The following is a 57,671-nucleotide window of genomic DNA, read 5'->3' on the forward strand; positions in this document are numbered from 1 at the left end:
TTCATTTTTTAATCCCTTTATTTCTTCCCCAACTTCATTTTTTAATCCCTTTATTTCTTCCCCAACTTCATTTTTTAGTCCCTTTATTTCTTCCCCAACTTCATTTTTTAGTCCATTAATTTTTTGATCCATAATACCAGCTATCGCTACTAATAATTCATTATCCGTCATTCAATCACCTCCTTCCATCAAGTAAAAAAAGTATATCATATATAGACTATAAAATCCATCCTACTTTGAGTATATTTTCCATTAATTTCTGTTCTATATTTCTCTTAACCGCCTCACCTTCAAAAGCCAAATGGATTGACTACCGCCTGCCAGTTTTTGCGGCGCCAACCACATTGCTGACCTGGTATTTTTATGAGTAAACGTGATGGGGCATCTGACCCCGCGGCAGTCTCCAAATGACCATGCAAGCATGCACGGCCGTTTGGCACGTCGCCCGTAGAAACCAAAAGGATCAGACCTGTAACTGCCAGAGCCTGAGATCATCCTATAAATCGGCCCTGCAAAAATTAGGGCTTCCCTTTGATTCCGCACTGATTCACGAGGTGCCTCCCTCACTATCCGGTTCCTATGAAAGCACAAAATCTCTGCTGCGCCAGGGAGTCACATTTCCGTCCGCCATGCTGGCGGTCAATGACTGTATTGCTCTGGGCGGTACGCCTGCTGGATCACAAGATCAGCCATCCAGGCTCCCCCTTTCAGAAGATGATGATCGACGGGGACCTGATCATTCGAAACAGCACCCGAAGCTACAGGCCCAGATAGTAACCCTGGCTCAAAATAGATTCCGTGCGGGCCAGTGTTTCTCTGGATTCCTCATAGTTATTTTTCGCCAGAGCCGCGATCAGATAATTCGTCAGGCATAACGGCGCGGCAAAAGAATTCTTATAGGAGATACTGGAGATCGCACAGGGAAGAATAATATCCCCATAACCGCTGACCGCCGAATAATTCAGGCTGGTCACCAAAATAACTTCCACACCCATGTTCTTAAGCCAGGATATAATCGTCGCCGCGATTTTCGAGTATCGGGGAAATAAGTAGGCGATACAGATATCTCCTTTTTCTGCCCCAACAATTTCCTCCGGGTAGATCATGCCAATCGATTGAACCAGGCGGACATTCTTTTTTATCTCCCCCAGGCGCGAGGCCAGATAGTGGGCAATGGAAAAAGAGCTGCGCATCCCCAGTATATAGACATTCCTGGCATCTGAGATATGTCTGATCACTTTCTGCAGATCCTCATCATTCTGGGCCGCCATTGTCTTCTGAATATTCTGTATGTCATTTGCGAAGGATTCGTTCAAAAGCTGATTGTCCGACAATACCATCATATTGTCCAGCCGTTCCGGCAGCGCAACTTTACTCTTTATATTACTCTGGATATCTTTTTGCATTTCCGAAAAACCAGCGTAACCCAGGACCCGGGAAAAGCGGATGACTGTTGTCGTGCTGACCCCGATCCGGGCAGCGATATCCTCCAGGGTACAAAACGCCACATGGTCCAGATTGTCCATCAGATAATTGGCGACAGCTTTCTGAGAATGTGTGAACATATCAAAATTTTCGGAGATTTTGTTCATAAAACCAGACATAGAAGTAACCTCCTTCCGAAAAACTAATACCATTATTCTAGCATTCTGAGAATCGTGTGTCAAATGGGGATGAGGGATGGTTTAGGGCTCGTATCAGCACAGCGAACCTGTCAATAACACACTGAACATTGACTTAGATTTTGTTAATTGCTATACTTTTAAGCATAAATATCTCAAAGGAGAGATAATCATGCCTATACCAGAAGAAATAACTCCTTCCGAATTGTTAATATCGAAGGCCGATATCTATGAAGCTTTGAAACAATGGATTATTGAGGGTAAGCTGGCTCCCGGGGAAAAGATACTTGATACGGAAATCGCCTCCCATTTTCATGTCAGCCGAACTCCGGTCAGAGAAGTATTGCAGTTGTTGGAAATGCAAAAACTGGTGAAATCATTTCCAGGGAAAGCGACCATTGTTACGGAAATTGAAAAGGAAAATATAGAACAGTGGTATCTTCCTATGACGGTCCTGCAAAAACTGGCAGTAAAAATCGCTGCCGAAAAGACCACCTCTGAAGATATCTGTATCCTTCAGTCCCTAAACCAGCACTTTGAAACAGAAATAGAGCACCGCAGCAGTATTATGGGCCTTTTAAATGCGGATAAGGCTTTTCACGAATATATTCTGCATATCGCTGACAATGCCTATATTTCCGACTTCTGCGAAACACTGTGGATCCATATTCAAAGGCTGGAATATAACTTTTTCAGGGAAACAACCGCTTTGTCCGAGTCCGTCAGCGATCACGAAAAGATCATCGAAGCCTTTGCCCGAAGGGATGGTTTTTCCGCAAGCCTGGCTATGAAGAACAATTGGGATAATACAGTAATACAAATTCAGAACCTCAGAATGCTGAACCGCATCTGATTATTTGCAGTCTCTATGGTCTGATCATACGAAGAGATCTCCTTCTGATAAACCGGCGTCCGTATGAAGCGGCAGCAAACGGGTGTATAGCCTGTTTTAGAATATCAGTCCGCTTGCTGCCGTATTTTGTTTATGGCTCACGTAGTCCGCTTATTTGTCAGATGACCCGAATCTCCTAACCCGGATAAACCGGAACCAAAATTTAGCCATTTCACGGAAAATCATTTATAAGCAGCCTAATGGATCAAGGCCAGATTCCTCTCATTTTTTTCGCTTCCACTGTACGTTTTACAGCGATCAGGTACGCGCCCGTCCGCAGCGTGACTTGTTTTTCCACCGCGATATCCCACACAGACCGGAAAGCATGATTCATCACTTTTTCCAGGTGAGTGTTAACTTCCTTCTCATCCCAGGACACAGACTGGATATTCTGCACCCATTCAAAATATGACACAACCACTCCCCCTGCATTGGCAAGAATATCCGGCACAATAACCGTTCCTTTTTGATTCAGGATTTCATCCGCCTCTATCGTCGTAGGTCCGTTTGCCGCCTCCAGGATAATGCGCGCTTTGATTTTATCCGCGTTTTGTCCGTTGATCTGATTCTCCAGAGCGGCCGGCACCAGGATTGTAACCTCGGTTTCCAATAGCTCCTGGTTCGAAATATGCCGGATATTTTTCTTTTTATAATCGCACAGCATATTTTTTTTGCCACTCTCCAGATAACGTATGATATCCGGAATATCCAGCCCTTCTTCCAGATACAGGCCTCCCGATACATCGCTGACCGCGGTCACTTTCATACTGCTTTCATAGAACAGCCTGGCCGTCGTGCTTCCCACATTACCCATCCCCTGAATGGCTGCGGTACATTCCTCAGCCGGTATTTTCAACCGGTCAAGCGTATTCAGGGCTGTAATCGCTACCCCTTTTCCGGTAGCCTCTTTTCGCCCAAGGGCCCCTCCAAGTGCGATCGGTTTTCCGGTCACCACGCCCGGTATGCAATGTCCCTTCAGCATACTGTAGGTGTCCATAATCCATCCCATCACATTCGCATTGGTTCCCACATCCGGGGCCGGTATGTCCTGGTCCGGCCCGATCAGCGGAGCGATCATGGCTGTATACCTCCTGGTCAGCCTTCGAAGCTCGGTGTCGGATAACAGGGACGGATCACAGATAACTCCGCCCTTTCCCCCGCCATAAGGGATATTAACCACCGCACATTTAAAAGTCATCCACGCCGCCAAAGCCTTTACTTCATCCAGATTAACCGAAGGATGATACCGGATCCCGCCTTTTGCAGGTCCGCGGGATGTGGAATGCTGTACCCGGTAGCCCTCAAAAACTTTAACATTGCCGTTATCCATAATGACCGGTATATATACTTTCAGCTCCCGCTCCGGATAATTGATCGCTTCATACTCGCTCTTTGAATATCCCAGTATCTCAGCCGCATTTTTTACAACAGACAGAACATTATCATAAGGATTATAATTCTTCATCTTCTCCTCCATACGTGCGCTTCCCCGCACATTCAGACATGGCCGAACTCTTTTCGTTCAACCTTTGGCTTTTCTTAGTGTTTGCAATATATCGCAAATTGCTTATATATCGTATTTTTTACTAGCGCGTATCATGTATTTAGTTTTTTCAAGCATAAAATAAACATTATTTCATTTTTTGGTCTCCCCGGATGCCGGCCTGTTCCAGCCAACATCCGGGGACAGGCCCCTTTCTCTGTGCGGTTACCGGGAATCCTGGATGCCGAAAGGTGCCGGTTCCCTCCCTATGCATGGATATCCCATGCCAAAGATTAAGTAAACTACGCTACTTTTTAAATTTCAGCAGGCCCCGGATATCAGATATGCTGCAGCCGGGATTCATATCACACGCACGCATCAGCACATTTAATTTATCTATTCTTTCTCCGGAACGCGGGGCCCCGTTTTTTATAAATCCCACTTCCAGCCCCAGCGCCAGGTCCATGACAACATCACCGATGACTCCCCCGGCCCGGCCGCTGGGTATCGCCAGCATTCCATTCTTCCGGGCAAACCGATAGGTATCCATCGCCTCCGTAATCGTGCCCACCTGGTTTGGTTTCAGGATGAACCCATCCAGCGCGCTCATTTGGTATGCCTTTTTGAGCCGGTCCAGGTTGGTAGCAACCAAGTCATCTCCGATGAGATTGGTCAGCCGGATCCTTTGGTGGGCTCTTTCATAAGCTTCCCAATCCTCTTCATCCAGCAGATCTTCGATAAATACAAAGGGGAATCTCTCCGTTAATTTTTCGCTATAGGCGATCATCTCATCCGCGCTGATCCGCCGCCCCTTAAGCAGATAGGAATTTGTCTCTTTCTCATACATTTCGCTGGATGCGCAGTCCAGTGCGAATCCGATCCGGCCCTGCCACCCGCAGCGTTTGACGGTCTCTTCCATAAGTTCCAGCACCACTTCCGGATCCCCGGAAGGAGCCGCATATCCGTATGACGGGGCAACTGCGGGTTTATGCCCCAGATATTTTCCGAGAACCGCCTCCAGCTCCTGGAATACCAATACCCCCATTTCCACCGCCTGGTCAATATGGTCCGCGCCATAAGGCATAATGATAAATTCATTGAAAGGCTGTGTCAAATTTTCGTAGCGGCCGCCATTCACTATATTAAAGCTCGGAACCGGGACCGTTTTAATCTTCCTTCCCGCTATATATTCATATAAGGGCTTCTTATTCAGCGCGGCCGCGGCCCGGAAACAGGCGATCGATACGGAATAGATCGCGTTCCCCCCAAGCCTTGTCTTTCCCGGCGTTCCGTCCAGTTCCAGCATAACAGCGTCAATATCCGCCAGACATTCCACATCTTTCCCCAGCAAAGCCGGCGCGATAATCCGGTTCACATTTTCCACCGCTTTGCGTACGCCGAGGCCATGATACTCTTTCTTATCTTCATCTCTTAACACATATGCTTCCGCCGCTCCGACCGATGACCCGGTCGGCGCACATCCGCGCCCCGCGGATCCATCTTCCGTGACTACATCAACCTCCACCATGGGGCGGCATTTACAGTCCAGAACCTGGCGCGCGTGAATAGATACAATTTCAGATTTCATATTTTCCTCCTGCGTCGCATTTATTGCGCCATAAATTCAGGTATAGACGCCGGTATATACAGTACGTTGAAATCACAAAGGTTCGTACCCGTATTCCCCGTATAGACCACATCTTCCATCTGTTCCAATGCCTCATAACACGCGTGTCCCCTGAGAGCCTCATAGGGACTCACCTGTTTTTGCACCGCAGTCCCCAGGCTGGTTGAATCTGTAATTCCGCCTGCCGCCGGCGTTGTACCATCCGTCCCTTCCGAGTCGATCGACAGCATACAGACCCCTTTTGTTTTGGATGCCGGAATAGCAAAGCTTAAAGTTAATTCCTGCGAGGGCCCGCCATGCCCGGTTATCACACGATTATCCGGAATCTGCGTGGTGGTCTCACCGGCACAGAGCAGGACGCACGGCGCCTTTACCGGATTTCCATAAGCTTGTACCTCCCTGGCAATGGAGGCCATAACCGTCCCCGCGTCTTTGCTTTCCCCTTCCAGGAATGATGTCAGGATAAACGCCTGCAGCCCCATCTCCTGCGCTATTTCTTTCGCATAGATACAAGAATCCGGCAGCGTATTTAACAAATAATAGGTATTTTCCGGAAATTCCTTAGGCGTTTCCTTATCAGGCCCCGCTTTCATCAGATAGTCCACTACAGACGCAGGCAGACGCCCGGCCACATCATAATCCCGAATGACACGCCTGGCATCTTCAAGCGTCGTCTTATCCGGCCCCATGGGCGTGCTGGCATAAGCGGCATACGGCACCCCAATATCGGTGGTGGGTGGATTCCCCACCGCGTCGCTGATCCCGAACCCAATGAGTTCCGCCCCTGTTTTTTGGATCCGTTTGGCTAGCATCCCGCCATTCATCTGCGAGATATGCCGGCGGACCGCATTGATTTCATAGATACCAGCTCCCGATTTTAACATGATATCCGTGGTATCTATTTCATCCTGCAGGGATATTCCATCGACAGGGCAGCTCATTAATGCGGAACTTCCCCCACTGATCACCACTATAAACAAATCGTCCGGTTTCGCACCGTCTACCAATTCCAGGATCTTTTTACAGGCGCGGTATCCCTCTTCATTGGGAAGCGGATGTCCCCCCACATAGATATCCGTATGATGAAAGACATCCGTATCCTCCGCCACTTTAACGATCGCGATCCCCTTCTTCAGGCGGCCGCCAAGTATCTCATCGATCGCCATGGCCATAGCATTGCAGGCCTTTCCCGCACCTATCAGATATACATTCCCTTTTCGGGACAGATCCCAGGTTTTTGTACCGATATGTAACAGATCCCCTTCCAACCGGGTAATACTTTTGATCCTTTCATAGGCATCCAGCCTTTGCAGCGTCTTCTCCGTAATGTCCAGAACGATCTTCCTGGATTCGACATCGCCATGACCGGTTAACTGGTGATAATTTTTAATTTTGCGCATATACTGCGTACCTCCTGCTCTTTTCCTTAATTCGGTTTGCTTTACAGATTTCCCCTTTTTCATACTATTTGTATTAAATAATACATTTATTATATTGCCATATATCGCAAATGTCAAGATGTATATCTATATTTATGTGCAATTTGCATATTTTTCGTCTTGTTATTTTATATATTTATAACATTATTCTATTATATCATTGACTATCGCGATATACTATGATAATATTTTTGTATTAAATAAAACATTATGTATTTAAGATTTCCCCAAACCAAAATGACAGAATTACCGAAAGGAGAATCAAACATGGGAAAACGAACAGAGTTCCTTTACTTGTCAGAATCTGATACAATCGAAGCTGGAGTACTGGACGCGGACCGATGTGTCCGAAATGCAGAAGAAGTATTTACCCTTTTAAGCAAGGGGGATTATCTAATGGGAGGAAGCAACCATAACAGTCATGGTTTAGGCTTGGTGTTTCCTAAAGACAGCCCTTTCCCGAATATGCCGCTGGCAGGCCCGGACAGACGCTTTGTAGCCATGCCCGCTTATTTGGGCGGAAGATTTGATGTATGCGGGAATAAATGGTATGGTTCCAACGCCGCCAATCCGTCCAACGGGCTTCCCAGATCCGTCCTTACCGTAACTTTAAACGACAAAGATACCGGAGAACCTCTGGCTTTTATGTCCGCCAACCTGTTGAGCGCCGCCAGGACCGGTGCGGTTCCGGGGGCGGCTGCCAAGCATCTGGCGCGGAAGGATTCAAAAGTCTGCGCGGTAGTGGGATGCGGGCCGATCAACCAATCCTGCTACCGCTCCATCGTTTCACAGCTTCCGGATATCCGGGAAGTGATCTGTTACGATCTGTTTGAAGAAAAAGCCGGCAGTTTTTTGAACTGGTCTAAAGTAGAACTGGGGATTTCGGGTAAGATCTCCTCCGACCTGGAAGAGGTGTTAAGAAATGCGGATGTGGTGACCATCGCGGCCTCCCGTTTAAAACCTTTATACTTCAAGGATGAATGGATTAAAAAAGGGGCCACGGTTCTGGTGACCGGCCCGGTACATACGGACGAGTCCTTCTGGCTCTGTTCCAAAATTGTCTATGATAACACAAAGCTTCATGAAGCGTACATGCAGGAAGCGGCCGAATCAGGAAATAAAAAGAATTATTACGCGGGTGTCATCGGCGGCCCGTTGTACACCTTAATGGATGATCACCTGCTCCCCCCCTTATGCGAGTCCGTCAGCTTAGGAGATGTCATTCTGAGGAAAAAACCCGGACGGACACGGGATGATGACAGAATCACCTTTATCGCATGCGGCATGGCGACTTTTGATGTGGGGCTTGGATATGATTTATACGTAACTGCAAAAGAGAATGGGATCGGCCAGCGCTTAGTACTTTGGGATGATCCTTATCAGAGCTAATCAATCGGGAGGAAGTGTGGTATGAAAAAAATCAGGCCCTTCGGCGCCCTGGATCAGCTGGGTTATACGTTTGGGGAATTGGGAAACAACTTTTTATTTGCATTTATGGAGGCGTTTTTTCTTACTTTTTGTACTTATGCGCTGGGAATCAGCCCGTTTTTTATGGGTACCCTGTTTTTATTCGCAAGGCTATGGGATGCCGTCAACGATCCCATCCTGGGTTCTTTCCCGGACCGCTGGAAGATCGGCAAAGGAACCGACCGTTTTAAACCTTATATAAAACTGGCGTTACCTCCGATCTTTATATTTGCCATCTGCTGTTTTATCGATATATCCAGCTGGGTATCTGTGGTAAAGCATATCTGGATCTCAGCCGCCTATATCCTCTACGGTATGAGCTATACCGCGCTGACGATGCCTTATGGCAGCCTGTCAAACGTGATCACCTCGGATAATCTGGAACGGACCAAATTATCCCGCGCCCGCGGTTTGGGCGGACTGCTCACCGCGATCCCCATGACGATCGCTCCCATATTTTTATTTAACAAAGATACCGGTGCGGTCAGTACCACAGGCTTTTTCGGAGTAGCTGTTGTATTTGCCTCTATGACGGTCATCTGTTATTTTGTGCTGCTGAAATGTACGGTAGAGCGGGTGGAAATTCCATCATCCAATGTAAAATATAACTTTGGCCATGTCATTAAAACCTCGCTTAAAAGCCGGCCTCTGGTGGGAGCCATGGTTGCCGCTTTCGGCGGAATGCTGGCCATCACCGGCCAAACCGGTCTGGGTTCCTTTCTTTATAAGGAATACTACGGGAATCCTCAGATTCTGTCGATTGCCAGCTTTCTTTCCCTTCCGATGATTTTGATCCTGTTTCCGATCGTTCCTGTTTTGGAGAAAAAATTCGGCAAACGGAAAGTGATCGTAAGCGTGACTTCCTTCGGACTTATATTGAGCGCTATTTTATTCCTGGTTCCCATAGCCAATCCGTACCTCTATCTGGTTTTAAACATCTTTGCAACTCTGGGCAACCAGCTTTTGGTTATGTTTATCTGGGCGGTGGTAAATGACTGCATAGATTATATGGAATACACGACTTCCGAACGGAATACCGGAACGGTTTACTCCATTTTTACATTTTCCAGAAAACTGGGCTCAACCTTTGCGGCCACTTTCTCAAGCTACGCACTGGGATGGGTCGGGTATCAGTCCGCAGCCGCCCAGCAGCTCCCAGGAGTCGCCGGTAATATCCGGTACCTGTGTACGGCAATACCGCTGATCAGTACCGCTTTGATCGTGGTCGGCATGGGTGTCATTTACAACTTGAAAAAAGAAGATTCCGAGAAAATCAATCAGATATTAAAACAGGCAAAAGAGGCCTAAGAAGCCCCGGCCATAAATTAAGGAGGTTATCGCATGCCAGATTATTCCCATATCGAAGTAATACAGCTGCTAAAAAAACTGGTATCTATCGAGAGTACAAATGTGGGGTCCTATGAAAAAGAGATCGGCGACTTTATCTATCACTGGCTGGAAACTGAGACAGCCGGCACCGGAGTAAGCCTCCTTCGGGATGAGGCGCTGCCGGGCAGATATAATATAGTCGCGGAGTTGAAAGGTGAGATCGAACGGCCTAATTTCGTATTTATCACACACATGGATACGGTCCCTGTGGGGAATGGTTGGACGAAGGATCCGTTCAAAGGCGAGATCATCGACGGTAAGCTTTACGGCCGGGGCGCTCTTGACATGAAGCAGGGAGTGGCCTCCGCCATGATCGTATTCCGGGATCTTGCAAAATCCGGCAAACGACCCAAACATTCGATTCTTTTCATCGGTTCCGTGGACGAAGAAGGAAATGTGATGCAAGGGGCCGTGCAAGCCGTTAAAAATGGCTGGATCAACAAAGACAGCTGGGTACTGGATACAGAACCCACCGCCGGGTACATTATGGGAGCGCATAAGGGAAAAACATGGTTTGAAATAAAGACCAAGGGCAAACCGGCCCATGGCAGTGTGCCGCAGATGGGCATCGACGCGATCGCCGCTATGGGTGAAATCATCAGCGAGCTGAGGGCACGTATCGCCCAGTGGCCGGGCACAGAAGAAATGGGTCCGTCGACCATCTGCTTCGGCACTGTCCAGGGCGGCGTGAATACTAATATCGTGGCGGATGAATGCACGCTGACCATCGACATGCGGCTGTCGCATCCGCTGACCACAGAAGGTTCCATCCATCTGGTCGAGGAAGCGATTCAGGCAGGAACCCAGAAGGTTCCCGGCTCGTCAGGGACCTATAGAATTATCGCCGCAAGGCCTTATATCCTGATGGATGAGGAAGCGCCCCTATATCTGGCACTGAAAAAAGCTGCGGAAAAGATCACCGGGAAGCCGCCAGTTACCATGCTTCTGACCGGTTATACCGATTCCGGCGTGGCCACCGCGGAATGCGGCTGCATAAACGCGATGTCCTATGGCGCCAAAGGAAACAATGCCCATCAGGCTGATGAATATGTGGATTGCGGCAGTGTGTTGACATTGGTTGACGTTTTACATGAACTGATGAATTACGTCAGCTGACTTACTTTACTTCGCCCGGCGCCGGTCGTATCTCAGAAACAGCAGGAAAATGGAGTCAATCAGAAAGATCGCAAGCGCAATTGCTCCTGCAATCATAAATGTTTCAAACAGATATGCCTTAACGGCCTCAAAATCTTTCTCCAGCATGTAGTATACTACACGGAACATGCCGACGCCGGGCACGATCGGCAGAATTCCCGGAACAAAGAAAGTGGTTACCGGAGCTTTTCTGCTCCGGGCCAGGATGTTGGACAGCAGGGCAACCACGATCGCTGAAATCAGACTTCCCATAATCGTGCTGTTTTCCACGTGAAGCACCACCAGATAAATGAGCCAGCCAAGAGCGCCGGTGGTACTGGTAAACAGCAGATATTTCCTGGGAACCTCCAGGATAATGGAGAAGCACAGGACGGATACAAATGCGCCGATAATCTGTAGTATCATAGCAGGACCTCCCATCCGAACAAACCACAAATACCAAGGCCGAGACCTACGCCCAACGCGATCGCCAGAGCCTTCACAAAGGCCTCCAGCATTCTGGCTCCGCCGGACATGTAATCCCCCTGAAGGGTATCCCGGGCCGCGTTGGTTACCGCCACTCCCGGCATCATCGGCATCATCGTCGCTATGATGATCAGATCCAGATGAACCGGTACCGGCAGGAACCGCCCCACCGCACAGGCGCAGACTGCGATGGCAGCGCAGATGCAGAAGTCCCGGATAAACGGCCTCAGGCCAAGCCGGCTGCCTCCATAGGTCATGGCCGCCATCAGGATACCGCACACTGCTGCATTCACACAGTCGATGGCATGTCCGCCCAGCAGCATCGTATAGAAAATAGATACCAGCACCAGACACAGGTTAACCAGGTAAGGGCGGTAGATCTTCTCCCGGGACACGGACATAAGCTCTTCCCGGGTTTCTTTCAAGGACAGGGCACCTGCGCAGAAACGCCGGGATATCTCATTGACCCGGCAGATCCGGTTCAGATTCGTATCCCGGTTCTTAATCCTGCGCACGACGGTAATCGGATTCATGTCCCGGTCCGAAGCCGTCACTAAAATGGAGGTCGTCAGCACCACTGCTTCCACCCTGGCCGGCTTTTGGGCTTTCAGCATATGGTTAATCGTCTCTTCACAGCGGTAGGTTTCCGCATTATTCTTTAACATGATCTCACCGGCTAACACAGCGGTGTCTGTCAGGGATTGATAGTCCACGGGCTCACCCTCTTCTTTTCTGAAATAGATGCCTAATCTGATATGCTTCTATCGTTTCATGTTAGCATCATAGCACATGCCCCAGGCCGCTTCAAGGGTCAAAAAACCAGCGGCAATGAATCCTGTTCAAAGCCGCCGGTTCCCTGCATACCGCACATCGGTCTGTTATTTTATTCGGCCGCATAAAGACCTATAGCAGCACGAAACATATTTAAATTTATCCAACCCGGGTTACTCTCAAAACTCTAAAGAAACCCCTGTCTCGTAGATGTTCTCATCTACCAGCAGCTGCACACGGAATTTTCCGCTCAGCCCCTTCTTATTGATAAACAGATCCACATTTCGGGGATTGTTCTTCAGGAACGTTCCGACACACATTGCTTCGAAATTCTTGGATGCCGACGTGTTGATATAATAGCGGTGGACGCTTCCATCCTCACTGGTCAGCAGCAGCATTGCCAGCTGTCCTTTTTCATAGGTGGCATTGAACAGGATCCTGTCTTCTTCTTCCGTGAGGGAAGCCTCATAGTGATCCGGTACCGTTTCACCGGCAGCCTGTGCCGGCACCTCGGTGTCGAATTCCCCGGTAACGCTCATAGTCCCGCATATCCGCCCGGCTCCCAGCTCCATCACTTCCCCGGCATAGTAAGGGGGAAGTTTCTCGGCCCGGAATACATTGGACGGGACGTGCAGCTCATAGACCACCTCATCATTTACGATCTCACAGGTGATGGAGTTCAGACGGCAGTCCGGCCCCGTGCCGTCCATGCTGCCCAGTCCCTCTAACGGTTCGCCGTTCTTGTAAGCGATTCCGCCGGAGTGTACCATATATCGCCCTTCCCCATAATACTCTACATTACAGATATAAGGGGAGAAGAAATCCGCGCCCCGCTCTTTTCCATACTGCCAGACCTGACGGACGGTGCGCGCCTGCGTATCGATGTGGTAACGGACGCCTCTGGAATAGCTGTCCGCTGCCTTGGCGTACTGTTCCCTGATCTTCGAGCGGTAATGTCCATTGTCGAACATCATGATATCCCCATCCGGGCAGACCAGAACACCGTGCTGTTCATAGGACCACTCAAAAGGTTCTCCCTCGGGTTTGAAGAAATACCGGTTCACAAAGTCCTCCGGCCAGCCGGCAGGGTCACTGAGAACCCAGTTCAGCTCCCCGCTCACATAATCGATATTGATCACCGCATCCTGATGCCGCCCGGACAGCGTGATGGAATCGGTTTTTTTATCATACCACACGGCATTATTATGAAACCAGTCGTGGGCGGAGCCGGAACCCGAGTAGGTGGATGCGCACTGATAGGGCAGCAGCTTTTTATAATCCCAGGTGCGCAGAATCTTACCCGTCTCCCGGTCTGCCAGAGCCAATACATCCTCCACTGTTTCCGCGTCCGGCGCCTGGGTCAGCATCAGAATGTTCCCGTCATCCATCTCAAATGTGTCATGATGATAACCGCCCGGCACTCGGTATTCCCGGTAGATCTTGCCATGCACGCCCATCTCGTAAACACCGCTGACGTAGTAGGGCAGCCGGATCAGACGATCCGTTCCCACCAACAGATGCCCGTTGGCCAGCCGCTTCATGTCAAAGGATACGTTCACCGTCAGATACCAGCGGACATCTCCCCGGTAATCACAGGCCAGAGCGTCCGCCTTGGAGGTCTGGGTCAGGAAGATCAGATTATCTCCCATGTGATCTTTATTTTCTTTACAGAAGGTGGGTACCGGAACCTCCGGCGCCAGCGGCTTCGTGCGGATCGTCACCAGGCTGGTCTCGCCCCCTGAAGTTCTGAGCTCCACCGTATTCTCATAATCCCCGTATAACCCATATACCGGCAGGATATGCACCGTATCCCGAGGAAACGTATGGGAAATATCTCCTGCGGGCTCTTTTCCTTTTACCGTCAGAGTAATCTCCTGCTTTACATTCGTGCGGAACAAGATCAATGCCGTCAACGGGGAAATCAGATACGGGTTCAGTTTTACCAGAGGGACTTCCAGAGTATAGTTCCCCTGTTCAAACTCCGCCAGTATCTCCTGCTCCGCCTTGTTCTGTCTTGTGACCAGATGTTCTTTTTTTTCATATTTTATAGCTTTCGCATCCATATTTTTCCTCCAGTCCCGCAGTTTGCTGCGGCCTTCATGCAGGCAGAGTCCCGCATAACCGGGACCTGCCTTTTCGATACCAGTTACTTCAGGAATCCGGTCAGCGACCAGTAAGGGAATATAATAATGATCAGGAATATAATGCTGAGAACCGTTCGTGTCGTACAGAATTTGATCGCCTTTTTCATATCAAACACATCATAGCTGAACAGGATCAGGAACAGTGCCCATTCGTAAGGGAAGAACAGCTGCTCTACGCCCCATACAAAGCTGAACGTGGTGCCTACAATGCTCAGACCCAGTTTGGATGCGATATCGATGAACAGCGGTGAGAAAGCTGCCATACCGGCCAGAGGCGTCATCATCATATCGGTAATTACACCCGTCAGCCATGCAAACGCGGTCATTCCCAGGTTTCCTACGTTCTGTAGAAGCGGCATCACGATACTGCTGACCAGGTCCGCAACACCGACTGCGTTGGACATGCTTCCGATGGACATGGTTGCAGCCACAAAGAACACCATCGGGAAATTAACAGACTTCAGGTCCTCCACTTCCGCCACCTGCACACCCGGCAGATAGCAGGCGATCACCGCCAGTGAGAACAGCCATCCGGCGTCGATATTGGTAAATATCATAGCGATGACAAGTAAAACCAGGACTACCAGGAATTTGATCTCTTTGGGTTTCATTTTCCCAAGTTCCTTATATTTTTCAACAAAGTACTCTTTCCCGTCGATCTGCACATCCTGTTTGAACAGAATCCTTACCATGACCAGCAGGACGATGGTCCAGATCAGCATGATCGGGAAGTTGCTGATGAAATATTCCATCCAGCTAACCGCATGGCCCGTCTCTTTTAAGTAGGAGTTGACCAGCTGAAGATTCTCACTGGCGGATAAATACAGCCAGGCCGGAGCAATGGCGGCCACAAAGCCAGCGAACATAATACCGGCTCCGGTATTACTATTGTTCTTTATTTTCAGGGCATGGTAGATCCCATAGCAGAGGGCGCAGTATAAAGCCACCCGGCCGGTCATATTCGGCACCAGCAGCGCCACAATCACACCTGACAGAACGATCCCGGTAACAATACCCTTGTAGGACCCACCGGTCTTAACGATGAAAAAATATGCGATTCTCTGCATCAGCCCGCTTTTTTCAAATATAACGGACAGCGTCAGTCCGCCCAGGGACAGCCACACGACAGACCCTGTCCAGGGCCCCAGCACCACGGCAGCGGGCGCCACACCCCAGAGGATAGCCCCGATCGTCAGTAACAGCCCGGAGACATACACCGGCATCAGGTTCATAGCCCAGGTCAGAATCGCCCACGCGGTAACCACGAAAAACTTTCTCATTTCCGGAGTGACGGCATCCGTCTGCGGAATAATAAAATACAGTAGTGCCGGAACACCGATTGCAATCACCCATTTTATAATCTGTCCATACGGTAACGTTTTTTTGTTCATTCCCCGATCCTCACTTTCATTTGCCCATTGCGTGAAAAAGCTTTTGTCCTATAGTGTAATGCTATATGGCAAAAGCTTTTTCAAAAGCGCACCCTTCTCACGTTATGCGCCTGTTTCATTGACTGCAAGTCATATAGCATGAACCTACATACGGTCTGCGCATGCCGGCCGGACATGCGGTCGACCGGCCATGCAGGCTTTTCTCACACAAATTATCTGTGAACATCCTTGAATGCTTCTGTCTGCGCTTTGATTCCTCTCTCAGCAGCAAACCGTTCGATACTGGATGCTCCGAAGAATCCGTCGATTTCCGGAATTCTCTCGATTACATACTGTGCATCTTCCGGTTCTGCGATGGGGCCGCCGTGGCAGATGACCATAACATCCGGATTAACGCTTCTTCCGCCTTCGATGATGGCTTTAATTTTCACTACACAGTCATCCAGCGTAAGGGCAGTCTGCGCTCCGATGGTTCCCTTGGTGGTCAGGCCCATATGGGCAACCAGAATGTCGGCTCCTGCTTCCGCCATGGCTTTTGCCTGCTCGGGGTCGAATACATAGGGACAAGTCAGCATATCCAGCTCGTGAGCCTTGCGGACCATCTCTACTTCCAAACCATAACCCATGCCGGTTTCCTCCAGGTTCTGGCGGAATACGCCATCGATCAGTCCTACGGTAGGGAAGTTCTGAACACCGTTAAATCCCATATCCTTGAGCTGTTTCAAATAGACATCCATCACACGGAACGGGTCGGTTCCGCACACGCCAGCCAGTACCGGTGTATTCTTCACTACCGGGAGCACCTCGGACCCCATCTCCACAACGATCTGGTTCGCATCGCCGTAGGATAACAGTCCCGATAGGGATCCTCTGCCCGCCATCCGGAACCGTCCGGAATTATAGATGATCAGCATATCGGCTCCGCCTGCTTCGCTGCTCTTAGCGGTGATTCCGGTGCCGGCGCCAACGCCTACGAGAATTTTTCCATTTGCTGTTTCCTCTTTGAATTTGGCTAAAATCTCCGTTCTTGACATTGTGTTCATTTGACATATCCTCCTATTTCATCAGTTCAATTAATTTCTCTGCTGCCGCTTCGGCAAATGCAGGATCGTTGATATTACAGTCCATTTCTTCTATTTTCACTACATCGGTGTTCACTTTGCTCTTTAGGGTGTTGAACAGCACCTGGTCCTCTGAAGGCCCGTAGAATGCCCCGCCTTGCGTATCGATGGCGGATACCCCTTTTAACGGGAGCATCAGCACGGTTTTTTCCGTTGCCATATTCAGTTTTTCCGCAAGCTTTTCACCGATCTTTGCATTTTCTTCCTTGGTCGTACGCATCAACGTAACCATCGGATTATGTTTATACAGATTCCGTCCGGCGAATTTCTCCGGCACTGTGTCGAAGGGTCCGAAATTTACCATATCCAGGGCCCCTACTGATACCACCTGGGGAATTCTGCACTGTGAAGCCGCTTCGCTGCGGTGAGGGCCCGCGTTCAGGACGCCTCCGACCAGCTCGTCACACCACTCCGTGGTCGTCAGATCCAGCACACCCTTGATGAATCCGGCGCGGATCAGCATTTCCATGGATCGCCCTCCGATTCCTGTGGCATGGAATACCAGCACCTCGTAACCGCGTTTCTCCAGATATTCCCTCGCATGGGTAATGCAGGGTGTCGTCACTCCGAACATAGTAGCTGCGATCAATGGCTTCTCCGGCACTGTTTTTTTATTTTCGAAGCTCACCATACCTGCGATGGCAAATACCGCATTGGTAAATATTTTTACCGAAATGCTGTTTAATCCTGCCACATCCACGATCGACGGCATCATGACGATATCGCTGGTTCCCACATACTGCTGCGTGTTCCCGGATGCCATGGTAGATACCATAACTTTCGGCACACCGATGGGCAGCGCCTGCATGGCCGGCGTCACCAGAGCCGTTCCTCCGGAACCTCCGAAGGATAATATTCCATCAAACTTCCCCTCATCGTAAAGCCCCGGCAGAAGCTTTTCCATCCCCTTAGACAGCACTTCCATAGCCCATGCCCGGTCTTTTCCGGCTGCAACTTCTTCTATCTTCTCCCCTGCCGCTGCCGCCAGTTCCTGATTGGAGACATCCGGCGTAAACGCCGGTTCAAATACCCCTGTATGTATCATATAGGCCTTCAGTCCTATGCTCTCGATCAGATCTTTCACATAAGCGAATTCTTCCCCTTTTGTATCAAAGGTTCCTGCTACCGCTATTGTTTTCAAATGCCTTCCTCCTTTCATTCTGTCCTTCGTAAACGGGTTGTGGTGTTCAGCTTATTCCTCTGTCCAACCCGTTCCTTGCACTACTTGTTCTGCTGCCCAGCCCGTTTCTGCCGCTCGGCTCGTTCTGCTGCGTTTCCCGGTGAAATTTATCCTTTCTGCATTTTCTGATCCGGCCGGATATTTCAGAATTCCATTTGCAGAATTCCCTGTCTCTTTTTGTGTTTGGTCTATGGAACAGGTCGTATGTTCCTGTTTATAAATAAAAGAAACAGTAAATGCTGATAAGTACATTTTACTGTTTCTCTCTTTATTAGTAAATGTGGTTATGTTTGTATCTTATGTGGTTATATTGGTTTTTCACCGTCGTTCTTTTGGAAATTCATGTGTTTATATTAGATTTCCTAAAATCCGTCGGTGATGCTCCTTTGTATTTTTTAAACATCTTGCAGAACTGGGCATAATCCGTATATCCAACCATGTTTGCCACTTCAACGAACGGAATCCCCGTATCTTCCATGAATTCTGAGGCCCGGTCCATCCGAAACCGCACCAGGTATTCGCTGAAACTCATCCCCTCCTCTTTTTTGAACAGGGTGCTCAGATAGGAAGAGGAAATATGAGCCGCCATCGCCAAATCCCCAAGATGAATCTGGCTTCGGTAATTTTCCTGAATAAATTGTTTGACGTAATTAATGTAGTCATAATTCCGGCCATTTCCCATAAGCACCTTATATACTACATTATCCTCGTCCAGGCTGCCCGGGGTCTTATAGGCCCGGGTCACATTCAGAATCGCCTTTTCCGCCGGAATCCGTTCAAAAGAAGATCCGCCGATAAACCCCTGACACTCCGTGGTTTCATAGAAATACTGCATATCAATAGGTGTTTTAATCGGACCTCCGTATACAACTTTGATCACATCTGTTCTGCCTTTGCACACAGCAAAGATTCTTCTGGCCAGCATGGCTGACTGTTCCAGGGATACGACCTTCTTAGGCCCCAGCACGCCTCCTGTGGTCAGTCCCAGATGAGCGCAGATGATATCCGCTCCGGCATCCAGCATCTTCTTCGCCTGTTCCTCGTCAAACACATAGGCAATGGTCAGCAGGTCCTGAAACCGGGCGATCCGTATCGCTTCCACCTCCCGGTCATAGGTTACCTGCTCTTCCTCCAGCGCTTCCCGGAAATGTCCGTCGATCAGGCCTACCGTGGGAAAATTGTTAATACCTGCGAATCCAAGCTCTTTGATTTTCGATATGTATTCATACAGATGGACCGCCGGATCACTGGCATTGATTCCAAAGATTACGGGCGTGTCCGGAATCACCGGCAGAAGTTCCCGGGTGGCAAATTCCATGACAATGTCATTACTATTTCCATAACACAGAAAACAGCACAGGGAGCTTCTGCCCATCTGCCGGAACCGTCCCGCGCTCAAGGCCAGGATCAGATCCGCCCCTCCCAGCACCGTGTATTTGGACGTCATTCCGCTTCCGGTGGCGACACCGATAATATGACCGTTGACATGGATCTGGGCGTGCAGTTGTTTTAATATCTTTTCCCGATCAGGCATTTTACCACTCCATTTCCGTGCTCCTTAGATGGTCACATGATTCGTATCTATCTTACGCCAAAGCTTGTCTTATTATAACTTATCGTTTTCCGCTATGAGCACTTAGCGCTTTATTTTGTGTGTATATTCTCATGAATGGTCTTAAGAATGGGTTCTAATTCTAATACAGGGATCTGTCCCGGCGCCGATGCCTGCTTCGCCGCTCCAAAGGTCACACTGGAGCCGAATTCCTCCCCGCACAGCCGGCTGATCAGTCCTGTCCCTCCCATAGACATGGTAATCACCGGGCGGTCTGCATATCTGGTTACCATCTCCTGCGTCGCATCCAGAAGAGCCAGTACATCCCGTCTGCTCCGGGGCATAACGGCCAGTTTGAGGATATCCGCACCTGCCTCCTGCATTCTTCGAAGTCTGGATATCATGTCTTCTTTTGATGGAGTGCCCTGGAAATCATGACTCGACGCAATAACCTTTACATCGGCCTTATGGGCTGTCTCCAGACACTTTTCCATGTCCTCCCCTACGGTAAAAAATTCAATGTCCACCAAATCAATCAGCCCGGTCCGGACCGCCCGGATCACAAGCTCTGTGTAATCCGCGGCTGCGACAGCCTTCTCTCCTCCTTCCATAGCCGTGCGGAATGTAAATAGAAGCGGCAGATCGCCTGCAGCCTTTCTTAACTTTACCAAAACCTCGTTTACCCGTTCAAAAACAAATACGTCTGTAAACCAGTCTGCACGCCATTCCACGATATCCACCGGCAGGCCGGACAGTTCTTCTGCCTGCGTTAAGATCTCTTTTTCCGTGGTACCTGCAACAGGCACACAGATCTTCGGTATCCCTTCTCCGATTTTGACATTGCGTACGATTACCGGGTTCATGTAAATTTCCTCCATCTGCTTTACTTGACCGGTATTTCTCCAGTCGTTTTATTTATAAGGCAGTTCTTCTGCCTGTCTGTCCGCTAAAAATTACTGTAACCGTTTCTGCTCTTTTCCACTGGTAAATTATAGCACGTAACCATACTCTGCTCAACGAATATATCCCAGTGGTATTTACCACTTAATTTCTCATAACCCATGAATCAGAATCTGCTCCCCGGTCCCGGTGGTGTCATATCCCCCCATCTCTTTAAGCTTCATCCGGAATGCCTGGCTTTTCAACACATCCAGGAATGCCTGTATATGGGGAAGTTCGAGGGCCTTCGGATAAAGCGCAAAGTCGTATTCCTCCGCTCCGATCGGCAGGAAATCCAGATCCATAGCTTTCGCGGCCGACTGAATCCCCATTCCCGCGTCTGCCCCGTCGCTGCCCACCAGAGCCGCTACAGCCATATGGGTGGATGCCTCATGGGTGTATCCGTCTATTTGCGCAGGCGTAAGCCCGTTTTCACCAAGCAGATAGTCGAACAGGATTCTGGTTCCGGCCCCCCGCTGCCGGTTCACGTACCGGCGGCCCGGCAGGTCACTGATTCCTCTGATATTCAAGGGATTTCCCTTTTTCACGATCAATCCCTGAATCCGTTTCACACCCTTGATCAGCAGAACCGGCTCGTGAAAAAGTTCTTCCAGATATGATCTGTTATATATACCTGTCTTCTGATCCAGCAGATGGATCGGTGCCACATGGGTCTCGCCCCGCCGCAGAGCCATCAAGCCTCCCATACTCCCCACGTGAGTACTGCTCAAAAACATATGGGGATGCAGGTTCGGCATCAGATCCGACAGGACATCCAGCAGCAGGTCATGACTTCCGATCACCATCACCGTATGCTCGATTTCTGAAAGGCTTCGGAACAGCTCTACCTGCACCGTCTCTCCTGCTTCCATGCCTTCCCTGTTCTGGTCTATGACACAAAAGCCATCCGCACGCACCAGGGACATGGCCGCACCTGCGCCTCTGGCTAACGGTGCGGCGATCAGCTTCCCATCTACCTTTCCAATCTTTACTCTGACGTACTCTTTATATTTCAGGCTGGAGATCAGGCGTCTGGACAGCACCGCTTCGGTACGGCCTGCCGGCTGCCGGTTCGACCCCAGGTAAAGATCCAGCACAGGGATTACAAAATTCTGAAATCCAATGAAGGCAGACACCGGGTAACCCGGAAGCCCGATTACCGGTTTCCCGTCTACAACAGCAAGAATCACCGGCTTCCCAGGTTTTATCGCCACACCATGGATGATCACCTGTCCCAGCTCTCTAAGCACATGCACGGTATAATCCTCCATTCCTGCGCTGGACCCTGCATTTACCAACACCATATCATGTTCCCGGACTGCCGTAAGGATCGCTTGCCGAAGCAGTCCATAATCATCCGGGACCGGCGGCAGGCGGAAGGGCAGCCCTTCCTGCTCTGTAACCATATTCTCAAACATCCGGGAATTCGATTCGATGATCTCCCCCTCCCGCGGTTCCCGTCCCGGCTCGATGATCTCTGAACCGGTAGGGATCACTGCCACCAGCGGCCGCCGGACCACCTCCACCTTCTGAACCCCTCCCGCTATCAATACGCCTATATCAACCGGACGAATCCTATGCCCTCCAGGCAGGATCATTTCACCGGCCACGATATCCTCCCCAATGGGCCGTACATGCTGCCAGGGAGACGCCGATGCCAGGATCCGAAACCTGGACGGATCCGGTGTCTCCACAAGATCTTCCGCCATGATTACCGCATTGCAGGGCGGCCTGATCGGATCACCTGTATCAATCAGCTGGCAGTTCTCACCGATCACCAGCTCCACCGGTTCCCGTTCCGAAGCTAGATTCGTGATTTCCGCCTTGACGGCGACACCGTCCATCGCTGCTGAATTGTAAAGAGGAGAACAATATTTTGCATAAACTGCCGATTTCGTCACCCGGTTCAGAGCTTCCGTCACCGGTATCGTCTCATAGCTGACACCGACACACTCCTCTAAAGCCTTCCGGTAGATCTTAACCGCTTCCTCTGCCGGAGTATTATTCAGATAAAGATTCCGTTTCTCCATCTTGTCCTATCCTTTCCTAACAAACTATCGATACAACCGAGCCTTTATATCGGCCACACACAGACCCTCTCCCCAGTGTGCAGCCCTTCCCGGTTAACCGGTATCATCGTAAAGCCGTCCGCTTCCGTCAATGTCGTGATGAGCCCCGACTTTCCAAATACCGGCCTGGCCAGATATCCGTCCCCGCCGGGCAGAAGCTGTACCAGCTGGCATGTCTCCCTCCCCGGCGCCCCCGGCACATTACATTCCATCTGCGCCTTCATACAGACCGGTGGCTTTTCTCCCCGAAGCTGCTTCAGGATCCTGCCGAACAACAGGACAAACACAAGCATCGCAGCTGCAGGGTGCCCGGGCAGCCCGGCCAATATCGTCCGGCTGGACTCATCATAACCCAGAATCGTTGGTTTCCCCGGCTTTAACGCCAGGCCATGGGTAAATACTCCCGGCTTGGCCAGCTGGTCGATCACCTCTGCGGTAAAATCCCTGTTTCCCTGTGAACTGCCTCCGGAGAGCAGCACCAGATCGCTGCCGCGCATGGCTGAATAAATCGTACGGGAGAGCTGCTCTCTGTCATCTTTAATAAGCTCGGTATGGATTACGTCACAGCCATATTGGCGGGCCAGCGTTTTCAGTACCCCCGAATTGATATCCCGCATCTGTCCAGGCCCCAGGGGCTCCCCCGGTTCCACCAATTCATCACCTGTGGACAAAACCGTAACACGAAACGGTGCAAAGACCGGGATTTCTATGATCCCTGCCGCCAACAGTCCTCCGATCTCCTGCGCACGGACTTCGGTCCCTTTTTTCAGAAAGACAGATCCTCCACGGATATCATCTCCCACAGGAACCACATCCCTGCCCGGTGATACCGGCTGTCCGACCGCGATCTGTCCCGTGCCGAAAGGCTCACAATACTCTATCATCACCATGGCATCCGCCCCCTCCGGAATCATACCCCCGGTGGGAACATAGGCACACTGGCCGCTTTGTAACCGATGCTTGGGAACTTGTCCTGCGTCCACCTCTTCCACCACTCTCAACAAAACCGGAAGAGCCTCCGCCGCCCCCTGCGTATCCTGAGCCAGAACTGCATATCCATCCACAGTGGAGCGCCGGAAACCCGGTATATCCTCAGCACTTACTATGTCACCAGCCAGGACTCTTCCCACTGCTTCCTCTGTTCGGATCTGCTGCGTATTAAGAGGCAGCATTACCGCCGCCCGAAGCAGTTTCTCCATAGCTTCGTCCAATGTATCCACTCTCAGCAGTTTCATATTTTCCTCCATGCATACGTTTTTCCGCACATATCATTTACCACGGGCATACCTGTATGCCGTTTGATTCACGGCATTACTATGGAAATACCTTTCAGGTACGATCCAATGATTCCCGGTCCAGGAAAGCCCTAAGCCTTTCCTCCCCGCAGTTTTTAAGCAGCTCCCGGGCAGGGCCGCTGACCACCAGTTCCCCCTGTGACAGAAAATGAATCTGATCACTCATACGGTATATATGGGAGAGCTGATGACTGATCAGCACCCAGGTCACGGCAGACTGCTCCTGTATCTCCCGGATCCACTGTTCGAACAGCTTTACACTGTCCGGATCCAGATTCGAAAGGGTTTCATCAACGATAATAAACTTCGGCTTCAGGATCATAGCGCGGATCATGGACAATTTCTGCCGTTCCCCTCCGGACAGGCTGCCTGCGTACTGGTCTTTCTTTTTCCACAACCCACAGCGGGTAAGCCACGGCCTGATATCAGATTCTTCAGGCTTCTCTCCCCGGAGCTTCAGGGGATACACCACATTCTCATAAACGCTGGTATGCATCAGATAAGGCCTCTGGGAAGTCATGGTGATCTCCCTTCCGGTGAGCCCTTCCCTGTCGATCCGCCCGGAATCCGGAGTCAGGATCCCCATCATCAGCTTTGCCAGCGTGGTCTTTCCGCAGCCGTTACCGCCGATCAGTCCGTGAATACATCCGTCCTCCAGCTGTAATTGCGGAATCCGAAGGCGGAAATCTCCGACCTGCTTTTCGATATCAGTCATTTTCAACGGATATTTCCTCCTTTCGGAAAAAATCCGCCAGGCATTGCAGGAGAAAAGCCATAAGCAGCAATATAAGTCCCAGCGCCACTCCCTCTGTAAAGATTCCCTGGCTTTTCAGCAAAGATATGGCCGTAGTCATGGTACGGGTATTTCCCTTAATATTTCCTCCCACCAGCATGACCGCTCCCACTTCACTGATGGAACGCCCGAATCCTGAGAGAATGGCAAAATAGATCTCATTTTTCATTTCCCGGAGCATCAGCCAGTTCGTCTGCATCGGATCCGCTCCCATCGTGACGGCGAAATTACGGATGGCGGGCGCGGTACGCACGGCGTAAGAATAGACCATCCCGCAGATAATCGGTGTAATAATGAGGGTCTGCGCCAGCACCATGCCTTTGATCGTGAACAACCACCTAAACGCCCCCAACGGTCCCCGCCGCATCAGAAGCATGTATACCAGCAGACCGATCACCACCGGCGGCACTCCCATCAAGGTCCTGTTCATCCGCACCAAGATACGTTTTCCTGGAAACCGGTGCTTCTCCAGCAGCAGTCCCAGCGGTATCCCCAGCAAAGCGGAGACCGCAGTGGAACAGACTGCCATCTGAAATGTCACCTGAATCGAGCTGAATACTCCTACATTGGAAAATGTCTCATTGATCCATTGTTCAATCGCGTTCATTTCCGGCCCCTTTCACTGCCTCCCTATTTTCAATAACTTTCTATTAAAAAGAGTTTCGCTTGCGAAACTCTCCGCCTGCGGCGGGCCGCGTAAGCGGCATCTTCCTTTCCGCCGCAGTGAGATCCCCCGGAGGGTATTTTTATTCCATAGGCGCACTTTCCTATGGAATGAAAAAGAGTTTCGCTTGCAAAACTCTCCGCCTGAGCGGGCCGCGTAAGCGGCATCTTCCTTTCCACCGCAGTGCGATCCCCGCGGAGCGTTTTTTATTTCATAGGAGCACTTTCCTATGAAATGAAAACAGCGCCGCATCCGCAGGAATACCTCTGTCCTACGCGGATACGGCGCTATGCATCTTCGTATGATTTAAGAATCGGTTCCGGCATTGGGCACGAAGAGCGCCTGCCCGTATTCTTCCACACCGTACTCACCGATCAGCTGCTGCACCTTTTCAGAGCAGATCCAGTCGATGAAATCATTGGCTCCCACGTTGTTGATATCAGGATATTTATCCGGATTCACCGCGATCACCCCATATTGATTCAGCAGGCTGGAATCCCCCTCGCAGACGATCTCCAGCTCCAGCGGTACCGTGGCATCCTTCTTCATCTTCAGATACGTTCCCCGGTCTGTCAGGCAGTAAGCCTTCCTCTCATCCGCCATCGTGAGTGTGGCACCCATTCCCTGTCCGGACTCCACATATTCCGGATCATTCGCGGGATCAAGCGCCAGCTTCTTCCAGATCTGTTTTTCCTTCTTATCTGTCCCGGAATCATCTCCGCGGGAGACGAAAGGAAGCTGATCCTTGATAATCTGCGAGAAAACGGCTTCTATATTATCTGTATGCGCGATCGGTTCTGCCGGCCCCGCCACGATAAAATCATTGTACATCACCGGGAAACGCTCCACCCCGTAACCGCCTGCCACAAATTCTTCTTCACTGGCCTTCGCGTGAACCAGCACTACGGCTACGTCGCCGTTTTCACCCATTTTCAGGGCTTCTCCCGTACCAACGGCATTCCACTGCAGATCCCAGCCAGTATCCGCAAGGAATATGGGCTTCAGATAATCAAGCAGCCCCGTATCATCGGTACTGGTGGTAGTGGCCATCAAGAGCACCCCTTTTTCTTCCACAGGAGTCTGCTCCGTTTCCGCCGGTGCCGCACTCTCCACCGGAACAGCAGTCTCTTTCGGCGGTGCTTCGGGCACCTCAGTTGCCGCGGGTTCTGCCGGACCGGCCGGCGCTTCTTCTTTTTTTCCACAGCCTGCAACGGCAGCTGCGATCATAAACAGGCCCAGAATAAGTGACAGGAACTTTCTTGTTTTTATCATAGTAACCCTCCCTTAAAACATTAGTATTGCAGGGCCTCCCTGCTGTTTGATTTCCTGTTTTTATCATACAGGAATTTTCTGGTAAATAAAAGCTTATTTCGTACTTCCTGCGACTTTTTCGATCAGCTCTTCACAGATATCCGACACATCCCTCCCGTCGGTATCTATGATAATATCTGCCGCTTTCAGGTATTTCGGCCGCCGTTTTTCCAGAAGCCCGGCGATAAATTCCACATTCATATTATGATTCAGAAGCGGGCGGTCCCGGCTGTCCTTAACCCGCTCATAGATCGTCTCCGGCCTGGCCGTCAGCAGCACGATTTTCCCGGTTTCCTTCATCAGCCTGACATTCTCATCCTGAAGGGCCATGCCGCCGCCGCAGGATATGATCAGATTTTTCCGTTTCTGAAGCTCGACCAGCAGCTGGGTCTCACAGCGGCGGAAATAGGCTTCACCGTCCGTTTCGAAGATATTGGCAATGCTCCTGCCCTCCCTCTGCTCGATCAGGCGGTCTGTATCGATCTCCTCCACGCCCAGTGCTTTCACCAGATAGGATGAGATCGTGCTCTTACCGGTTCCCATGAAACCTACCAGCAGGATGTTGCAGGAGAATAGGGACTGTACCCGGACGTTACCTCCGTTGTCTGTATTCACCATCATATCATTGGTATCCATCGTATGAATCTCCATTTACCTTATTATTAATTATTATAAAGATCTGTAACGGATATATTATAGCAAGATACTTATTCTTACACAATTACTTTTTCAATTTAATGTAATAAATTCCGCCGCTGCGTCCCTCATTCCCCAAAATCCGCCCGGTAACTCAGCAGCAGATCCACCATCCGACCATAACTCTTCACCCCGTCACTCTGTGAATTGGCCTTCAGATAAGTATCATTAAACTTATCATAAGTCTTCGCCACCAGACCGTCATATTTACTCCACCACTCATTATGATGCACCAGTTCACGATTCGCCGTATCACACAGTTTCGCACGGATCTCAGAATAAGCCTCAGGGTCATCCTTCGCCAGCGCATTCGTACTGTAGATATAAGCCAGCAGATCCCCGCTGTACCGGAATTCCGGGCTGTCCGACTCCTGGCAGGCCAGGTACGCGATAAAATTCGCCTCATCCTCCCGCATAAACCCCTTCAGATGCGACAGCTCATGGCACATGGTGGATGGTATGCTGTAAGCCGGCATATCCCTGTTATAATTGGCCTCCACCGTCAGGAAATACACCCCCTGCAGTTTCTCATAAGACATCACGAAGCTCGACAGGATCGGCTTCGGCAGCGGATAATACCCATCCAGGCTCTCATACCGGTCTCCCAGCTTCCTCATAGAAGCGCTTGCCTCCTTTTTGACATCATCCGGCAGCGCGCATAACCCATCCGCATCCGTTTCGATCAACTGTGCTTCCCGGTTGATCTCCTGCGTAAGCCATTCGCACAGCTTTGTAAGCTCCGCCTTTGTATACTCTTTCATCTCAAATCCGGCTTCCTGGGAGAACGGATATCGGTAATAATTAACCCCACAGTTCAGATTAAAAATCAAAATTAGAATGACGCCCCCGTGCAGAACAAAAACACCTGCGTCCCTTCCCATTTTCCGGTAACGGTAAGTTCCCTTCCTGATTCGGATCACACTCACTGTCAGCCATATCACCACCAGCAGAATTCCTCCATAGATCAGGAATTCCCCCACGGAAAAAGGCAGCACACTGAACAGCCTTCCCACCGTATTCACCCACAACGGATAGATATTCACCGCATACCATTCACCGAACCAGGCGGTCTGCCTGGACAACACCTGCATCAACAAACTAAGCGCTATAAGTGTTCCCAAAAGTAGTCCTCTTCTTTTCCAGTTGATTTTTTTCATTTGTATTCACTCCTGTCTGAATCTATCATTGACACTCCATGGATTTCAATTTACCATGGGCTATCTATTTTAATTGGTATTTTATTTGATATAAAAATACCGCTGCACGCCGGCTTCAAAGTACGGCTGTCCCGGCAGTCTTACACGACCGCCCGCGTAGTCCTATATTTGTATTTGACACAAAGGTCTGCTACTACTTATAATAACAGTATTAGCAGGATAGGTTAATCCTGTATTTTTGCCGGTACTTATAGAATAGCAATACCTGAATAAAATAGCAATCAAGTTACTATGAGGAAGGGGATTTTATGCAGCAAAGAGAGAAGTTTTCATCCCGTCTGGGTTTTATCTTTTTATCCGCAGGATGCGCGATCGGTCTTGGGAATGTCTGGCGTTTCCCATATATCACCGGTAAATACGGCGGCGGAGCTTTTGTACTTATTTACCTGTTTTTCCTGATTATCCTGGGTCTGCCGATTATGGTGATGGAATTTTCCGTGGGAAGGGCCAGTCAAAAGAGTATCGGACGATCCTTTCACGTTCTGGAGCCAAAAGGAAGCAAATGGCACATTCACGGATATTTCGGACTGGCCGGTAATATTCTGCTGATGATGTTTTATACTACCGTGGGCGGCTGGATGCTGGCTTATTTTTTCAAAATGGCGGCGGGAGAATTCCAGGGGTTGACGCCCGATGCCATCAGTCATAAGTATAGCGCTTTGACCAGTAATACCCCGGAGATGATCCTGTGGATGCTCGTCATCGTGATATTGGGCTTTGTAGTCTGTTCTTTCGGCCTTCAGCGGGGTGTGGAACGGATTACCAAATGGATGATGGCCAGTCTGTTTCTCATCATGCTGGTGCTGGCAGTCCGGGCCTTCACGCTTCCGAATGCGGCGAAGGGGTTGTCCTTTTATCTGCTTCCCGATTTTAATAAGATCAAAGAGACCGGGGTGGCCAATGTCATATTTGCCGCTATGGGACAGGCTTTTTTTACATTAAGTATCGGAATCGGATCTCTGGCCATCTTTGGCAGTTATATAGGAAAAGAACACCGTCTGACCGGGGAAGCTCTCAATGTGGCTGTCCTGGACACTTCGGTTGCGCTGATCGCGGGGCTTATTATATTTCCCTCCTGTTTTGCTTTCGGTGTCAATCCGGGAGAGGGGCCTGGGCTTATATTCGTAACCCTGCCTAATGTGTTTAATTCCATGCCGGGCGGCAGGCTCTGGGGCTCTTTGTTCTTTTTGTTTATGTCCTTTGCCGCGCTCTCCACCGTTATAGCGGTATTTCAGAATATCATGTCCTGCTTTATGGACCTGTGGAACTGGAGCCTTAGGAAGGCGGCGCTTGTCAACGCGGTTCTGATCATCGTCCTATCCTTTCCCTGCATTCTGGGAATGACCGTCTGGAAAGACGTTTCCATCCTGGGTTTTGACATACAGGGATTTGAAGATTTCCTGGTCAGCAATAACCTGCTGCCGCTGGGTTCCCTGGTATACCTGCTGTTCTGCGTTACCCGCTATGGATGGGGATGGGATAACTTTATCAAAGAAGCGGATTCCGGCACAGGCATCCGTTTCCCCCGCAAACTCAGGTTCTACTTTACCTTTGTGCTTCCGGTAATTGTTTTGTTTATCTTCATACATGGATATTACAGTCTGTTAAAATAAAGTGCATGATACACCGTCAGGAGGAGTCATCTATGTTAAATCGAAGCAGGGCGCGTACTGTTAGAATTCCATTATTTTTCCTGCTTTTCCTTATTCTGATCATATCAATCCGTCCGAGCGTTTTTGCCGCCCAGGAGGAAACTCCGATTGCCGGAAATGATATCGATCAGTCTGAGAAAAAAGTTTTGAGTGTCGGCCTGTCGGATTCAAAAGGTCTGAGCTTTCTCGATGAATATGGGAATCCCACCGGTCTGATTGTGGACTATCTAAATGAAATTTCCAAATACACCGATTGGAAATATGAATATCACTTCGGCACTGCTGAAGAAATATACGATGAATCCCTGAATGGTAAATTTGACCTGATGGGAGGTGTATATTATGTCCCGAGCCTGGAAGCATACTACGGATTTCCGAAATACAGCATTGGTTCTAACAAGGCTGTTCTTTATGGTCGAAAAGATGACAGCCGTCTGAAGAGTTATGATTTAACTTCTCTGAATGGGATGACCATCGGAGTTTATGAGCAGGCAAAAGAAAAAATACGCCGTTTAAAGGAATTCCTGAACTTTAATGATCTGAAATGTGAGCTCAGGTATTACAGCCATGATGATATGGTGTCGGAATCACTCTATACCTATCTGGAAAATAAGGATATTGATCTTTTATTGGGCAATGATATGGAAAATGCCTCGCAATTTCGCTCTGTCGCCTCTTTTGACGCGCAGCCCTTTTATATTACTACCAGGCCGGGAGAACAGGAGATCCTGGACGGTCTGAACATGGCAATTGAAAAAATTCTGGATTCCACCCCCCGCTTCAATGAAGAACTCTATACGAAATACTTCACTGACTATAAGGAAACGGATGTCCAGTTTACAGATGAGGAATTGGCCTACCTATCTGCCAACGGCAACCTGAAAATCTCAGTGGTAAAGAACTGGCATCCTTTCTACTGCCTGGACAATAACAGCGACCATCATGACGGATTGGTGCCCGATTTATTAGAATTAATCTCCGAGGTTTCCAGCCTTCATTTTACCTATGTATATGCCGACACTTATGCGGAATCCATCTCCCAGGTGCAGAACGGGGAAGCTGACCTGTTGGGCTGGTATCTGGATTCCGCTGCCTATTCCGAGACCCAGAATCTGGCTTTGACCAGCTCTTACCTCACTTTGAATAACATGGTGATCAGAAATAAATCCGTCTCCTATCCCGGGAATCATTTAACCGGGGGAATCATGGAAGGCCGCTCCCTCCCCGGCGAGATAAGCGCCTCGGACATCCGATACTATCCTACCTCCTTTGAAGGTGTAGAGGCGGTCAGCCGGGGAGAGATTGATTTTTTCTATGGTCTGTCCTCCTCACTGGAACAGGAAATCCAATCTCATCAATTCCTGAATATATCGCCGATCACTTTGTCCAATAAAAGCACGGTGGTTTCTTTTGCCATGGCCAGACCCATTACACCGGAACTGATGACCATATTAAACAAATCCATCTCGGCGATCTCCAACGAAAATCTGGATTCCCTGATTGACCGGAATATGGTCTCTATAGGCCGTACTGAAATGTCGCTGAAAGAGATGATCTATGCCAATCCCTTAGCTTTCATCGGTATATTTTCATTTATTCTGCTTCTGATCGTCGTGGTATTTCTGATCGTAGTCCGCTCCCGGGTAAGAAATACTCTGATGCAGAACGAGTTAAAAAAGGCGGAAGCGGAAAGCAAAGCAAAAGGTGATTTTTTGTCCCGTATGAGCCATGAGATCCGAACTCCCATGAATGCCATCGTGGGGCTTACGGATCTAACCTGCATGTTGGACGAGGTTCCCCCAAAAGTGAAGGCAAACCTGAAAAAGATCCGTTCCTCCTCCCAGTATCTTTTGTCTCTGATTAATGACATACTGGACATGTCCAGAATAGATAACGGGATGCTGACTATCGCCGCGGATTCCTTCTCCCTGAAACATATGCTGGGAGATATCGTAGAGATGATGAATGTGCAGGCAGAACAAAAACAGCTCATTTTAGAATATAGCTGTTCCACTGAACATGATCGGCTGATCGGTGATCCTATCCGGCTTCGTCAGGTACTGATTAATCTTTTGTCCAATGCTGTCAAATTCACTCCGGCTGACGGAAAGGTGGCCTTTCATATCGATGAAACCTCTGGAGATGAACGATCCGGCTCATACCGTTTTTCCGTACAGGACACAGGCATCGGTATCCCTTATGGCTCGCAGGAGCAGATTTTCGGTGCCTTTGAACAGCTGGGTGCCAATGTTTCCAAAAGTGCCGGAACCGGACTTGGCTTACCGATCAGCCGTAACATTGTATATCTGATGGGCGGTGACCTAAAACTCAGAAGTGAACCGGATAAAGGTTCCGAGTTCTATTTCAGCCTTACCTTCCCATTTGACACCAGTATACCTGCCTCATCGCCGTCAGACGATGCCTCCATGCCTCTTAATGGACTTCGCGTCCTCCTGGCCGAAGATAATGATCTGAATGCTGAGATCGCCACAGACCTTCTGAAGATGCAGGGGATAAACACCGAACGTGCATCGGATGGCCTGGAAGCAGTACGGATGTTTTCAGAAAGTCCGCAGGGATATTACAATCTGATTCTTATGGATATCCAGATGCCTAACAAAAACGGCCTGGATGCCGCTGTTGAAATACGGGCCTGCGCTCATCCGGACGCCTCTTCCATTCCGATTATTGCCATGACTGCAAATTCCTTCCAGGAGGATGTGGAAGCCGCGATAGATGCAGGAATGAACGACTTCATTCCCAAACCGGTTGATTCGGAATATCTGTTCGAGGTCATAAGAACACATCATTTAGCTCTTAAAGCAGAAACTTAAGGCACCAGCAAAGACCAGAACGGTTGTACTCCAGTTGAGGCGAGTAAAAAAAGGAAGCTAAAATGCTTCCTTTTTTTCATCTTCACACCTGGAGTGCGGCCTTATACCAGCCCGCTTCCGCCGTTTCTCATCTCTTATAGCCCGAGAAGCTGCTTTTTCTTCAGATTAAATTCTTCCTGCGTGATAATTCCTTCATCCAGCAGTTGTTTAAACTCCCGGATCTGTTCTATATTACTCTTTTCCTTCTGTTCTCCTGCATTCTGTACAGCAGCCTGAGGCTGTGGCTGCACGGCGCTTAGATTCTGGGCCAGAGTATTACCAAGGGCCATACCGGCTCCCAAACCGGCCATACCGCCTTCCTGGCGGGAAGCATCCCTCATGGCTCTGGCTGTCTGGTACTGCATAAACGTATTCATGTCTCTGCCCGCCATACCGATTCCGGACTGCTCATCTATCATCTCCTCCACTTCATCGGGAAGGGATAAGTTCTCCACAATCACTTCACTGAACGCGATTCCGAAAGCTAAGGCTTTTTCATTCGCCATCTGCATAATAGTTTCCGAAAGGCTCCGGTATTTGACCGCCAGATCCAGAATCGACATATTACATTCCGCGATCGAGACCGCAGCCGCTTCCAGCAGGATGGATTCCAGGTATTTGATAATCTCAAACGTCAAAGTCCGGCTCTGGGCACCAATGATCTCCCTGACAAACCTGGTCACATCGATAACCCGGAAGGAAAATTTCCCGAAAGCCGTAATCCTGGCCATGTTCAAATCTTTATCTCTGACGATAATCGGATTTGCCATCTCCCATTTATTGCCGACAAACTGTTTCAAACTAATAAAATACAGATCCGCAATCACCGGAGAGCGGAACCCGAAAGAAAAGGCCTGCATTTTCGACAAAAATGGAAAATTGTCCGTATTCAATATATACGTGCCGGGTTCCATCACATCCGCCAGGTTTCCGCCCTTAATAAATGCCGCTGCCTGCCCTTCGCGTACGATTACCTGAGAGCCTTCCTTGATCTCATCGTCACCGCCGCGGTCATATTTCTTGACCAGGATTTTGCCGTTGGTGTCCACATATTCGATGACATCAAGGAACTGCCCTTTGATCATATCCATAACTCCCATATGCTGCCTCCTCTACCTTATGGTTCTGCCCTCGCTGTCCTGAAAAGTATTGCTGGCGATCTTAACAATATCAACAATCCATCCAATATAAAAAATCCCAAACGTAAATGTATATAGTAAGCCTGTGCCTACTTTCCCCACATAATAGCGATGAACTCCGATCCACCCTAAAAAGATCGCAAGGATTAATGAAGTGGTCTTACTCTTGGGTGATTTCAAAGCTGCGTTCTGTATCTGATTCATCTGTGTGTAATTTTGCTGCTGGCTAAACTGCTGCGGATATCCCTGCCGCTGACTGCCTTGCTGCTGATAATTTTGTTCCTGATAACCAGGCTGCTGATTCAGCTGCCCTGTCTGATCCATATCCTGATACTGCGGAGCGGCGGCTGCCTGGGGTGTACTCACAACCGCTCCACAATAAGTACAAACACCGTTCTCGACCGGAGCACCACATACATTACAGTTCATTAGTCTTTCCCCCTTATTGTTGTTTCAACTCAAATAACTGGTAAGTCTGTTTTAGCTATGAGTATTATATCACATTCTTAGACCTATTTCATTAAAATGGTAGGCATTATTTTTTTACGAAAAATGAATTTTTAAATGGGGCTGACACACTAAGTAATTAGTGCGCAGCTCCATTAATGCCCAAGCGCATGAAAAAATGCTGTAAACAGCCCATATCAGACCGTTTACAGCATTTCGCTTTATCTTATTATTCTAAACAATCCCCTGTGCATTCATTGCGGTAACTACCTTCTCAAATCCTGCGATATTGGCTCCAGCCACATAATTTCCTTCTACGCCGTAGCGTTTAGCGGCATCCGCCATTTTTGAGAAGATTCCCACCATGATCTCCTGCAATTTTTTGTCAACCTCTTCAAAAGTCCAGGACAGGCGCATGCTGTTCTGTGTCATCTCAAGCGCTGAGGTAGCGACACCGCCGGCATTGGCAGCCTTTCCGGGAGCGAACATGATCTTATTCTCCAGCAGATATTCCGTAGCTTCTCTGGTGGTAGGCATATTAGCGCCTTCCGCCACCGCGAAACATCCATTGGCTGCCAGAGTCTTGACATCGTCCAGATTTAACTCATTCTGAGTTGCGCACGGAAGAGCGATATCACATTTCACACTCCAGATTCCTTTGCCCTCATGATATTCGGAACCAGAAACCGCATCCGCGTATTCTTTGATTCTGCCTCTGCGTACTTCTTTGATCTCTCTGACCACATCCAGATTGATTCCGTTGGCATCATAGATCCAGCCGTTGGAATCGCTGAGAGCCACTACCTTTGCGCCAAGCTGAGTGGCTTTTTGGGTGGCGTAGATAGCCACATTGCCGGAACCGGATACGACAACGGTCTTGCCGGCCAGTTCTTTTCCGTTCTGCTTTAACATCTCATCCAACAGATAGATCAGACCATAACCGGTTGCCTCGGTTCTGGCCAGAGAACCACCGTAGGTCAGGCCTTTCCCGGTCAGGACGCCCTCATAGAGCCCTCTGATTCTTTTATACTGTCCAAAGAGGAAACCGATCTCTCTTGCTCCCACGCCAATATCTCCGGCCGGAACGTCCGTATCCGCACCGATATATTTACACAGCTCGGTCATGAAACTCTGACAGAATGCCATAACCTCCCGGTCTGATTTTCCTTTCGGGTCAAAATCCGCTCCGCCTTTTCCTCCGCCGATCGGAAGTCCGGTCAGGGAATTCTTGAAGCACTGTTCAAATCCAAGGAATTTGATGATGCCCTGATTTACGGAAGGATGGAATCTAAGTCCTCCTTTATACGGTCCAATCGCACTGTTAAACTGTACGCGGAATCCTCTGTTTACCTGTACCTTTCCCTGATCGTCCACCCAGGGAACCCGGAAGGATATCACTCTCTCAGGCTCTACCAAACGTTCCAGCAGTCCATTTTTTCTGTATTCTTCTTCGTTGGCCTCTACAACCAGCCTTAAAGAATCTAAGACTTCCTTTACCGCCTGATGAAATTCTGCTTCTCCGGGATTTTTCGCTACGACTCTTTCCATTACCTCATCAATGTAAGACATATTAATCCTCCTTAAATAAAAAATAACGTCCGAAAAATAATATGAGTGGACACATCCACTCATATTTTCTGACGCCTTTGTCCGCCTTTTATTATAGTACGCTTTAGGCCTTTAACGCAAGCAATTTCTTATAAATTTACCATATTTCGCTAACTTTGTTAAATTTACACAAAGATCCGTTATATTTACAAATAAGATTTCAATTTCCGTATATTCAGCTCCTCCAGATCCATCAGTTCATTGGCCATGGAATCATACTCTCCCTTGACAGGCCGGTTGTGTTTTAGAACCTTCATCATATTTGTCATGCCCTGGGCATTTTCCTGAATCATCATATCCGCGATATGCCCTGTGCTGGTATTCAGCAAGGTGCTGGCCTGTACCGATGACCAGGTTCTCGCTTTATCCAGAGCATTATCTTTCTCCGGCCGGATTCCGTTCTGATTCAATGCCCCGGCCGCTTTCTCTTCCATCCTTTGATACTCTGCCAGCTGCTTGTTCAGGTCCAAAGCCAGATCCTCATCATACACCTTACTTAACACATGGTTAATATTGGTAACCACTGTTTTCGAACTCCGATAAGTTTCCTTCAATACCGCTAAATCCGCATTTGTCAACATAAACCCGTTCTCCCTTCTTTGCAAAGTCTTATATAAAAAGGTAATTTAAAACCTTGTGTTTTGTTATAGGGTATGGAGAATATGACATGATTATACATAGCAGTATGGTCAAATCATCTGTTTCAAATTCCCCGCACGAAAACATACTCCCCTGACAGCCGCAGATATATTTTCTATCATCTGCTGTCAGAGGAGTATTTATATGAATCGTATTATCTTTCATTCTGAGACTTAATTGAGATACTCGGTTTTTACATATCCGGTCTTACCGTTGTATTCCACCTTGGACCAGCCTTCTGCATAATCCATGATCTTCGTAACCTTTTCTCCCTGATATATGACACCCAGCTTCGCAGAGGTCTCACTCATACCTTCACGGAAACTAATGGACTCCTTCGCCGTAGCGGTTCCGCCAGCCGGAGTGGATGAAGTAATCTGGCTGTTATCTTCCCCGCCGCCGTTAGCCGAATTCGCATCCGTCGTAACATATTCACTCTTCACATAAGCAGTCTGTCCATTATAATCCACACGGCTCCAGCCGCTGTCCAGAATGCCCGTCCGATGCAGTGTTTCTCCTTGGTAAACCTGTCCGACTCTTTCCGCACTTTCATTGGCATCGCTCCGGATATTGACAGAATCCGTTGCGTATACGGTTTCATCCACATCCTGTACTCCCGCCGTCGGCTGCTGTTCCGCCGGAGGTTCTTCTGCAGGTGTTTCTTCTTCCGGCTGCTGCTCTTCGGGCTGCTGCGCACCGGCATCACCGGCAGCTTCACCACCGCCTTCAGCACTCTCTCCGGCATTGATCATCACAGAGGCTACTTCTGCCACTGTGGGATCTGCGGCTTTGATTTCTTCCCACTTCTGGTTTACGCTTGCAACCAATGCCTGAACATCATCGCCTTTGGTGATATTTGCCATATAATTTTCTATATCCGCATTACTGCTTTGTAAAATATAATAAGCACCCTGGTCATTCTGGGCCACATAGAACGATGACAGTCCCGGCGCCATGGAAGCCGTTTTGTCCCCAACAAACTTAATTTCGAAATACGTGTAAACAACGTAGGAGTTGTCGGTCATTCCTTTTTTTGTATAGCAGGAAATATTATTATAGCTGTCAATCCATTCCGACCTGGCCGGCAAACCTGCATCATCATCTGTCAGCGTATCCACCATGCCCTTCACGGACTCCATATCTCCGGCAGCCAACGCCGCATAATACCGGTTCATCAGATCGTTTACCTCCGGTACCGCATCCTGCAGCAGCGCATTCTCTTCCGGAGTTACCGCCGGCGTAGCGCTGGGGTCAGCAGATGACTGTACATCTTCCGTATTCTTCTCCCCCTTGGCATCCTTATCCTCATCCTTACCACCGATGCACTTCACGAGAACAATCACCAATACAATAATAATTACCGCAAGTATAATATATCTCGAATTGTTTTTTACAAAACGTTTAAAATCTTCCATTGGTACCTCCTAAACTTCAATCTGCATCCATTCATTATTGGGAAAATAACTTCAATCGTTAACTATTTTACAACATATTCGGAGATTACGCAATTGGAATGTAGAAAAAACACACTTTTTTCGTTATTTTTACAAAATTATCTTGTTTGTGTTTCTTTCGTATCGATACACTTGTCCGGAGAGCACCTCCTCCGCTTCCAACTGTGTCTGATTGATCTCTTCCACCATCTCCCGGAGCTCTGCCCTATTTCCATTCCCATGATCCGGCATAAGAATCACTTCATGAATACTGCTGGGCAGGATCAGCAGATCACCACCAATCTTCCGGCTGCACTCCCGAAGCACATCCGGATAAAGGATACAGGCGGCACCGTTCATTCTCAGTTGATTCGTCAACACATACATAGGCACAGCGCCAGATGTATCCATCCCATCGCAAAGCTCACCCAGAACCTCCAGCATAGTTTGCAGTACATAAGGCAGCAGCTTTGGAGTATTTATCTTGGCCTGCTCATAGATCTGCGGCAATGTTATATCCCACACCTTCCTATACTCTGACTTCACAGCCACCGAAGCGGTCCCCTCCTCCCCTACGGCGATCAGGCAATAAAAGATCACCGCCAGATCCAGAAAGCGGATACACGGCATCTGTTCCAGCAGCTCCCGGTTCTTCTCATAATTCACAAGCCTGTAAACAATCCGGTCTTTTACTTTTTCATAATCCTTCAGATAATCCGTATCAAACTTTTGCTTCGGCCGGCATTGCGTATACACTTTCAGGATCTCCCGGACAATCTTATCCATCTCCATACCGTGTTCGAACGCTTCAAAGTACGGATTCAGATAAATGGTAGGGGAAACATTATTCTCCCTCTCCATAATCGTCAACCCGTCCAGCTTAACCGAGTTATTTTTCACAACTGAATAAACGGTCACTCTGGCCTCCCCGCCAAGGACCTCTTCCACCCGTGTGCGCACACACTCCATAAATTGTTCGTAATTCATCCTACCATCCTTTCTGATTTTAATAAGAAATACAGGAAAAACGCACGATTTGTGCTAAGAAGTAAACCAGAATAGTTTACCCATATATCATACTGAATCCCCATCAAAAAAACAATAAACAAAGACTAAACAAATCTGAAATTTCTATAAAGTGGCTGCCAGTAACCGCTCACTTATATAGGGGGGCCGACTAAGGGCCGGGCTGAGAGGGAGCAGGCGTACCCGCAGGCACAAAAAAACTGCGGCAGCCATAACAGCAACCACAGTTCTGTGTTCATAAAAATTAGACTCTGGAGAGATATTCTCCGGTTCTGGTGTCAATTTTGATTTTTTCATTCTGATCTACGAACAGCGGCACATATACCGTAGCTCCGGTTTCCACTACTGCCGGCTTCGTAGCTCCGGTAGCCGTATCTCCCTTGAATCCAGGCTCCGTATCGGTAATCTCCAACTCTACAAACAGCGGAGGCTCGATCGCAAATACGTTTCCATTGTGGGAACATACTTTTACCATTTCATTCTCTTTAACGAACTTAAGGGAATCACCTACAGACTCTTCGTTCAGAGCGATCTGCTCATAATTCTCCACATCCATGAAATGGAACAGATCTCCGTCAGAATACAGATACTGCATGTCCTTTCTGTCGATTCTGGCCTGCGGAAACTTCTCGGTAGGACGGAAGGTTTTTTCTATCACACCACCGTTGATAATGTTTTTTAATTTTGTACGAACAAAAGCTGCGCCTTTTCCAGGTTTTACATGCTGAAATTCGATGATCTGAAATATATTTCCTTCAATTTCCACCGTAATACCATTTCTAAAATCACCTGCTGAAATCATCTTTGAAATTCCTCCTTCAAATACATTGGGGAACGTCCATCCCCATGTTCTCATTTAGTTTATAATAAAATATCCGATTTTTCAACTGTTTTTTCTTTAGACCAAATTTCAGCCGGAATTCAGCCTATCTCGATCAATTCTTTTGGCGAGTGGGTCAGATTCGTACAGCCATTTTTTGTCACTACGACGACATCCTCAATTCTTACTCCGCCAAATCCCGGCAGATAGATCCCCGGCTCCACCGTTTCCACCATATTTTCGCAAAGCACCGTGTCATCCAGTGTGGATAACCGCGGTTCTTCATGGATAAACAGCCCGAGGCTGTGTCCTAATCCGTGTCCGAAGTAGTCTCCATATCCGGCGTCCTTTATTATATTTCTGGCTATTTGATCGATCTCGCTGCCGGTCCGGCCGGCCCGAATGGTATCCAGTGCCGCCTGTTGCGCGGTAAGAACGACCTGATACATTTCCTTTTGTTTTTCTGAAGCCTTTCCGATCACCACCGTCCTGGTCATATCCGAGCAGTATCCCTGATAGATACAGCCAAAATCCATGGTCAGAAACTCTCCGTCCGCTAATTCCTTATCCTGGGGAATCGCATGAGGCATCGCCGAGTGGATTCCGGAAGCAGCTATGGTATCAAAGCTTAACTTCGTGGCCCCTGCATTTTTCATGAAATATTCCAACTCTGCCGCTACCTGGAGTTCGGTCATTCCCGGCCGGAGCACCTCCAGTATGTGACTAAATGCCGCGTCCCCAATACTTTCCGCCCTGGCGATCCGCTCCAGCTCCTCATCCGACTTGATTACCCTAAGCTGATCCAGCGCGTCCCGAAGGGGAACCCATTGTTTCGCCGGTAATTTTTGCTGATACCGTTTGGCCTCAGCCCAGGTCATAACCTCATCCTCAAAACCGATGTTACCTACGGAGTCCTGTTTCATATATAGTTGCAGGGCATCTGTGTATCCGTCTCTTCCTTTGATCTCACACACGGTAAATCTGTTGCCGCACTCCTCCTGTGCCTGTGTGGTGTACCGGGAATCCGTTAAAAATATGCAGGACGAATCCGACAGGTACAGGCAGCCGGTATCCGCCGTACACCCGCTGATATAACGCACATTCAGAGGATTTGTCACCAGAACCGCATCCAGTCCTTTTTCTCTGCGTATATCGGTAATCTGTTTTTGCCTCATTTCATTCCTCCATGCGGGCGCTTCCCCGTACCTGAACACCCTATATTTAAATTTTTGTTATTTTCTCAATTGTCTCTGATAAAAGTATAACACGATTTTCTCCAAATATCGCTTTAAAACAATTTGAATTTCTTCTTTTGGATGAATCGGCTGAACCAGAATCGTGCGAAGGCCGGTTCGGTTAGCGCCGTAGACATCCGTAAATATCTGATCTCCCACGAACAGCGTATTTTGCAGATTCGTACCCATGATTTCCATTGCCTTCTGATAATTCTTCATGGAGGGCTTATGGGCGTCAAAAATATAGTTGACGTGCACCGCGTCATTGAACATTTTTACCCTCGGCTCATCATTATTGGAGAGCAGACAGCAGGAAAATCCCAATTCTTTTAAATGAGAAAACAGCGCGGTGGCGCGCTCATCGGCCGGAGCCCCGTGGGGAACCAGCGTATTGTCGATATCAAAAATCACGCCACGGTAGCCCTCCCGGTAAAGCTGATCGAAATCAATATGGTAGGTGGAATCGATATATTCTCCGGGATATAACTGCTTAAACATATTCATTGCCCCCCACTGTTTTCTTTCTTTTAAAAAATTCTAATTTTGTCTCGGCCATGATAACCGCCGTAAAGATAAGTATGCAACCTGCTGCCATTTTTAAAGTCAGCTCTTCCCCCAGAAAGATCATGGAAAATATAATTCCAAAAACGGACTCCATAGACAGGAGCAGCGCGGCGGTAGAGGGTTTCGTATACTTCTGTCCCACGTTCTGCAGCAAAAACGCAACCATCGTACTCAGCAGCCCCAGATACAGCATTCCCGCAATCATATCAGGCCGCAGGGCTCCTGCCGGGAAGCTTCCGTCCAGAATCGGCGCCAGTATCCAGGAAAATACAGCGGCGAACCCCAACTGCAGAACCGTCAGAAGAACCGGATCCTCCATTTCCGTATAGCGGTCAATAAAGACAATGTGTATCGCATAACCGAACCCACAGATCAGTGTCAGCACATCCCCTATGTTCATAGTCAAATCCCCCTGGAGGGACAAAAGCCCGATGCCGGCCACCGACATAAACGCCGCAATCACACAGTAACGGTCCGGTTTCTTCTTATTAAATATCCAGTGCAGAAAGGGAACCAGAACTACATAAATGGTGGTCAAAAACGCGTTTTTCCCCGCTGTCGTGTACTGACAGCCAATCGTCTGAAAAAGATAGCTCAAAAACAAGAACAGGCCCAGAATTGCCCCGTGTTCCCATAATTTCTTATTCAATGCACGGAATTTCTTATGAAAAATCAAAGCCAGGCCTGCCGATGCGATGGTAAACCGAAAAGCCAGCATATAAACCGGCGGTATCACATCCAGGGAACTTTTCACGATGACAAATGCAAACCCCCAGATAATCGCAGCGGACAGGAGTCCAAAACTTGCTGCTATGCTGATCTTTTTCTCTTGCTCAGGCATAAATCCTCATATCTCCCTTTTATCGTTCACGCATTTTCTAATAATCATTCAGATTGTTTTTCCCTTGTTCTTCACACGTTTACGATTATAACAACTATTTTTACCAAAGTAAACCATTTATTTATCCAGGGTTACGGAGGGTATCTTTAACAGGACGGCAATTTTTTCGAACAGGGAAGCGTTATGGCCTGTGCTCATTGCGAAATGATGTGGGGGGGCTTCGGCAAACCATTCGTCCATGTAGGCGTCGGGATCTTTGCGGAATTTGACCGGAGTCTGGGTATTTCCGATTGTCATGATGGGTCTGTCTGTAGCCTCGCTTCTGTGATTAAATTTAAGGCTGCCGTCATTTGTCTGGGTGCAGCCCAGATTTGTAATCGGGCCAGGTTTTACTTTGGCTTACACGGAGACACCGGTTCCCTGTTTCCCGTGGTAAAGGCCCATTCCTCTAAGGATCGGTTTACCGGAAGCGATGGCCAGGTGAAATGGGCCGTCATGTCCTAACAGGATGGTGCCGTCTTCGTAATCAGCGGCTACGATTTTGCAGAAGCTTCCGCCCCGCTTGACGATATCGCAGATTTTTATGGCCAGGCATGTTTTCAAGTCTCCCTCGCCGGCGCAGGGTATCCCTTTTGCTGTCAGGAGAGAATGACCGACGATAAAGCCTCCCTGCAGTTTTTCATACAGGCTGTCCGGCGCGCCGTGGTAATAGTAAGTCAGAGCGTCCAGATCGTACTCTCTTATCAGCTTTTCCAAAGCTACGGCTACCCTTGCCGACCAATCCAGATGTTCTGGGGTTGGTTTTTGGGCCAGAGGGTCTGCAGCCGAATGTTCACTGATGAGAAAAAATTCCTGGATTTCCTGTTTTTTTTGTCTTACCAATAGGCTTTAAGCCCCATGGTGTAGATTCCGATTCTATCCGGTTTTGCTTGTTTTAATTTCTCCATATTTTTTCTCCTGTCTGAAAATTATCGTTGACGAGTTCTCTTATATTTCATTATAATGAAAGACAGGAGAAATATATCCAACTACGTTGGGGAAAAATAACAGGATCTTGCCAACTGGAGGCTTTTCGAATGAATCAGACAACCGAATATCTGGAACGTTTTTCTTCAGACTGGTCGGAAGATTCCCTTCGTTTGATCGTTACTCCCAGTGCCCTGGCGAAATCGATCTACTATTATGTCCAAGAGACAGGTTATTTCAAAACGTCATACCCCTATTTTACGGAACGAGCCAATCTGAATTCCTTCCTTCTGGTCTACACGGTATCCGGCCAGGGCTTGCTGCGGTATCAGGCTGGTCAGTGGGCTCATTACCAGCCTGCTGACTGAGATTCTCCTTCAAAATAATACCGGGGACAATCGCCGGTCTATATACCGGAATATATCCATCTGGCTAAACAGTGCATTGACAAAAATTATTCTTCTCCTTTGACCCTGGATCAATTGTCCGTGCATTGCGGTGTTAATAAATTTCATCTATGTAAAGAATTAAAAAATATATTGGCATGACAGTAAATGAGTATCTGATCACCACCCGGATCACTTATGCCAAAGAACTGCTGAAATTTTCCGACCAGTCTGTAGCCAAAATCGCTGAGATCTGCGGTATCCCCCATGTCAGTCATTTTATCTCCATCTTCAAAAGCCGAGAAGGGCAGACACCGCTCGCATACCGCAAGGACTGGAGGGATATTCCACCGCTCAGAAACTAGATTCTACTCTGAAAAATATATGGAGGTTCTCATGGAAAAGAAAAAACGAATTCTGGCACTGGCAGGTGTAGTGATACTGTTAGTACTCTATCTGTCCACTTTGGTTTTCGCTCTGATCGAAAGTCCCTGGGCGGATACCTGTTTAAAAGCTGCGGTTGGAGCTACAATTCTGGTGCCGGTGTTACTGTACGGCTATATCCTCATATACCGCCTTATCAAAAAAAAGTAGTCGGGGGACATGTCCATTTCGGTTTGGGACATGTCCATTCTGGCTTGGACATGTCCCAAACCGAAATGGACATGTCCCCAAACGCAAAAAACCGCAGAATCAATTTTTTGAATGATTCTGCGGTTACTGTTCTGTTAATTATAATGCCGTCGCCAGCTCGTTCAACTGCTCGTTTCCGATATGTAATACATTGGCTATGACTCTGGGTATCTTCGTCTCTTTTTTGTAGCTGACAGCTACTTTATCTTCGCTTAAACAATCCATCATATCGATCTCTTCCGCGAACAAATCGACATTTTTATCAAGAGCTGTACGGATGTTCAGGTTAAACGTGATATAATTGTTGTCTTTACATTTCCCTATCTCACGCTCATACTCGCGTACCCTGGTGGGTCTCAGATTATTGATCGTATATTGTAAATAAAAGTCTCTGCACAAGGATTTTTTGTGAGTCTTCATCCACTCAACATCACCATTTAAGATTTTCTCACATTCTTCCCGGGTCAGTTTGGTGTAACTTTTGTATGTCACCTGATTCTGCCGGCTCTTCTTCTCCAAATATAATCTGTTCTCATCAAGATTCTTAAGGCAAATACTATAGAGTGGTATTCCTTCGTCTCCTGCCAGCCTTTGGTTCTCTATCTCCGTATTCTCAAATTTCAGTTTTCTGACCTTTACATGTTCCAGTATACCATTGGGGTTCTCTCGTTCAACCATTGCCTTCATCTGCTCGTAACCGCTGTAGCCGATCATACAGCTATCTTCGTAGTACGTGGTATATTTCATGAACCAAACCTCCTGTTCTGCTCACTCTTTGTTTCGTCCTAACTGGTACTATTATTATATGCAGGAAATATGAATAGGTCGTGACAAACTTCTGAAATATTTATAAAGAATCTGATATCTTTCTTAGAAATAAATTTATTCCGAATAAACTCCTAGTTTTTCCAGTTCATTTACCGCCTGCCCGTGATTTTCCACCAAGATGGTATGTAAACCGAGGGACTCAGCCGCCTCCACATTCGCAGCGCAGTCATCCAGAAACACCGCATTCTGCGGTGTAATCCTGTACTCTTCCAACAGTGCCTGATAGATCTCTTTTTCAGGCTTAATCAGCTTAACACGGAAAGACAGGATCCCTCCGTCCATCTCGTCAATAAAGTCCATGGTGTGCCCCAGCAGTTCAAAGGTTTTCCGGGGGAAATTGGAAAGATAATAGACCCTGTGCCCGTTCTCCTTTAATTTCCGTATCCATGGTATGGTGAAATCATACAGCTTTACGGACAAATCCAGATGCTCAAACACCGTACGGATCTCACTTTCATATTCAGGAGCATTGGCTATCAGCAAATCCAGCAGTTCCTCATCCGGCTTTTCGCTGCGGTCCATATCCGCCCATGTGGCAGATAAAAACATAGCCTTTGCCAGTGCCTGCTTTGTCTCTTCATCGAAAGGCATTCTTTCAAGGCAGTTTTTCCAGCAAAAATCCACTAACACGTTTCCAATATCAAAGATCACGGTTTCTATCATTTTTGTGCGCTCTCCTTTGTATCATTTTTTCTAAGTTTTATTATATCATGTTACTGATAGGATACAGAAAAATATTTATCGCAAAGACAAATCGAATCGGTCAAGCCTAATAACAGACAACTGCGGCGGCGTAAAACTTCCGCAGGGCCCGAAGCAGTTCTTAGCCATATGGCTAATCTGCTCCGGGCCCTGCTGTTCCATGCGATATTTCCCACTTCAAACTTTATCTATATATAATGTCATCCCGGCCAGGTCCATTGGATATCATAGTAATCGGGAAACCCAGCTTTTTCTCAACGAATTCAATATACTTACGGCAATTCTCAGGAAGCTCCTCATATTTTTTGATTCCACGGATATCGGTCTTCCATCCCGGCAATGTCTCCATGACCGGTTTTGCCTTATTTAACTGCCCGGTAGTAGGGAAATCCATGGTAACCTTACCCTCGATCTCATATGCCGTACACACCGGGATCTCATCCAGGTATCCCAGCACATCCAATACGGTAAATGCTACATCCGTCGTCCCCTGGATCCGGCATCCATATCTGGAGGCCACAACGTCAAACCATCCCATTCTTCTGGGACGGCCTGTAGTGGCGCCGTACTCTCCCCCGTCTCCGCCACGCCGTCTCAGCTCATCCGCTTCATCGCCAAAGATCTCACTGACAAACGCTCCCGCTCCTACCGCACTGGAATAGGCCTTGCAGACCGTAATCACCTTTTTAATCTCATAGGGAGGAATTCCCGCGCCTATGGCTCCGTATGCGGCCAAAGTGGAGGACGAGGTAACCATCGGATAGATTCCATGATCCGGATCTTTTAAAGACCCCAGCTGGCCTTCCAGTAAAATTTCTTTTCCATCCTGAATCGCCTGCCACAGGTAGGCGGAAACATCACAGACATAGGGCTCTGCCATCTGCCGATATTCCATCATTGTGTCAAATAAATCAGAAGCATTCAGCTCCGGCTTATGGTAAAGATTCGACAAAAGCACGTTCTTCATCTCGCAGACCAATTCCAGCTTCTCCTTAAGCGCCGCTTCATCGTCGAATAATTCACTTACCTGAAATCCGATTTTCGCATATTTATCCGAATAAAACGGCGCGATCCCGGATTTCGTGGATCCAAAAGACTTACCGCCAAGGCGTTCCTCCTCATACTGGTCGAAAAGAATATGGTAAGGCATCACAATCTGGGCCCGGTCTGAGATCAGAAGTTTAGGCTTCGGAACACCGCGGCTTACAATGTCATTCAATTCTTTAAACAGAATCGGAATATTCAGCGCCACCCCATTTCCAATGATGCTGGTGGTATGATCATAGAAAACTCCGGACGGAAGGGTATGCAGCGCGAATTTGCCGTAATTGTTTAAGATCGTATGACCCGCGTTGGCTCCCCCCTGGAATCTGATAATGATATCGGATTCCTTGGCAAGCATATCCGTGATCTTGCCCTTGCCTTCGTCTCCCCAGTTTGCTCCTACAACAGCCTTTACCATAGGACTTCCTCCTAACATTTGTAAAATCATCAACAAGTTACGTTTTTACCGACTCCATATTATACTACAACTCTTTTTCTACTGTAAAGAAAAAAATAATAACTCGCGAAATCTCATGAATTTGGTCAAAATTGCGCATTTACTCTGCTTTTCATTATCATAATTTTTCTATCTGTCCGGTTCTTTTTATGATTTCATCTGATTAAAGCGTTAAAATCATAAGCCGTAGGGTTGGAATCTTTGTGGAAATTGTATCAGTATTCGCATATATTCTTGTTTGGATACTGTATTTTCCGCATGTTGTGAGAATATAATATCCAATATTATGACCTTTTCCCATTCTTTTATGAAATACATTTATTCACAAGCTGCTTCATTGTAGGATCACTTTTCCTAATTATCTTTCTAAAAGTGTATCTATAATATGGGATGCTTCATACCGGTAGAGTAGGTTAGAGGGTATAAGCCCTCTTTCCCCTCATCAAACCGTGCATGAGGTTCTCCCTCACATCTCGCAAAGGTGCATATAATGTACCAGTCCAGTGCCCGCATACTTGTCTGCTGTTAACATTCATTTTCACTGCTGTTTGGCTACACGGCTCACTGGCGATTACCGTGACCGGACTTACAACGGCTAGTGTGGTCCAGCTTCGCTGGACACACGCGACATAAAAACAGGCAGAATACATTGCACACTTTTACTATGCCATGTACTCTGCCCATATACATTTTGGTCATCTGATTCTGGATTTTAACTGATATCCTGTCCCATCTTTGAATCACTGGATATCAGTCTGCGCCGCCCTTCTGTCTGCAACAGCTTTTCCAGCTCCTTTATGGCGTCCTTGGCTATCCAGATCCGGGATCTGCTGCCACTCTTTGCCATCTCGTGGGACACCAGAAGTATTTACACGTTTATCTCCGCCTTCAGCCCCAGCAGCTCTTTATACCGCTCCAGCAGCGGCTGTACCGCCTGGCTTAAGAACGCTTCCACCTGCTCTTTCGCGCATCCCGTATATCTGGACGGATCCATGGATTTTTGCAGTTCTTCCAGCGACAGGTTAAAGGAGGGGTCGGCTGCGATCAATTCCAGCAGATTATTCTCCAGCCCCTTTTCCTTCACATTCCGTCCTGCCTCCATGGAGAGGGTGCGGATCTTCTCATGGAGTTCCTGCCGGTCCCCGCCGGCCTTCACCGCATCCATCATGATATTTTCCGTAGCCATGAAGGGCAGTTCCGCCAGCAGATGCTTTTCAATGACCTTCGGATACACCACCAGGCCATCCACTACGTTCAGGCACAGATCCAGGATCCCGTCAACCGCCAGGAATCCTTCCGGCACAGACAGACGCTTATTGGCGGAATCATCCAGTGTCCTCTCAAACCACTGAACCGAGGACGTCATCGCCGGATTCAGCGCGTCGGCCATCACATACCGGGACAGTGAGGCGATCCGTTCGCTGCGCATGGGATTTCTTTTATAAGCCATGGCCGAAGAGCCGATCTGGGTTTTCTCAAAGGGCTCTTCCACTTCTTTCATGTGCTGCAGCAGGCGGATGTCATTGGAGAACTTGTGCGCGCTGGCCGCTATTCCTGCCAGCACATTCAGTATCCGGGTATCCACTTTTCTGGAATAGGTCTGACCGGACACCGGATAACAGTCCCGGAAACCTAATTTGGCTGCGATCATGGGATCCAGCTTTTCGACGGTGCTGTGATCTCCGTTAAACAGCTCCAAAAAGCTGGCCTGCGTACCGGTAGTGCCTTTCGAACCCAGCAGCTTAAGCGTATCGATCACATGATTCAGGTCTTCCAGATCCAGCAGGAACTCCTGCATCCAGAGCGTCGCCCGTTTTCCCACTGTCGTCGGCTGGGCAGGCTGGAAATGGGTAAATCCAAGAGTCGGCAGCGCCTTATATTCATCCGCAAATTTAGCCAGCTCAGCGATCACATTCACCAGCTTTGTGCGCACTAACAGCAGTGCTTCTTTCATTACTATAATATCCGTGTTGTCTCCCACATAGCAGGAGGTCGCTCCCAGATGAATGATCCCCTTTGCTTTCGGACACTGCACCCCGTACGCATATACATGGGACATCACATCGTGGCGCACCACATTTTCCCGTTCCTTCGCCACCTCGTAATTAATGTCGTCCTGATGAGCCTTTAACTCTTCTATTTGTTCATCCGTAATATTTAACCCAAGCTCCTGCTCGGTCTGGGCAAGCGCGATCCAGAGCTTCCTCCAGGTCCTGAATTTCATATCCGGTGAAAATATATACTGCATCTCTTTGCTGGCATAGCGCTCAGACAAAGGGCTTTGGTATCTGTCTGTAGACATTCGACATCCTCCTGTTTACATAACTTTATTTAATTATGATTCATTCCCGTTTATTCCACATACTCGCCGCGGATGTCCTCCGTGGGAGGATCCAGCGGATATTGACCGGTAAAGCATCCGGTACAGATGGGGCGGTCTTCCACCAGCTCAGGCAGACGCTCCACCCTTAAGTAATCCAGCGAATCCGCGCCGATCAGATCCCGTATTTCCTCAATGGTCCGGTTATAAGCGATCAGCTGCTCTCTGGAGGGAATATCCGTTCCAAAGTAACACTCGTACAGGAAAGGGGGGGAACTGACCCGTACATGCACCTCCGTGGCTCCTGCCTCTTTTAACATCCCCACGATCCGGTCACAGGTAGTCCCCCGGACGATGGAATCATCGATCATAATGACCCGCTTCCCCTTTACCGCTTCGGACAGCACATTCAGTTTAATCCGGACGCTGGATTCCCGGTTGCTCTGCTTGGGTTTTATAAAGGTACGGCCCACATATCCATTTTTTACGAAAGCCGTTCCGAACGGAATACCGGACTCCAGCGAATAACCCAGAGCCGCCGCATTCCCGGATTCCGGCACACCGACCACCAGATCTGCTTCCACCGCGGAATCCATAGCCAGATATCTGCCCGCTAACATTCTGGAACCATAGACACTCATTCCGTCAAAATGGGTATCCGGTCTGGCAAAATAAATATATTCAAAGATGCAGCGGGCTTCCTTAGCCTTCGGCTGACAGAGGCTTACATCCGAGACAATACCGCCGTCCGGTGTGATCGTAACGACCTCTCCTGGCAGAACATCCCGCACAAACTCAGCTCCCACCGTCTCCAACGCGCAGGACTCGGAAGCTATGATATAAGCATGATCCCGTTTTCCAATACAAAGTGGTTTAAATCCGAACGGGTCCCTGGCACCAATCAGCTTTCTGGGGCTCATCACAATCAGTGAATACGCTCCCTTGATCTTCTTCATGGCCCGGGTAACCGCTTCCTCGACAGACGCGCTGTGAATCCGCTCGCGCGCGATATGATAGGCGATAACCTCGGAATCGATGGTTGTCTGAAAGATCGCTCCGGTGTATTCTAACTCTCTTCGAAGTTCCGGCGCATTGATCAGGTTTCCGTTATGCGCAAGCGCAAGCGTTCCCTTGACATAATTCAAAACCAGCGGCTGGGCATTTTCCCGGGTACTGCTTCCCGCGGTGGAATACCGGACATGTCCCACACCGATATCACCCTTCATCCCCTCCAGGGCCTCATGGGTGAATACTTCATTGACCAGTCCCATTCCTTTGTAGGAACTGACCTTGCCCTTGGGTCCGCTGGTCTCACTGACCGCGATACCACAGCTCTCCTGGCCCCGGTGCTGCAGGGCGAACAGCCCATAATAAATGGTGGAAGCGATGTCGTTTCCATCGAAATCATAGATCCCGAAGACTCCGCATTCCTCTCTTAATTTATCGGAAATATCTGTCTGCTCGTATATACCGTTTCTTTCCATAGATTGAAATTCTCCTTACAGTCCTAACCGGCGGAATACTTCCTCATAAGCTTCTTCTACATTTCCAAGATCCCGGCGGAAACGGTCCTTATCCAATTTCTCATGAGTCTTCGCATCCCAGAGTCTACAGGTATCCGGTGAAATTTCATCTGCAAGAATGATTTCTCCTTTATATCTACCGAATTCTACTTTGAAGTCAATCAGCTCGATATCAGCTTTGGCAAAATAATCTATTAAAACCGCATTCACTTTGAAAACCAGCTCGGTGATCCGGTCAATCTCTTCCCTGGTCGCCGCTCCGATCGCAATGGCATAAAAATCATTAATCATAGGATCGCCCAGCTCGTCGTTCTTGTAGCTGAATTCAAGAGTCGGTGCCAGAAGCCTGGTGCCCTCTTCGATTCCCAGTTTTTTGGAAAAGCTGCCGGCTGCCACATTTCTTACAATAACTTCCAGCGGCACGATCTCCACTTTTTTAACCGCTGTCTCCCGGTCACTTAATTCTTCAATAAAATGAGTGGGTACTCCCTCTTTTTCCAGAATCTGAAAAACATGGTTTGTCATTCGGTTATTTACCACACCTTTTCCGACAATCGTCCCCTTCTTTTCCCCGTTAAAAGCAGTTGCATCGTCCTTATAATCCACGATCAGCACATCGGAAACATCCGTGCAGTACACTTTTTTTGCCTTGCCCTCATAGAGTAAATCCGTTTTTTTCATTCCGCTTTCCACCATTTCCTCTCAAAGAATCTTTTGTTTTTAACAAGAGCATTATATACCAACGTTCTTGTAAAAGCAACTGATTTTGCGTGGGTCTGTTTTAGGATGCTGAGGGACCATTCAGGAATTTTTTGTAGGTCTTGTCTATCATAAATGCTCCTATGGGGGCCGATATGAGGATCGAAACCACAGCGACTGTTAATACAATGTTACCGCAGGCGAGTCCTTTGGCCAGTGGGACACCTCCGATGGCGGCCTGCACGGTTGCTTTGGGCAGCTGTGCCAGCAGGCAGAAAAGGCGTTCTTTTCGGTTCAGCGCGGTTTTGATTACACATAGCCAGGTACCGAACAGGCGGAAGGCCAGCCCGATCAACAGCATGACGACCACCATCACCCCGGCTTTTGCGGCATATTGAATATCTACTGTCGCTCCTACCAAAACAAAGAGGATTATTTCGGCAGCCACCCAGAGCTTGGAGAATTTGCCGGATATGCGTTTTGCCAATTGATCGTAGCGGTTGTATATCATCATGCCCATGCTCATGACAGCCAGGAGGCCGGAGACGGATACGATGTTTTCCAGCATATTCTCTAAGGTCACGAATAAAAATGAGACGCTTAGGATAATCAGGACCTTGACGGAATCCCGCATATGAAAACTTTGGAACAGCTTCACCATTCCCAGTCCGGTTATGACACCCAGTACGATTCCAAGTATAATTGATATGGGTATCTGTACAAAATCCATAACCGAGGCGCTCCCCCCGCCGGCCAGGGAAACGAGGGCGGTAAAGATCACGATTACATATACATCGTCCGCAGAAGAACCGGCGATAATCATCTGGGGGATTCCTTTATCCGTCCCCCATCCCTCGTCTATCATTTTCGACATTTTCGGAACAATAACCGCCGGGGATACCGCCCCCATAACTGCTCCGATAATCCCCGCCTCCAGAAGCGAGACATGCAGAAGCGCCGGTCCGAAAATCAGGAAAGCGATAATTTCCAGGGTGGCCGGAACAAAACACATCATTACTGCCGGACGGCCTACCTTTTTTAAGTCATTGATGTCCAGCGAAAGTCCGGCCTTCACCAATATTATAATCAGGGCTATTTCCCTCACTTCCGAAGAAATGGAAAGAATGGAACCATCCAACAGATCGAGTACATGGGGCCCCAACAATATACCGACCAGCAGCATTCCCAGCAATCTGGGCAATTTCAATTTTTCAAAAACAGACCCCAGTAAAAGGCCGCACAAAAAAATCAGAGCTAAACTAAGTAACATAAAAAATCCTCCCAGTTAAAAGTTATTAAATCATCGATTTCATTTCCTTTAAGATCTACACCAGACCCCGGCAGTGATATCCTCCTTCCCCACTGTGTAATCTCTCGGAAGATTTGAATCCAACTGAACACATTTCCCTGTTCAATACAAAAGGCCAATCCCTTCCGTCATTACAGAAGTTATCGGCCTTCTACATTCAAATGCAGACAAATGTTCTCAACAAGTGATCTCTACTAATCTTCCTTATTGACAACAAAAAAACTGATAATCTCCTGCGTCATCACAGAAGTCATCAGCATATAGCGGTTTAGGCTTATCGCCAAGGGAGAACCTCATTCCCTATTTTTGTCATCTTAACACAAGTATCAAACTTTGTCAATTCCATCTTCCTCCTATTCTCAGCCTCCTATTCAGCCTGGATCTCCCGTTCCACTTTTGTTTAGCAGCAGCCGGCACAAGCCCACCGCCCCCAAGCCCGGCGGATTTTTCCCGGCCCCGGCCTGCCACCGGCTGCCTGCCTTCCCGGATTCCCCGTTCCCCGCGCCTCGGTCCGACTCAGTCCCGGCCCTTCCCAGCTCAATCCCTCAGCGGATACACCCATGCCAAAACCACTCCCGCCAAAGCCAGTACCCCCGGAATAAGCAGAAATATCACCTGAATCGCAGTCATCACCGCCCCAGTAGGCGCCGCGTCCGGAACATACCCTGCAAAAGACAAAATCTGAGTGCAGATAATTCCCGATACGGCCATCCCCATCTTCTGGACAAAAGACAGGATGGACGTCATGATGCCCTGTGGCCGCTGGCCGGTAAGGCGCTCTCCATAGTCTATGGTGTCGGTCAGGATGACGAATACCAGACCTGTACCGATGGAGAAGCCCAACGCGGACAGAAGGCAGAAGATCAGGTTACCCAGCCAGTTCTGGCGGCACAGTGCAGTACACAGGATCGACATGAGGCTCAGCCCATTGCCGAACAGGACACACGTCCGTGCGCCCCATTTACTTTTGGCATAGGGCATGAGAAAAGCGGACAGGACGGCGGCGATTGGCGTGAAAGTGAGAAGGGCGGAGCTTAGCTCGGTCCGGCCCAAATAATATTTGGCATAGTATACAGTGGCTTCCTGCCGGATCATCATAAAGGTGAGCTGACAGAACTGGATCGCGCAGTATAACAACCACGGTTTATTTTGTTTGAGTGAGCTCATTGCCTTTCGGATATCCGGATTATTTTCTGGTCCGTCAGGCCGTATCCTTTCTTTCGTATTGAAAAAACAGATCAGCATAAAAACGGTAAACAGGACAGCGAACAGCATAGTCGTACGCAAAAAACCCTGGCGCTGGTTTCCGGCCAGGTGGGTTACGAACAGCATTGTGGTACCGGTGACAAATACCCCGCCTATATTGGAGCCCAGGCATTTGTATTTATTGAATTGCACCCGCTCTCCGGCATCCGCTGTCATCAACGACATGAGCGTCGAAAATGGGACGTTCATTACCGCATATACCAGACAGAATGCCACATACAGCGTTCCTCCGTAGAACCCCCTCAGGCTGGCGGACAACTCCGGCATTCCGAAAAGCAGTACGAAAAGAACACTGACGGGCCATATCCCGCACAGGAGATATGGCCGGCAGCGTCCCATAGGTGATCGGGTCCGGTCTACAACGAACCCCATCAGCAGGCTTGCCACCGCATCTACGATACGGCCGGCTATGAGGATCCGGCTGATCACAGTCAGATCCAGGCAGACAACATCGGAAAAATAGTACATTAAATAGGAAGAAACAAATAGAAACAGGCCATTGCTGGCGAAGTCCCCCAGGCCGTAACTGAACTTCTCCGATTGCTTTATGTTCATGTCATCAATCCTATCATAAGTCAAATCAGTTAAGATCCAGTTCTGACATTGTCGCAGGCATCTCGTGCTGCGTATTTACCTTTCCCTCATCGGTTACCAGATCAAAACAGGATGCCACGATCCGGCCTTCCCAGATAATCGGTTCTCCCGGCTGGTCCAGACCGCCGTCCAGTCCGTCGCAGTCCGGGCTCTGGGCGATGCGCTCCACACGTCCGTCCGGATATACCTTGGCGATAGCGTTGGCGGAGAAATCAGCGATATATAGGTTTCCTTCCTCATCACAGATCATCCCGTCGGTGGAGGTGAGATTTTCCGGATCTTTTGCGAACACTTCATTTGAAGCGGCGGATCCGTCCGGGGCAAATGTAATCCGGTGTACGGCTCCGTCACCGAAGTTACCCACATACAGATTCCCATCTTTTCCGAATACGATACCGTCCGCGCCGTACTGGCAGTCTTCATTGTCCGTCACAAAGGTGGTGAATATGTGATCATCTTCCAGGGTATTGGTGATGTGGATATTTTCTTCCTCCAGGCCAAAGCGGTACACGCAGCTGACCAGATGGCCGCTGGGATCCTCTACCTTACTTAACTGGCTCTGGGTAACATACATATAATTGCCTCGAATCCGGATACCGTTGGGATGCTCCATCCCTTCCGCCACTACCTTCCAGCTTTTCACCCCGTCCTGATCGACGATCAGTTTTAATACCCGGCCCTTGAATGCCAGTTCTTCTTTTCCCGACCATCCCTGATTATCACAGACATACAGGTTATAGTCTGCATCAAAGGCGATTCCCATATTCCGTGCGATTCCGGTCTCGGGATGAACTGGTACGTCAAACCACTTAGTAATATTTTTGTCTTTGTCAATCTTTACCACGCAGCCCTTAAAACTGTCATCCGCGTAGTTGGGGCAGGACAGGATCAGATTCCCTTCCCGGTCGATCTCCATGCCGTCGGGCGTACACACATAGTCAGGCAGGATAGTAAATAATTTAGGTTGTTTCATAATAAAAATTACCTCCTTTAGGAACTTACAAGTTTATGGAATATATCCCATTTTGGTGTTTACCCCTATTGGGTGCTCACCTTCATTTTGGAACTTACCTCTTTGGGGAACTTATTTCATTCCCCCCGCTTCAGCTGCTTTGCCTATTCTCTCTCTCCGCTGCCACCTGTGCCATCACTGCTTTCACATAAGCACTGGCCCGGTCATATTCCTCCTCGGTCTCCATGTGCTCCACAAAAGCCGGCATATCGGGATCCAGCCGGTCCAGTTCCCGGATCAACGCCGGATAGTCCAGAATCCCATCACCGGACATCCGTTCTTCCACATAGAGGGTAAACCGCTCATCCATATACAGATCTTTTATATGGCAGCTCTTGATGTAAGGCCCCAGCTTCTGTACACATTCTGCCAGGAACCCGGCATTTCGATAGTAATTCCTGGGGCTGTACATCATATTTACCGGATCCCAGTGCACGGCCAGCGCCGGGCGGTTTACCGCGTCCAAAAGCTCCAGGTATGTTTCGATGCTGTCCGGATACAGCCAGGCGGAAGGTTCAAAGGTATAGAACGTCTTAACCGGCCCTACCGCGTCGATAATTTCCCGTGTGGTCCGCACGATTTCGTCAAAGGCTTTCCTGGTAAAATTCTCCGGATGAGGCCCATACCAGACATCCGGGTTATAGGTACCCGTGATATTTACACAGCATCTGGCCCCGATTTTCTCCGCCAGCAGCAGCTGCCTTTTGGCAAATTCAACCGCTTCTTTTCTGGTATGCGGGTCCGGATGCATCGGGTTATTCCAGACCCCTACTTCACCGATCACGATATCCGCCTCCGCAGCTGCTTTTTTATATTCTTCGATCACAGCATCCGAAGCGTTAGCATCCAGCGGACAGATAGCTGCCGTGTACTCTTTTTCCCGGATTCTCTCTGCCCATTCGTATCCGTTGGTGTATGGTTTAAATATCGCTCCACCCAGTCTCATAATGTCAATTCCATCCGTTCTATAATG

At 48.6% G+C, this 57,671-nt stretch carries 54 protein-coding genes and 1 riboswitch (1 of these 55 cut by a window edge); of the genes, 10 read left to right on the forward strand and 44 right to left on the reverse strand.

All coding sequences use genetic code 11. The features are described from left to right. The first annotated feature begins 642 nt into the window (after positions 1–642). Positions 643–774, forward strand: coding sequence for a hypothetical protein (locus KTH90_RS24835; RefSeq protein WP_275061312.1), 132 nt, complete (start codon positions 643–645; stop codon positions 772–774). Here KTH90_RS24835 and KTH90_RS04555 read toward each other — a convergent pair. Continuing rightward, on the reverse strand, positions 759–1,604 hold the full coding sequence (locus KTH90_RS04555) for a MurR/RpiR family transcriptional regulator (RefSeq protein ID WP_158349902.1): 846 nt from the start codon (positions 1,602–1,604) through the stop codon (positions 759–761). The two genes, KTH90_RS24835 and KTH90_RS04555, sit on opposite strands and share 16 nt — an antisense overlap. 190 nt (positions 1,605–1,794) lie before the next feature. Here KTH90_RS04555 and KTH90_RS04560 point away from each other — a divergent pair, with 190 nt between their 5' ends. After that, entirely contained in the window at positions 1,795–2,475 is a 681-nt protein-coding gene (locus tag KTH90_RS04560; RefSeq protein WP_158349903.1) for a GntR family transcriptional regulator, read from the forward strand. Positions 2,476–2,719: 244 nt separating this feature from the next. Here KTH90_RS04560 and KTH90_RS04565 read toward each other — a convergent pair whose 3' ends face one another. The 3 genes from KTH90_RS04565 to KTH90_RS04575 form a co-directional block, all read right to left on the reverse strand. After that, a complete protein-coding gene (locus tag KTH90_RS04565; protein WP_238726338.1) occupies positions 2,720–3,979 on the reverse strand; it encodes a Glu/Leu/Phe/Val family dehydrogenase in 1,260 nt (419 codons plus the stop codon). A gap of 325 nt (positions 3,980–4,304) precedes the next feature. After that, positions 4,305–5,585 carry a phosphopyruvate hydratase gene (gene eno, locus KTH90_RS04570; protein ID WP_158349905.1) on the reverse strand — a complete coding sequence of 427 codons (1,281 nt, stop codon included), beginning with the start codon at positions 5,583–5,585 and terminating at the stop codon, positions 4,305–4,307. A 20-nt stretch (positions 5,586–5,605) separates the two neighbouring features. Next, complete coding sequence (locus KTH90_RS04575) at positions 5,606–7,024, reverse strand: glycerate kinase type-2 family protein (protein ID WP_158349906.1); 1,419 nt, start codon at positions 7,022–7,024, stop codon at positions 5,606–5,608. Between the two features lie 306 nt (positions 7,025–7,330). On the opposite strand from KTH90_RS04575, the gene KTH90_RS04580 reads away from it, so the two are divergent. The 3 genes from KTH90_RS04580 to KTH90_RS04590 are packed head-to-tail and all read left to right on the forward strand — an operon-like array spanning position 7,331 to position 11,035. After that, positions 7,331–8,452, forward strand: a complete 1,122-nt coding sequence (locus KTH90_RS04580; protein WP_238726339.1) for a tyramine oxidase subunit B — start codon at positions 7,331–7,333, stop codon at positions 8,450–8,452. A gap of 21 nt (positions 8,453–8,473) precedes the next feature. Beyond that, complete coding sequence (locus KTH90_RS04585; protein ID WP_158349908.1) at positions 8,474–9,838, forward strand: MFS transporter; 1,365 nt, start codon at positions 8,474–8,476, stop codon at positions 9,836–9,838. A 33-nt stretch (positions 9,839–9,871) separates the two neighbouring features. Continuing rightward, positions 9,872–11,035, forward strand: a complete 1,164-nt coding sequence (locus KTH90_RS04590; protein ID WP_158349909.1) for a M20 family metallopeptidase — start codon at positions 9,872–9,874, stop codon at positions 11,033–11,035. Between the two features lie 6 nt (positions 11,036–11,041). Here the strand turns inward: KTH90_RS04590 and KTH90_RS04595 are convergent, their stop codons facing one another. The 16 genes from KTH90_RS04595 to KTH90_RS04670 form a co-directional block, all read right to left on the reverse strand. Continuing rightward, positions 11,042–11,479, reverse strand: a complete 438-nt coding sequence (locus KTH90_RS04595; RefSeq protein ID WP_238726340.1) for a threonine/serine exporter family protein — start codon at positions 11,477–11,479, stop codon at positions 11,042–11,044. Beyond that, positions 11,476–12,252, reverse strand: a complete 777-nt coding sequence (locus tag KTH90_RS04600) for a threonine/serine exporter family protein (RefSeq protein WP_158349911.1) — start codon at positions 12,250–12,252, stop codon at positions 11,476–11,478. Before KTH90_RS04600 ends, KTH90_RS04595 begins: the two co-directional genes overlap by 4 nt. 237 nt (positions 12,253–12,489) lie before the next feature. Continuing rightward, positions 12,490–14,373, reverse strand: coding sequence for an aryl-sulfate sulfotransferase (locus KTH90_RS04605; protein WP_158349912.1), 1,884 nt, complete (start codon positions 14,371–14,373; stop codon positions 12,490–12,492). Between the two features lie 83 nt (positions 14,374–14,456). Next, positions 14,457–15,845, reverse strand: coding sequence for an SLC13 family permease (locus tag KTH90_RS04610; RefSeq protein ID WP_158349913.1), 1,389 nt, complete (start codon positions 15,843–15,845; stop codon positions 14,457–14,459). A gap of 212 nt (positions 15,846–16,057) precedes the next feature. Beyond that, entirely contained in the window at positions 16,058–16,888 is an 831-nt protein-coding gene (locus KTH90_RS04615) for a phosphoenolpyruvate hydrolase family protein (protein ID WP_158349914.1), read from the reverse strand. Between the two features lie 13 nt (positions 16,889–16,901). Then, the gene (locus KTH90_RS04620; RefSeq protein ID WP_158349915.1) at positions 16,902–18,107 is read right to left on the reverse strand and encodes a Tm-1-like ATP-binding domain-containing protein; all 1,206 of its coding nucleotides are present in this window, start codon (positions 18,105–18,107) and stop codon (positions 16,902–16,904) included. Between the two features lie 51 nt (positions 18,108–18,158). After that, positions 18,159–18,398, reverse strand: a complete 240-nt coding sequence (locus KTH90_RS04625; protein WP_158349916.1) for a hypothetical protein — start codon at positions 18,396–18,398, stop codon at positions 18,159–18,161. Between the two features lie 88 nt (positions 18,399–18,486). Then, on the reverse strand, positions 18,487–19,680 hold the full coding sequence (locus KTH90_RS04630) for a phosphoenolpyruvate hydrolase family protein (RefSeq protein WP_158349917.1): 1,194 nt from the start codon (positions 19,678–19,680) through the stop codon (positions 18,487–18,489). A gap of 110 nt (positions 19,681–19,790) precedes the next feature. Continuing rightward, positions 19,791–20,561 carry a type I 3-dehydroquinate dehydratase gene (aroD, locus tag KTH90_RS04635; protein ID WP_158349918.1) on the reverse strand — a complete coding sequence of 257 codons (771 nt, stop codon included), beginning with the start codon at positions 20,559–20,561 and terminating at the stop codon, positions 19,791–19,793. A gap of 189 nt (positions 20,562–20,750) precedes the next feature. Next, the gene (locus KTH90_RS04640) at positions 20,751–22,667 is read right to left on the reverse strand and encodes a molybdopterin biosynthesis protein (protein WP_158349919.1); all 1,917 of its coding nucleotides are present in this window, start codon (positions 22,665–22,667) and stop codon (positions 20,751–20,753) included. A 44-nt stretch (positions 22,668–22,711) separates the two neighbouring features. Beyond that, complete coding sequence (locus KTH90_RS04645) at positions 22,712–23,941, reverse strand: molybdopterin molybdotransferase MoeA (protein WP_158349920.1); 1,230 nt, start codon at positions 23,939–23,941, stop codon at positions 22,712–22,714. Positions 23,942–24,035: 94 nt separating this feature from the next. Beyond that, on the reverse strand, positions 24,036–24,716 hold the full coding sequence (locus KTH90_RS04650; protein ID WP_238726367.1) for an ATP-binding cassette domain-containing protein: 681 nt from the start codon (positions 24,714–24,716) through the stop codon (positions 24,036–24,038). Further along, positions 24,709–25,401 carry an ABC transporter permease gene (locus tag KTH90_RS04655; RefSeq protein ID WP_158349922.1) on the reverse strand — a complete coding sequence of 231 codons (693 nt, stop codon included), beginning with the start codon at positions 25,399–25,401 and terminating at the stop codon, positions 24,709–24,711. The genes KTH90_RS04650 and KTH90_RS04655 overlap by 8 nt, the downstream gene beginning before the upstream one ends. Positions 25,402–25,764: 363 nt before the next feature. Continuing rightward, a complete protein-coding gene (locus KTH90_RS04660) occupies positions 25,765–26,730 on the reverse strand; it encodes a substrate-binding domain-containing protein (protein ID WP_238726341.1) in 966 nt (321 codons plus the stop codon). A 93-nt stretch (positions 26,731–26,823) separates the two neighbouring features. Next, entirely contained in the window at positions 26,824–27,405 is a 582-nt protein-coding gene (locus KTH90_RS04665; protein ID WP_238726342.1) for a shikimate kinase, read from the reverse strand. Positions 27,406–27,533: 128 nt separating this feature from the next. Continuing rightward, positions 27,534–28,622 (reverse strand): DUF3810 domain-containing protein, encoded by a 1,089-nt coding sequence (locus tag KTH90_RS04670; RefSeq protein WP_158349923.1) that lies wholly within the window; start codon positions 28,620–28,622, stop codon positions 27,534–27,536. Positions 28,623–28,930: 308 nt separating this feature from the next. On the opposite strand from KTH90_RS04670, the gene KTH90_RS04675 reads away from it, so the two are divergent. Both KTH90_RS04675 and KTH90_RS04680 read left to right on the forward strand, forming a co-directional pair. Further along, a complete protein-coding gene (locus KTH90_RS04675) occupies positions 28,931–30,295 on the forward strand; it encodes a sodium-dependent transporter (protein WP_158349924.1) in 1,365 nt (454 codons plus the stop codon). Positions 30,296–30,327: 32 nt separating this feature from the next. Further along, positions 30,328–33,168, forward strand: coding sequence for an ATP-binding protein (locus tag KTH90_RS04680; protein ID WP_238726343.1), 2,841 nt, complete (start codon positions 30,328–30,330; stop codon positions 33,166–33,168). A gap of 134 nt (positions 33,169–33,302) precedes the next feature. On the opposite strand, the gene KTH90_RS04685 is transcribed toward KTH90_RS04680, so the two are convergent. The 12 genes from KTH90_RS04685 to KTH90_RS04740 form a co-directional block, all read right to left on the reverse strand. Next, positions 33,303–34,307: an SPFH domain-containing protein gene (locus tag KTH90_RS04685; protein WP_158350377.1), complete on the reverse strand. Its 1,005-nt coding sequence runs from the start codon at positions 34,305–34,307 to the stop codon at positions 33,303–33,305. Positions 34,308–34,319: 12 nt separating this feature from the next. Further along, positions 34,320–34,775 carry a TM2 domain-containing protein gene (locus KTH90_RS04690; protein ID WP_238726344.1) on the reverse strand — a complete coding sequence of 152 codons (456 nt, stop codon included), beginning with the start codon at positions 34,773–34,775 and terminating at the stop codon, positions 34,320–34,322. A 252-nt stretch (positions 34,776–35,027) separates the two neighbouring features. Continuing rightward, complete coding sequence (gene gdhA, locus KTH90_RS04695) at positions 35,028–36,362, reverse strand: NADP-specific glutamate dehydrogenase (RefSeq protein WP_158349926.1); 1,335 nt, start codon at positions 36,360–36,362, stop codon at positions 35,028–35,030. Positions 36,363–36,547: 185 nt separating this feature from the next. Further along, a complete protein-coding gene (locus KTH90_RS04700; protein WP_158349927.1) occupies positions 36,548–36,982 on the reverse strand; it encodes a hypothetical protein in 435 nt (144 codons plus the stop codon). A 231-nt stretch (positions 36,983–37,213) separates the two neighbouring features. Further along, positions 37,214–38,455, reverse strand: a complete 1,242-nt coding sequence (locus KTH90_RS04705) for an SH3 domain-containing protein (protein ID WP_158349928.1) — start codon at positions 38,453–38,455, stop codon at positions 37,214–37,216. Between the two features lie 129 nt (positions 38,456–38,584). Then, positions 38,585–39,460: a DUF5688 family protein gene (locus KTH90_RS04710; RefSeq protein ID WP_158349929.1), complete on the reverse strand. Its 876-nt coding sequence runs from the start codon at positions 39,458–39,460 to the stop codon at positions 38,585–38,587. Positions 39,461–39,743: 283 nt separating this feature from the next. Then, positions 39,744–40,301, reverse strand: a complete 558-nt coding sequence (efp, locus tag KTH90_RS04715; protein ID WP_158349930.1) for an elongation factor P — start codon at positions 40,299–40,301, stop codon at positions 39,744–39,746. Between the two features lie 119 nt (positions 40,302–40,420). Beyond that, complete coding sequence (locus tag KTH90_RS04720) at positions 40,421–41,494, reverse strand: M24 family metallopeptidase (protein WP_158349931.1); 1,074 nt, start codon at positions 41,492–41,494, stop codon at positions 40,421–40,423. Between the two features lie 57 nt (positions 41,495–41,551). Further along, positions 41,552–42,052 carry a YqeG family HAD IIIA-type phosphatase gene (locus KTH90_RS04725; RefSeq protein WP_158349932.1) on the reverse strand — a complete coding sequence of 167 codons (501 nt, stop codon included), beginning with the start codon at positions 42,050–42,052 and terminating at the stop codon, positions 41,552–41,554. Continuing rightward, positions 42,045–42,959, reverse strand: a complete 915-nt coding sequence (locus KTH90_RS04730; protein WP_158349933.1) for a DMT family transporter — start codon at positions 42,957–42,959, stop codon at positions 42,045–42,047. The genes KTH90_RS04725 and KTH90_RS04730 overlap by 8 nt, the downstream gene beginning before the upstream one ends. Positions 42,960–43,076: 117 nt before the next feature. Beyond that, entirely contained in the window at positions 43,077–43,256 is a 180-nt protein-coding gene (locus tag KTH90_RS04735) for a hypothetical protein (RefSeq protein WP_238726345.1), read from the reverse strand. Between the two features lie 102 nt (positions 43,257–43,358). Beyond that, on the reverse strand, positions 43,359–43,841 hold the full coding sequence (locus KTH90_RS04740) for a hypothetical protein (RefSeq protein WP_238726346.1): 483 nt from the start codon (positions 43,839–43,841) through the stop codon (positions 43,359–43,361). Between the two features lie 194 nt (positions 43,842–44,035). Between KTH90_RS04740 and KTH90_RS04745 the strand changes: the two genes are divergently transcribed. From KTH90_RS04745 to KTH90_RS04755, 3 genes are all read left to right on the forward strand, one after another. Continuing rightward, positions 44,036–44,293 (forward strand): hypothetical protein, encoded by a 258-nt coding sequence (locus tag KTH90_RS04745; RefSeq protein WP_158349934.1) that lies wholly within the window; start codon positions 44,036–44,038, stop codon positions 44,291–44,293. A 170-nt stretch (positions 44,294–44,463) separates the two neighbouring features. Beyond that, positions 44,464–44,676 carry a helix-turn-helix transcriptional regulator gene (locus KTH90_RS04750; protein ID WP_330655896.1) on the forward strand — a complete coding sequence of 71 codons (213 nt, stop codon included), beginning with the start codon at positions 44,464–44,466 and terminating at the stop codon, positions 44,674–44,676. A gap of 31 nt (positions 44,677–44,707) precedes the next feature. Beyond that, positions 44,708–44,905, forward strand: a complete 198-nt coding sequence (locus tag KTH90_RS04755; RefSeq protein ID WP_158349936.1) for a hypothetical protein — start codon at positions 44,708–44,710, stop codon at positions 44,903–44,905. Between the two features lie 138 nt (positions 44,906–45,043). Here the strand turns inward: KTH90_RS04755 and KTH90_RS04760 are convergent, their stop codons facing one another. From KTH90_RS04760 to KTH90_RS04810, 12 genes are all read right to left on the reverse strand, one after another. Beyond that, the gene (locus KTH90_RS04760; protein ID WP_158349937.1) at positions 45,044–45,691 is read right to left on the reverse strand and encodes a VTC domain-containing protein; all 648 of its coding nucleotides are present in this window, start codon (positions 45,689–45,691) and stop codon (positions 45,044–45,046) included. 135 nt (positions 45,692–45,826) lie between these two features. Then, on the reverse strand, positions 45,827–46,435 hold the full coding sequence (locus KTH90_RS04765) for an HAD family hydrolase (protein WP_158349938.1): 609 nt from the start codon (positions 46,433–46,435) through the stop codon (positions 45,827–45,829). A 223-nt stretch (positions 46,436–46,658) separates the two neighbouring features. Further along, a complete protein-coding gene (locus KTH90_RS04770) occupies positions 46,659–47,936 on the reverse strand; it encodes an adenylosuccinate synthase (RefSeq protein ID WP_238726347.1) in 1,278 nt (425 codons plus the stop codon). Positions 47,937–48,687: 751 nt separating this feature from the next. Next, on the reverse strand, positions 48,688–48,822 hold the full coding sequence (locus KTH90_RS24840) for a hypothetical protein (protein ID WP_275061313.1): 135 nt from the start codon (positions 48,820–48,822) through the stop codon (positions 48,688–48,690). Positions 48,823–48,843: 21 nt separating this feature from the next. Next, a complete protein-coding gene (purB, locus tag KTH90_RS04775) occupies positions 48,844–50,277 on the reverse strand; it encodes an adenylosuccinate lyase (RefSeq protein ID WP_158349940.1) in 1,434 nt (477 codons plus the stop codon). A gap of 50 nt (positions 50,278–50,327) precedes the next feature. Then, a complete protein-coding gene (gene purF, locus KTH90_RS04780) occupies positions 50,328–51,779 on the reverse strand; it encodes an amidophosphoribosyltransferase (RefSeq protein WP_158349941.1) in 1,452 nt (483 codons plus the stop codon). A 15-nt stretch (positions 51,780–51,794) separates the two neighbouring features. Next, a complete protein-coding gene (purC, locus tag KTH90_RS04785; RefSeq protein WP_158349942.1) occupies positions 51,795–52,499 on the reverse strand; it encodes a phosphoribosylaminoimidazolesuccinocarboxamide synthase in 705 nt (234 codons plus the stop codon). A 100-nt stretch (positions 52,500–52,599) separates the two neighbouring features. Next, the gene (locus KTH90_RS04790) at positions 52,600–53,787 is read right to left on the reverse strand and encodes a cation:proton antiporter (RefSeq protein ID WP_238726348.1); all 1,188 of its coding nucleotides are present in this window, start codon (positions 53,785–53,787) and stop codon (positions 52,600–52,602) included. A 276-nt stretch (positions 53,788–54,063) separates the two neighbouring features. Continuing rightward, a riboswitch (Fluoride riboswitch) is annotated at positions 54,064–54,136 on the reverse strand. 227 nt (positions 54,137–54,363) lie between these two features. Continuing rightward, on the reverse strand, positions 54,364–55,647 hold the full coding sequence (locus KTH90_RS04795; RefSeq protein ID WP_238726349.1) for an MFS transporter: 1,284 nt from the start codon (positions 55,645–55,647) through the stop codon (positions 54,364–54,366). Between the two features lie 25 nt (positions 55,648–55,672). After that, positions 55,673–56,659 carry an SMP-30/gluconolactonase/LRE family protein gene (locus tag KTH90_RS04800; RefSeq protein WP_158349945.1) on the reverse strand — a complete coding sequence of 329 codons (987 nt, stop codon included), beginning with the start codon at positions 56,657–56,659 and terminating at the stop codon, positions 55,673–55,675. Between the two features lie 130 nt (positions 56,660–56,789). After that, positions 56,790–57,644: a sugar phosphate isomerase/epimerase family protein gene (locus KTH90_RS04805; protein ID WP_158349946.1), complete on the reverse strand. Its 855-nt coding sequence runs from the start codon at positions 57,642–57,644 to the stop codon at positions 56,790–56,792. Continuing rightward, positions 57,641–57,671, reverse strand: partial view of a pyruvate formate lyase family protein gene (locus KTH90_RS04810; RefSeq protein ID WP_238726350.1) — the 3' portion only. 2,051 nt of this gene lie beyond the right edge of the window; the window shows 31 of its 2,082 coding nt (coding positions 2,052–2,082); its start codon lies off the right edge, out of view; the stop codon is at positions 57,641–57,643. Before KTH90_RS04810 ends, KTH90_RS04805 begins: the two co-directional genes overlap by 4 nt.

The sequence above is a fragment of the Diplocloster modestus genome, from assembly GCF_019042245.1.
Lineage (GTDB): Bacteria > Bacillota > Clostridia > Lachnospirales > Lachnospiraceae > Diplocloster > Diplocloster modestus.

Bases quoted from the DNA above. Each gene is read 5' to 3' on its own strand.
- KTH90_RS04655 (WP_158349922.1), bottom strand. From the start codon at position 25,401: ATGAACGCGATTGAACAATGGATCAATGAGACATTTTCCAATGTAGGA.
- KTH90_RS04560 (WP_158349903.1), top strand. From the start codon at position 1,795: ATGCCTATACCAGAAGAAATAACTCCTTCCGAATTGTTAATATCGAAG.
- KTH90_RS04565 (WP_238726338.1), bottom strand. From the start codon at position 3,979: ATGAAGAATTATAATCCTTATGATAATGTTCTGTCTGTTGTAAAAAAT.
- KTH90_RS04735 (WP_238726345.1), bottom strand. From the start codon at position 43,256: ATGACAATCGGAAATACCCAGACTCCGGTCAAATTCCGCAAAGATCCC.
- purB (WP_158349940.1), bottom strand. From the start codon at position 50,277: ATGTCTACAGACAGATACCAAAGCCCTTTGTCTGAGCGCTATGCCAGC.
- KTH90_RS04730 (WP_158349933.1), bottom strand. From the start codon at position 42,959: ATGCCTGAGCAAGAGAAAAAGATCAGCATAGCAGCAAGTTTTGGACTC.
- KTH90_RS04665 (WP_238726342.1), bottom strand. From the start codon at position 27,405: ATGGATACCAATGATATGATGGTGAATACAGACAACGGAGGTAACGTC.
- KTH90_RS04645 (WP_158349920.1), bottom strand. From the start codon at position 23,941: ATGAAACTGCTGAGAGTGGATACATTGGACGAAGCTATGGAGAAACTG.
- KTH90_RS04710 (WP_158349929.1), bottom strand. From the start codon at position 39,460: ATGAATTACGAACAATTTATGGAGTGTGTGCGCACACGGGTGGAAGAG.
- KTH90_RS04705 (WP_158349928.1), bottom strand. From the start codon at position 38,455: ATGGAAGATTTTAAACGTTTTGTAAAAAACAATTCGAGATATATTATA.
- KTH90_RS04760 (WP_158349937.1), bottom strand. From the start codon at position 45,691: ATGAAATATACCACGTACTACGAAGATAGCTGTATGATCGGCTACAGC.
- purF (WP_158349941.1), bottom strand. From the start codon at position 51,779: ATGGAAAGAAACGGTATATACGAGCAGACAGATATTTCCGATAAATTA.
- KTH90_RS04700 (WP_158349927.1), bottom strand. From the start codon at position 36,982: ATGTTGACAAATGCGGATTTAGCGGTATTGAAGGAAACTTATCGGAGT.
- KTH90_RS04765 (WP_158349938.1), bottom strand. From the start codon at position 46,435: ATGATAGAAACCGTGATCTTTGATATTGGAAACGTGTTAGTGGATTTT.
- KTH90_RS04555 (WP_158349902.1), bottom strand. From the start codon at position 1,604: ATGTCTGGTTTTATGAACAAAATCTCCGAAAATTTTGATATGTTCACA.
- KTH90_RS04690 (WP_238726344.1), bottom strand. From the start codon at position 34,775: ATGAACTGTAATGTATGTGGTGCTCCGGTCGAGAACGGTGTTTGTACT.
- KTH90_RS04660 (WP_238726341.1), bottom strand. From the start codon at position 26,730: ATGATAAAAACAAGAAAGTTCCTGTCACTTATTCTGGGCCTGTTTATG.
- KTH90_RS04725 (WP_158349932.1), bottom strand. From the start codon at position 42,052: ATGTTTAAGCAGTTATATCCCGGAGAATATATCGATTCCACCTACCAT.
- eno (WP_158349905.1), bottom strand. From the start codon at position 5,585: ATGAAATCTGAAATTGTATCTATTCACGCGCGCCAGGTTCTGGACTGT.
- KTH90_RS04595 (WP_238726340.1), bottom strand. From the start codon at position 11,479: ATGATACTACAGATTATCGGCGCATTTGTATCCGTCCTGTGCTTCTCC.
- KTH90_RS04795 (WP_238726349.1), bottom strand. From the start codon at position 55,647: ATGAACATAAAGCAATCGGAGAAGTTCAGTTACGGCCTGGGGGACTTC.
- KTH90_RS04580 (WP_238726339.1), top strand. From the start codon at position 7,331: ATGGGAAAACGAACAGAGTTCCTTTACTTGTCAGAATCTGATACAATC.
- KTH90_RS04680 (WP_238726343.1), top strand. From the start codon at position 30,328: ATGTTAAATCGAAGCAGGGCGCGTACTGTTAGAATTCCATTATTTTTC.
- KTH90_RS04685 (WP_158350377.1), bottom strand. From the start codon at position 34,307: ATGGGAGTTATGGATATGATCAAAGGGCAGTTCCTTGATGTCATCGAA.
- gdhA (WP_158349926.1), bottom strand. From the start codon at position 36,362: ATGTCTTACATTGATGAGGTAATGGAAAGAGTCGTAGCGAAAAATCCC.
- KTH90_RS24835 (WP_275061312.1), top strand. From the start codon at position 643: ATGACTGTATTGCTCTGGGCGGTACGCCTGCTGGATCACAAGATCAGC.
- KTH90_RS04615 (WP_158349914.1), bottom strand. From the start codon at position 16,888: ATGAACACAATGTCAAGAACGGAGATTTTAGCCAAATTCAAAGAGGAA.
- KTH90_RS04575 (WP_158349906.1), bottom strand. From the start codon at position 7,024: ATGCGCAAAATTAAAAATTATCACCAGTTAACCGGTCATGGCGATGTC.
- KTH90_RS04605 (WP_158349912.1), bottom strand. From the start codon at position 14,373: ATGGATGCGAAAGCTATAAAATATGAAAAAAAAGAACATCTGGTCACA.
- KTH90_RS04805 (WP_158349946.1), bottom strand. From the start codon at position 57,644: ATGAGACTGGGTGGAGCGATATTTAAACCATACACCAACGGATACGAA.
- KTH90_RS04675 (WP_158349924.1), top strand. From the start codon at position 28,931: ATGCAGCAAAGAGAGAAGTTTTCATCCCGTCTGGGTTTTATCTTTTTA.
- KTH90_RS04625 (WP_158349916.1), bottom strand. From the start codon at position 18,398: ATGTACTTATCAGCATTTACTGTTTCTTTTATTTATAAACAGGAACAT.
- KTH90_RS04790 (WP_238726348.1), bottom strand. From the start codon at position 53,787: ATGTTACTTAGTTTAGCTCTGATTTTTTTGTGCGGCCTTTTACTGGGG.
- KTH90_RS04650 (WP_238726367.1), bottom strand. From the start codon at position 24,716: ATGACTGATATCGAAAAGCAGGTCGGAGATTTCCGCCTTCGGATTCCG.
- KTH90_RS04670 (WP_158349923.1), bottom strand. From the start codon at position 28,622: ATGAAAAAAATCAACTGGAAAAGAAGAGGACTACTTTTGGGAACACTT.
- aroD (WP_158349918.1), bottom strand. From the start codon at position 20,561: ATGAACCCGGTAATCGTACGCAATGTCAAAATCGGAGAAGGGATACCG.
- KTH90_RS04640 (WP_158349919.1), bottom strand. From the start codon at position 22,667: ATGGAGAAACGGAATCTTTATCTGAATAATACTCCGGCAGAGGAAGCG.
- KTH90_RS04630 (WP_158349917.1), bottom strand. From the start codon at position 19,680: ATGCCTGATCGGGAAAAGATATTAAAACAACTGCACGCCCAGATCCAT.
- KTH90_RS04585 (WP_158349908.1), top strand. From the start codon at position 8,474: ATGAAAAAAATCAGGCCCTTCGGCGCCCTGGATCAGCTGGGTTATACG.
- KTH90_RS04745 (WP_158349934.1), top strand. From the start codon at position 44,036: ATGAATCAGACAACCGAATATCTGGAACGTTTTTCTTCAGACTGGTCG.
- KTH90_RS04610 (WP_158349913.1), bottom strand. From the start codon at position 15,845: ATGAACAAAAAAACGTTACCGTATGGACAGATTATAAAATGGGTGATT.
- KTH90_RS04770 (WP_238726347.1), bottom strand. From the start codon at position 47,936: ATGGTAAAGGCTGTTGTAGGAGCAAACTGGGGAGACGAAGGCAAGGGC.
- efp (WP_158349930.1), bottom strand. From the start codon at position 40,301: ATGATTTCAGCAGGTGATTTTAGAAATGGTATTACGGTGGAAATTGAA.
- KTH90_RS04720 (WP_158349931.1), bottom strand. From the start codon at position 41,494: ATGAGGCAAAAACAGATTACCGATATACGCAGAGAAAAAGGACTGGAT.
- KTH90_RS24840 (WP_275061313.1), bottom strand. From the start codon at position 48,822: ATGGCAAAGAGTGGCAGCAGATCCCGGATCTGGATAGCCAAGGACGCC.
- purC (WP_158349942.1), bottom strand. From the start codon at position 52,499: ATGAAAAAAACGGATTTACTCTATGAGGGCAAGGCAAAAAAAGTGTAC.
- KTH90_RS04800 (WP_158349945.1), bottom strand. From the start codon at position 56,659: ATGAAACAACCTAAATTATTTACTATCCTGCCTGACTATGTGTGTACG.
- KTH90_RS04755 (WP_158349936.1), top strand. From the start codon at position 44,708: ATGGAAAAGAAAAAACGAATTCTGGCACTGGCAGGTGTAGTGATACTG.
- KTH90_RS04590 (WP_158349909.1), top strand. From the start codon at position 9,872: ATGCCAGATTATTCCCATATCGAAGTAATACAGCTGCTAAAAAAACTG.